Consider the following 57,671-nt stretch of genomic DNA (forward strand, 5'->3'; position numbering starts at 1 on the left):
AATACAGTTTCTTTCCACCCATTTTTGGATGAATCATTCGCAGCTCTGCTACCCAATCCACAACCTGCTGTGCATTTTGTTGCCGCTTTGCTCTTCGTTTCAAATGACGATAATAAACCTGTCGGTCCACCCCGAACAATTCACAGGAGAAACTTATGGTTTCTTTTTGTTCCTTTCGGAAAGATTCGATAGTTCGGGTGGTGAGTTTTTTCGTATATCAATTTGATATTCCTCTTCGGCAAGGTTAATCATCATATCGAAAATAATGGCTTTTTTATCAGCCACATAAGCCTGTTTCTCAAGGAAAGCCTTCTGCTTTTGCAAAAGCTTTACTTGAGCTTCAAGCTCCATGATCTTTTGTTCTGGTGACTTTGGCATATTAGAAGGCGTTTGGTTCTCCCAGTCAAAGGTACCAAATTTTCTGAGCCAACTCACAACTGTGCTTCGAGCTTGGATGCCATATTTTCGGCAAGCAACAGTGGTAGAGAGTTCTCCAGACTCGATTTCTTTTACAACGTTCAACTTAAAAGACATACTGTAATCGCGCTGAGTGCGTTTGACATAATTGTTTCTTTCTTCCATAATAACGATTATTTTTTTTGTATCGCTATTTCAGGACGGGACATATAAAAATTAAATAAACGCTTTACAAATCAGTAAAGCGTTTATTTTTTTATCTTTGGAAGGATGAAAAGAAAATCGATAATTTTTATTCTTCCAGATTTGGAAACAGGCGGTGCAGAACGTATTGTGATGACGATTGCCAACCATTTGCCACGCGAAAAATTCGAACCCAAAATCATGTTGCTTCGCAAAGAAGGCGGTTATTTGAAGTTTCTGCGTGATGATGTCGAAGTTATTGACTTGAAAACACCGCGAATTCGCCATTCTTTAAAGCCAATTCTCAAAGAAATTAGAAAGAGAAAACCCGATATTGTTTTTTCCGGATTTGGCGAGGTTAATGCCTATTTGTCTTTGTTTATCAAGCTTTTCCCAAAAACCAAATTCATTGCGCGAGAGACCAATGTGGTATCCCAACATGTGACCAGAAAAGAGATTCGTTTTTTCTATAAATTCTACAACAACTATCACAAAATCGTTTGCCAAAGTGATGATATGAGGCAGGATCTGATTTCTAATTTTAAAATTAAACAAAGTAAAATCGAGAAAATAAACAATCCTGTTGATTTCGATTTTATTCATCAAAAATTAGAAGAATCATCTCGACCAAATGATTTTACAGAAAATTTTAAACATGTCGTGGCAATCGGAAATTTGTCTTCCAGAAAGGGTTTTGACAATTTGTTGAAAGTTTTTTATCATTTAAAAAATCAAAACATTCAACTTCATATTTTAGGCGATGGTTGTGATAAAGAGGTGTTGAATGATATAAAATCGGATTTAGAATTAGAGCATGTTATTTTTCATGGACGACAAGAAAATCCGTATCAATATTTGAAATTTGCTGATTTGTTCGTGCTTTCTTCACGCTACGAAGGTTTTCCAAATGTACTTTTGGAAGCGGGTGCTTGCGGCATTTTTTCCTTAGTCAACAATTGTCCTGGCGGAATTAATGAGATTATCCAAAAAGGAATTAATGGCGAAATTTCGGATATTGAAAATCATGAAGCTTTCGCAAACCGAATCCGAGAAGTTTTGGATGAAAATTACGACTCACAACTAATAATCAACAGTATAAAATCCCGGTTTTCTAAAGAAATTATTTTGGATCGTTACGAAAAATTACTACTGTCATTATAGTTTTTAATTTTAATTTTTTTTCAGTAATTATTTCGATAATTTATAACTTCTTAACAGAAAAAGTATATTATAGAAATAGATTAATTTCAATATTTGTAAACTTTTCTTATTATGAAATATTTTAAATTGTTGTAAATCAATTATTTGGTTTTTATTATTTGTAAACTTTTTGTTATTTATAATTATTATTGTAGCTTTATATTGTTAAATAATAATCAAATATGGAGAGTTTAGTCTTAGAAAATAAATTACAAAAAGTTACATACGAAAAAGCAAATGCCGCAACATTAGATTACTTTAATGGTGACGATTTGGCAACAAGAGTTTGGGTTAACAAATACGCGCTTAAAGATTCCGATGGTAATTTATACGAAACAACGCCAGACGATATGCATTTGCGCATCGCAAACGAAATTGCCCGGGTGGAAGCCAAATACGAAAATCCACTTTCCGCAAAAGAGATTTTTAATCTAATCAAAAATTTCAAATACATCATTCCGCAAGGCAGCCCGATGACGGGAATTGGCAATCATTTTCAAATCGCTTCGCTTTCCAATTGTTTTGTCATTGGAAATGGCGCGAACAGCGATTCTTACGGCAGTATTATGAAGGTGGATGAAGAGCAAGTTCAGCTGATGAAAAGGCGCGGCGGCGTAGGACACGATTTGTCTTATATCCGTCCAAAAGGTTCTGCTGTCAAAAACTCTGCGCTTACTTCAACGGGTTTGGTACCTTTTATGGAGCGTTATTCTAATTCTACACGAGAAGTAGCGCAGGATGGGCGCCGGGGCGCACTTATGCTTTCCGTTTCTATCAATCATCCAGATGTTCAGGATTTTATCGATGCTAAACTTGAACAAGGAAAAATTACAGGCGCCAATATTTCTGTACGTATCGATGACGACTTTATGAAAGCTGTAAAAGATGATACGCAATACACGCAAAAATATCCAATTCACAGTAAAAAACCGAAATTTACGAAAGAAGTTCAGGCAAAAGATATTTGGGATAAAATTGTACACAATGCTTGGAGATCTGCAGAACCAGGAATTTTGTTTTGGGATACTATTACACGCGAATCGGTTCCGGATTGTTATTCGGATTTGGGATTTGAGACGGTTTCCACCAATCCTTGTGGTGAAATTCCGCTTTGTCCCTATGATTCATGCCGACTTTTGGCGATTAATCTCTATTCTTATGTAGAAAATCCTTTCACTAAAAAAGCAAAATTCGATTTTGAACTTTTTAAAAATCACGCCGCTTATGCACAGCGTATGATGGATGATATTATTGATTTGGAAGTGGAAAAAATTGATGCGATTCTTCAAAAAATTGAATCTGATCCAGAATCTGATGAGATAAAATCTACCGAGAAAAATCTTTGGATTAAAATTCGAAAAAAAACTTTGCAAGGCCGAAGAACAGGCGTGGGGATTACGGCGGAAGGCGATATGTTGGCAGCTTTGGGACTTATTTACGGAACTCAAAAAGCAACGGACTTTTCGGTTGAAATTCACAAAACTTTAGCATTGTCAGCTTATCGTTCGTCGGTGGAAATGGCGAAAGAAAGAGGCGCTTTTGAGGTTTACGATTCCAAAAAAGAAGCCAAAAATCCTTTTATACTTCGACTTAAAAAAGAAGATCCAGAACTGTATAAACTGATGACTAAATATGGTCGCCGGAATATTGCTTTGCTTACCATTGCACCTACAGGAAGCACGTCGCTCTTGTCACAGACCACTTCCGGAATCGAACCCGTGTTTTTGCCAGTCTACAAAAGAAGACGAAAAGTGAATCCGAATGATAAAGACGTTCGTGTTGATTTTGTGGACGAAATTGGAGATTCTTGGGAAGAATACATTGTTTTTCACCATCATTTTAAAACTTGGATGAAAGTTCAAGGTCATGATGTCGAAAAAAATTATACGCAGGAAGAAATCAATGATCTTATTTCAAAATCGCCTTATCACAAAGCGACTTCTAATGATGTCGATTGGTTGAGCAAAGTTCACATGCAAGGTGCCATCCAAAAATGGGTGGATCATTCTATTTCCGTGACGATTAATATCCCGAACGATGCCACCGAAGAATTGGTTAATGATTTATATTTAACCGCTTGGGAAGTAGGTTGCAAAGGGGTTACCGTGTATAGAGATGGCTCTCGATCTGGCGTTTTGGTATCAACAGAAGAATCAAACTCGAAAGAAGAATCAAATCCGTTGCAACATTTTTCAACCAAAAGACCTCAGGTTTTAGAAGCCAATGTGGTCAAATTTCAGAACAATAAAGAAAAGTGGATTGCTTTTGTAGGTTTGATGGATGGTAGGCCTTACGAAATTTTTACAGGTTTGGCAGATGATGAAGAAGGAATCGCTTTGCCACGCTGGGTTAACGAAGGTTTGATTATTAAAAATCGAGATGAAAACGGAACTTCTCGTTATGATTTTCAGTTTACAAATCTTCGCGGTTACAAAACTACTATCGAAGGGCTTTCTCATAAGTTTAATCCAGAATTTTGGAATTATGCAAAACTTATTTCTGGAACATTAAGACACGGTATGTCTTTAGAAAATGTGGTGGAACTTATTAACCGATTGGAGTTGGATTCAGAAAATATTAACAATTGGAAAGCGGGTGTAGCAAGAGCTTTGAAGCGTTATATCCCTGATGGAACCAATGCTGATGGACAAAAATGCAGCAATTGTGGATCAGATAAACTCATGTATCAGGAAGGTTGCCTCACTTGTAAAAGTTGCGGCAGCAGCAAATGTGGATAATCTCCGATAAACTAATGAAAATCCTTTTGGTGAAAACTGAAAGGATTTTTATCACTTATTTTACAATAAATTAATCCGCTTTTTTCTGTAGGATTTTTGTAATTTTGTAACGATTCTGTATATAAAATGCAGTGAAATAAAAAAGTAAAACATTAAACAAAAAATAATATAATGTCACAATTCGATGTTACCGTAATCGGTTCTGGTCCTGGTGGATACGTTGCAGCTATTCGTGCGGCACAATTAGGTTTCAAAACAGCAATTATTGAAAAATACCCTACAATGGGCGGGACTTGCCTTAACGTTGGATGTATTCCTTCCAAAGCGCTTTTGGATAGTTCTGAACATTTCGCAAAAGCAAAACATGAATTTGCGGATTATGGCATCATCATCAACGAGCCCAAAGTAGATTTGGCGAAAATGATTGAGCGTAAAAACGGTGTTGTAGATATGACAACAAAAGGAATCAGCTTCTTAATGGACAAAAACAAAATCACTGTTTTTGAAGGCGTTGGAAGTTTCGAATCTGCTACAAAAATTAAAATTACGAAAAACGATGGTTCTGCAGAATCTATCGAATCAAAATACACGATTATCGCAACAGGATCCAAACCATCTTCGTTGCCATTTATCAATATCGATAAAGAAAGAATCATCACTTCAACGGAAGCTTTAAACTTAAAAGAAGTTCCAAAACACTTAATCGTAATCGGTGGAGGTGTTATCGGTCTTGAGTTGGGTTCTGTTTATTTAAGATTAGGATCTAAAGTAACCGTTGTAGAGTATATGGACAAAATTATCCCAGGAATGGACGGGGCTTTGTCTAAAGAACTCCAAAAAGTATTGAAAAAACAAGGCATGAAATTCGAGCTTTCTACAGCGGTTTCTGGTGTGGAAAGAAATGGCGATGCTGTAAAAGTAAGTGCTAAAAACAAAAAAGGCGAAGATGTAGCTTTCGAAGGTGATTATGTTTTGGTTTCTGTAGGTAGAAAACCTTATACGGACGGACTTGGATTAGAAAATGCAGGCGTGAATCTTGATGAAAGAGGAAGAGTACAGGTTAACGATCATCTTCAAACAAATGTTTCTAACATTTATGCCATTGGTGATGTTATTAAAGGTGCAATGTTGGCGCATAAAGCGGAAGAAGAAGGTGTTTTTGTAGCTGAAACTTTAGCAGGACAAAAACCTCACATCAATTATAATTTAATTCCAGGTGTTGTTTATACTTGGCCAGAAGTTGCCGGCGTTGGACAAACAGAAGAACAACTAAAAGAAGCTGGCGTAGACTACAAAGTTGGGTCTTTCCCAATGAGAGCTTTAGGAAGAAGCCGTGCTTCTGGTGATACAGATGGTTTTGTGAAAATTATCGCAGATGCTAAAACAGATGAAATCTTAGGTTTCCACATGATTGGCGCGAGAGCGGCTGACTTGGTTGCTGAAGGTGTTACCGCAATGGAATTCCGTGCAAGTGCTGAAGATTTAACAAGAATGTCTCATGCGCACCCAACTTACGCCGAAGCTGTAAAAGAAGCAGCATTGGACGCAACAGGAAAAAGAGCCATTCACATGTAAGATTTTATTACATCAAAATAATAGAAAGAGAAGTCAGTGTTGGCTTCTCTTTTTTAATGGGTTTTGTTGAGGTCATTTTTTGCACGTTTACGGCTTTTCATATTTCGGACATTTACCCCATCGCGATCCGATAGTTTTAAATATTCGTAAAGTGTTACTAATCCTAAAATGCCAATGATGGCAAATGCCAAGTGGAAATCCTTAACTTGATATTGTCCTTCGGTGTCATTGAAAATGCTAGCGGTTTTTAACGAAAATGCCCCCAAAGTAATTCCCATTCCTAAAGTCATTTGTTGCGCCGTACTATATAGCGTATTCGCATTGTTCATCCTTTCTTTTGGAATATCGGCGTAGGCTAAAGTATTCAAACTACTAAATTGCATTGACCGCACACATCCTGAAACGAATAAAACCGTTACCGTCATCCAATGTGGCGTATCAGGGAATAAAAGTAGCATCGCAAATGATGTCAAACTCAGTAAAAGTGTATTAGCCACCAAAACGCGTCTGAATGAAAATTTCTTTGTAATCCAAACGGTAGCGGGTTTCATAACCAAGCTGCCAATCATGCTGGCCATTAGCAAACTTCCAGATTCGAAAGCGCTTAACCCAAATCCAATCTGAAACATCAACGGCATAAGAAATGGCGCCATGCCGATAACCATTCTTGTAATAGAGCCAGAATAAATTGTAATTGCATAAGTTTTAGTTTTTAGTTCAGAAAAATCGAGTAGTGGATTTTTAACTTTTTTGGTATGTAAATAAAATAGATAAAAGATAATGATACTTACAGCGATCAGCGGAATACTGTAATAGATTGGCATCATATCGTTGGTAAAACTTTCCAGACCTAGCATAAAACCAATCATTCCCAAAGTACTTAGAACAAATCCTTTGACATCCAGTTTTTTATCAGTTCTTTCATAGGTGTCGGGAATATATTTCATGCTTAAGAAAAACGCTAATAATCCCAACGGAATATTAATGAAAAATATCCAATGCCAACTAAAATAAGTTGTAATGTAACCACCAACAAAAGGACCGAGGATAGGACCAATAAGGCCTGGCCAAGTAATAAAAGCAATGGCGCTCACCAAGTCATTTTTCTCTGTATTTTTTAAAACAGAAAGTCGTCCTACGGGAACCATCATTGCGCCGAAAAACCCTTGTAAAGCTCTTGCAAACGTAAATTGTGTTAAGTTTTGACTAAATCCACAAATAGCAGAAGCAACCAAAAATCCTAAAATCGCGACACCAAAAACTTTTTTTACTCCAAATTTTTCAGAAATCCATCCGCTGACCGGGATAAAAACCGCAAGCATTATGATGTACACAGATACGCCAATACTCATGTGTAAAGGGTCGGCGGCAAAAGATTTTGCCATTTGTGGAAGCGCTGTCGTTATGACGGTGGAATCTAGATTTTCCATCAAAAATGTTGCACCGACAATTAGAGAAACACGAAGAGCTTTGGCTTCCATAGTTTAGAATAAAATAACAAGTCTTTGTTGCTAAAATAATGCCATGGCTTTATTTTAAAAACAAAAAAGCGACTGAAAAAATCAATCGCTTTATTTATATTTTTTTGATAGCTTTTACTGCTGTGCAGGCATCTGTGTTGCAGGCGCTGTAGAGGTAGCAGGTGTTTGTGCAGGCGCTTCTTGTTTTGCAGGCGCAGTTTTAGGCGCTTGAAAAGTTGTAGTTGGTTTACCAGTTACTACAATACTCAACAAGATCATAACGACGATAAAAATTCCTAAAGTCCAAGTTGCTTTTTCCATAAAGTCGTTGGTTCTCTGTACACCAAATGTTGCAGAAGAAGTACCCCCGAAAGTTCCTGAAAGACCGCCACCTTTTGGGTTTTGAGCCATAATAATAATGATTAGCAGAACGCAAGCGATCATAATCAATACCATAAATAGCGTAAATATAGTGCCCATGTAATTTTAAATTTTGAGTGGCAAATATAATGATAAAAATTTATTATCAAAAATATTAATAGCCTAATTTTTAATGAATTTCAGATAATGTTGAACAGCGTTATTTCCTAATAGTTTAATAATATAGGTTCCTTTTTGTAATTGTGATACATTAATCTCCTTTTCAAAATTTCTTTGAGCAATTATTTTTCCTGAAATATCTACAATTTGATAATTTTCAAATTTGACATCAGACGTTATTTGTAGGATATCTTTTACAGGGTTTTCAGCAATTTTTACATTGGCAATTTTCGATGATTCTTGGGTGCCCAAAAGACAAGCTGGCGGATTGGTGATTGGTCCAGTACTAGAGTCATAATATACCGTATCTTCTGTAACAATGGTATATTCTACATAACTCGGTGATTGAGGAAGTAGACAATTATTAAAACTAATATTTGGCTTTCCAAAAGAGTAAGTCATTTTGTACCAGCCTTCGCAAGCCTCCGTCATTTTTTGACCAGGAGGGTAAAAATCGATTGTTGTTTGTGGGTCCAACCAGTTCATATAAGAGCAAGGCTGGCCAGACCATGTTGTAGGTGGTTTAAAAAAAACATTTTTTTCAATCAAAGTATGCCAAAACTTTTGTATAAAAGTATTAGACAAGGTATTCTCTCCAGTTTTTAATTTGGCTTTAACTAAAGTATTTTCTGTGATGTTAAGGTCAATGTTGTTTTCTCCAAAAGACGAATTTAAAGTTGGTTCAGAACCATCTAAAGTATAATAAATTCTACCGTTGCCTGTAATACTAGCTTGGTAATTTTGACCAAAATTATAATTACTTTGAGGGGCGAAATAAATTTGTGAAAAAACAATTCCTGATAAAATTGTTGTTAAAGAAAGTAGAATTTTTTTCATAGGTATTTGATTTAGGTTTATCGTTATAAATTTAATAAATTCGTTGTTCCAAAAAAAAATAAAAAATTCATGAAGTTAAAACATACATTAGTTGCCTTAGCAGCGCCCTTTATGATGAATGCACAACAAAATCTAACACCCGAAATCTTGTGGACGCTTAACAGATTAGGTGTTCAGGCTGTCTCTCCAGACCAAGCTTCTCTCATTTATAAACTTAGCAAAACAGACCTTAAAACCGAAAAATCAAATTCAACAACTTACTTCTTGAATTTGCTAAATCAGTCAGCAGACAAGATAGACTTTGGTAAAAAAGCCATTATCCAATGGGACAAAAATGGACTTTATGCCCTAGAAGGCGAAAAAATCCTTATTTCTAAAGATTCTGGAAAAACCTGGTCAGATTTTTATAGCATTGGTAAAGATGCTGAAAATATTGTGATATCTCCCGATGGGAAGAAAGTTGCGTTCAGCAAAGCGGTATTGGTAGAAGCGCTTATGGCAAAAGACAAATATGTAGATACGCCAAAATCTACCGCCCAAATCTATACCGACCTCAACCATCGTCATTGGGATGCTTGGAACGAAGGCAAATACAACCATGTTTTTGTTGTTAATATTAGCGATGCTGTGGATAAGGCGAAAGATCTTTTGGAAGGAAAGAAATTCGATTCGCCACAAAAGCCTTTTGGTGGGAGTGAGGATTTTGTATGGAGTCCAGATTCTACAGAATTATTATATGTGACAAAAGCCAAAAGTGGCGCAGAATATGCGAAAAGTACCAATACCGATATTTTTGCATATAACTTAACAACTGGCGCAACTATCAATCTTACAGACGGAATGATGGGTTATGATGTGGCACCAAGTTTTAGTAAAGATGGCAAATCGCTGATGTGGCTAAGCATGGCTCGCGATGGTTATGAAGCCGACAAAAACGACATTATTGTGATGGATTGGCAGTCTAAAACTAAAAAGAATTTAACGCAATCTTGGGACGAAAGCGTTTCTGGTTCTACTTTTTGGAGTCAAGATTCTAAAAGTATTTATTTCACAGCAGCTTTTCGAGGGACAAAACAATTGTTTGTTGTGGATACAAAAGCCGCAAAAGTGGCGCAAGTTACCAATGGACAATTTGATGTTAATGATATCTATGCGCAAAATAAAAATGGTTTAGTAGTTTCAAAAGTAGATATTAATCACAATGCTGATCTTTATAGTGTTGAATTAAAGAAAGGTCAATTGGCACAAATGACCGATGTTAACAAAGCGACTTATGCTAAACTGGCTCAAGGAAAATCTGAGCTGAAAATGGTGAAAACTTCAGATGGAAAAGAAATGGGTGTTTGGTTCCATTATCCACCGAACTTCGATCCGAACAAAAAGTATCCAACTCTTTTGTATTGCCAAGGTGGGCCACAATCGGCTTTGACACAGTTTAACTCAGTAAGATGGAATTTTGCTTTGATGGCGGCTAATGATTATATCGTCGTAGCGCCTAACCGTCGAGGTATGCCAGGTTGGGGAACCAAATGGAACGAGGAGATTTCTGGAGATTGGGGTGGACAACCGATTCGTGATTATCTAGCAGCAACCGATTTTGCTAAAACTTTGCCTTATGTTGATAATGACAGAATTGCGGCTGTTGGTGCAAGTTACGGTGGCTATTCGGTGTTTATGTTGGCTGGCGTACATGAGAACAGATTCAAGACTTTTATCGCGCACGATGGTTTGTTCGATATGACATCTTGGTACGGAACAACTGAAGAATTGTGGTTTGCAAATTGGGATTTGGGTGGCCCTTATTGGAAAAATCCGACACCAAAAGCTTACACCGATTTTAATCCGATAAAAAAAGTAGAAAACTGGAATAAGCCTATTATGATTATCCAAGGTGGAATTGACTTTCGTGTGCCTTATGAGCAAGGACAGGAAGCTTTCCAAGCTGCAAAGTTGAAAGGTCTTAAAACTAAATTTTTGTACTTCCCGAACGAAAACCACTGGGTGCTACATCCTCAAAATGGCTTGGTATGGCAAAGAGAATTTTTCGATTGGTTGAAAGAAACTTTATAACAAACTGGGCATCTTAGCCCCGATAGAAGCGGCATCCTTTTTTGGGTGCCGTTTTGGTTGGGGAAGGCGGCGCCCAGAAAAGATATAGCGGATAGCGGGATTAGCTCCAAAAAAATAATTAAATTCGTAGCTCATGAAAAGGCTATATTTATTTTCTAAGATTAATAAATGGATTATCTACACGCTGCTAACTGCCGTGGTTATTGGGATTGTGTTGGCATCGTCTGTGATGATTAATTATCTTCGGGAGAAAGAAACGGGACGTATCCAGTCGATTGCGACGGCGATGAAGTATATGCAAGATGTTAATTTTGATTATCGTCTTAACGAATTATCGCTGAATGTGATAAATGAGAATGAAGATATTCCGTTTATCTTGACAGATAAAAAAGGCAATTTGATTGAAAGCCGGAATATTCCTAAAGAAGTCTTGGAAGATCCAGAGAGGCTGAAAACAATTATGCGGCAGATGGAAAGTCGCTATCCGCCATTTGAGATACAGTTGCCAGAATATAACAATCAGTTTATTTATTATGATAATTCAAAACTGCTGAATAATCTAAGGTTTTATCCTTTTATTTTGGCATTATTTATTGGTGGCTATATTGCTTTTTCGTTTTGGTTTTTAAGAACATTGAAAAAAACGGATGAGGGTTTTTTGTGGGCTGGACTTGCAAAAGAAACAGCACACCAGATTGGGACGCCTTTGTCCTCGATGATTGGTTGGGTGGAAATTATGAAGCTGGAAGATGAGAATAGCCTTGGGGTGAAAGAGTTGGAACAAGATGTTGAGCGGTTGAAAACCATCTCGGAGCGATTTTCGAAAATCGGTTCTATTCCAACGCTTAATGATAGAGATTTGACGCAGACTTTGCAGCAGAATTACGATTACCTTAAAACGAGAATTTCTACTAAAGTGGATTTTACATTTCAGAAAACCTATGAAGATGTCATGGTTCCACATAGCCAAATCCTGATGAGTTGGGTTATCGAGAATCTTGTTAAAAATGCTGTTGATGCGATGAAAGGTGAAGGGAAATTGGAAATCCAACTTTATAAAAAAGGAAAAAATGTTTTTGTAGACGTAAAAGATAATGGGTCGGGAATGTCAAAAAGCCAAGCCAGAAAGGTTTTTAAACCAGGATATTCCACAAAAAAGCGGGGTTGGGGACTTGGCCTTTCGTTGGCACACCGTGTTGTTCACGAATATCATAATGGCGAAATAAAAGTGTCGCATTCCGAAATTGGCAAAGGCACGACTTTTCGTATTATTCTAAAAATACCAAAAGATGATAAAAAAGCGCAATCTTAGGAGTGCGCTTTTGGTTTGTATTGTTTGATGGTTTTATTAATCTACAAATTTGGCAATTACTTTTTTGTTGCTGTCAAGTAGGAATAATTTGTTGCTTTGGAGTTCGTAGAATTTAGCATTTTTTAGAACTTTTGCAAAAGACTGTTCTGCTTCCATGTTCTCACAAGCCATCATCGTAGACATGCTTTGCATAAAATCGATTTTGTTGTCAGCGCTAATGTCAAACCCGCCGTTCATCTGGTTACAACCTGCATTTCCTGTAAAACGCTTTGTTTTGTCATCAAAGCTGATATAGCCTTCTTTTTTTGTAGTTTTCGACTTGTCAAATTGGATGCCGTACATTTCTTTTAATTTCCATTTTTTGTCAAAGATAGTCGCGTAATTTTTTGTTAAGGTGTAATGGTCTTTTAGAGAACCTGTAATTCTTTTACCATCTTGATCCAGCATGAATATGCGATTTTCACTAATGAAAAACTTCAGAGTTTGCCCATTTTTCGTTTTGGGTTTTAGCGTGATTGTATTACCTTCGTTGTTCCAAGAATAGCTTCCTTCTTCAAGAATAGTTGTGGTGCTTTTTCCTTGATAATTTTGTTTTAAAACATAAGTGTTGTCTTTATTAATGTATACACTTGTCGCGATGCCATCGCAGTCAGCACAAGGAAGTACGCCGTTATAGATACCGTTATAGTCTAACGAATTTTTGGCGTTGTGTTCATCAGAGAATGATGACTTTGGTGTTGACTTGCAAGAAGTCAAACTTAAAGTTATAATACTAACTGAAAGAAGACTGATGTTTCTTAATTTCTTTAGTGCGTTTTTGTTTATCATAATGTTATTTTTTTGTTGATATTCAAAATGTGTTCCTAAAATTAAATTAGATGTTTTTTAATTAAAAAATGCTTTTTCAAAAAAAGCTATCTTTGCGGAATGAAACCAAGTTTTGCAGACTTTGAGTTGCCAAAAGCCCTCAACGAAGTTTTGGAAAAGTTAAATATTTCCGAGCCTACACCTATACAGTACAAAAGTTTTTCTCCGATTCTGTCCGGTCGCGACATTATGGGGATTGCCCAGACGGGTACAGGAAAGACTTTAGCTTATCTTTTACCAATTCTTAAAGAGTACAAATATTCTAAAACAGATCAACCTAAAATTTTAATTTTAGTTCCTACAAGAGAATTGGTGGTTCAGGTTACGGAAGTACTGAACCAATTGACCGAATTTATAAATGCTCGAGTAATGGGCGTCTATGGTGGCGTTAACATCAATACCCAAAGAAAAAATATCTACGAAGGCGGCGTTGACATCTTGGTGGGAACACCAGGTCGTGTGATGGATTTGGCGATTGACAACGTGATACAGTTTAAAGATTTAAAAAAACTTATCATTGATGAGTTCGACGAAATGTTGAGTCTTGGTTTCAAAAGACAACTCACGAATATCTTCACGATGATGAGTGAAAAACGTCAGAATATTTTGTTCTCGGCAACCATGACCGATCAGGTGGACGAAATGTTGAACGAATATTTCAAAAATCCATTAGAAATTTCGTTGGCAAGATCGGGGACGCCGTTGGAGAAAATTGCGCAATCCGTAGTACCTGTTCAGAATTTTAACACAAAGCTTAATCTTTTAATTCACTATCTCAATAAAGAAAATGATTTTGAAAAGATTTTGATATTTGCTAATAACAAACGCCATGCGGATTTAATCTTTACTAAAATTGATGAAGAATTTCCAGAGCAGTTTGGCGTGATACATTCCAATAAATCTCAAAATTTCCGTTTGCGTGTGATGGAGGAATTTTCGAATAATGAACTTCGCGGAATTATTACAACCGATATTATGGCGCGCGGTCTTGATATTCCAGATGTGTCGCATGTGTTCAACTTTGAGATTCCTGATATTCCAGAACAGTATATTCATAGAATTGGTAGAACAGGACGTGCTGATAAAGAGGGAATTGCTATAAGTTTTTATACGCCGAAAGAAGAAGCTTTGCTGCTTGATATTGAAGTGTTAATGAATAGAGAAGTTTCCAAAACAGAATTCCCTGCTGAGGTTAAACTTTCAGATGTCAAAATTGAAGCTGAGAAAGAGGTTGTCATCATGAAAAATCCAGTAGTAGTAAAAATCCAAGAAGGTGGAGGTGCTTTTCATGAGAAGAAAGACAAAAATAAAAAAGTCAATCTTGGTGGACCTACAAAAAGAAAACCGCCAAAGACAAAACCTGCCAACAGAGGACAACAAAAACAAAAAACGAAATCTCGAAAGAAAAAATAAATACTTAAATACAATCCGCGCCCGAACAAAGTTCGGGCGCGGATTGTATTATCATAATTAAAAAACTTAATAAGCCATTTCTACAATCTTTTTAGCATCGGCAGGACTTACCATTCGGTTTTCACCAAGTAGCCAACCACGAGATTCGAAAGCCGCTTGTATTTTTTCTGCCGTGCCTTCGTAAGCATCGGTATATTCCGAAAGTTTGGTTTTTATTTCTAAAGAGTGGAAGAAGTCTTCCATCGCTTCGATTGCTTTCTGAGCTTTTTCGTCGATAGAACCTTCCGTGATGTTCCATACGCGTTCTGCATATTGCGCTAATTTTTCTTTTTTCTTTTCAAAATAATAACGGTAATGTTGGGGAGCAACAATTGCTAAAGTTCTGGCGTGGTCGATACCATATTGTGCCGTCAGCTCATGTCCCATGCTGTGCACCGCCCAATCCTGAGGAACGCCTTTTCCGATAAGACCATTAAGAGCCATGGTACAGCTCCACATAAATTCTGAAGCCGCTTCATAATCAAATCCGTCAGCCATCATTTTAGGTGCAATTTCTTGTAAAGTTTTCAAAATGCTTTCGGCAAAACGATCTTGCAAAGCAGCGCCAATTGGATAAGTCATATATTGCTCCAAAACGTGGGTGTAGGCGTCTGTAATGCCATTTGCGATTTGGTTTTTAGGAATCGATCGTACAACTTCTGGATCCAGAATTGAAAATTGAGGAAATAATCCTGGGCCTCCCATTCCTAGTTTTTCTTTTGTTGCACGGCGAGAGATAACTGCTCCCGAATTCATCTCTGAAGCGGTCGCAGGTAAAGTTAATACACTCGCAAATGGCATACCTTGACCTTCTTTGGTTACGATTCTTTTAGATAAAATATCCCAAGCTTCGCCTTCGTAATTAGCAGCAGCAGACAAAAACTTAACACCGTCAATCACCGATCCACCACCAACAGCAAGAATATACGTAATGTTTTTTTCTTTAATTACTTTAAGAGCTTCAAGCAGGACTTCGTATTCTGGATTGGCGGGTACACCTCCAAATTCTGTAAGTTGAAAGCCTTCCAAAGCAGCGATAACTTGTTCGTAAATGCCATTTTTTTTAATGCTTCCGCCACCATACACCATTAGGATGTTAGCATCTTTAGGAATTTCGCGAGAAAGCTTTGCGATTTCGCCTTTTCCAAATATAATTTTTGTAGGATTTTTAAATTCGAAATTTAACATTGTTTTGTTTGTTTTTGAAAGCTATAAAATTACGCAATAAGTTTGTTTTGGACGTGACGTTTTAGGCCGTATTGAGGTTAAATATTGTTAAATTATAATATTGAATTTTTTGACTTAATTTCCATGAGATAAAAGAATGAAATTAATTTCAATTTTGTCGTTCTTATTAATTTGAAGCTTTTTTGGTTTTTTTAATTCATATAATTAGCTCAATTTTTAATTCATTTCTTTAATTATTTATAATTTTTTATTAAAAATGTATAAAAAAACAGCAATATGCTTTTCATAAAATTATAATTATTCTAGAACTAGAATTGAATATTAAAAAAAGAGTTCAATATCTTCATTTATAAGTTGTTTTTAAAAAAAATATATCATGTATTATAAGATAAGCTTATCATATTTTTAATGTTAATCTTATCATGTGAATTCGATAACTAAAGTATTGATTTATAGACAATAATGAATAAATATTTTTTTATATGAATTGAATTTTTATATTTGTAATGTTACGTAAATGTTAACAATTAATGAAACCGAATTTTATACATACTTATGTTTCTGTCGACTGTGTCGTTTTTGGCTTCGATCACGAAAATCAACTCAATATTCTTTTGGTGCAAAAACATGGTGCCAATTCTCAGGAGAAGTCACAACGCAAACTGCCGGGTAGTCTTATTTTTAGTCATGAAGATGTTGATGATGTGGCGCAAAGGGTTTTGCATGAATTGACAGGTATCAAAAAAATGGTTCTTAAACAGTTTAAATGTTTTGCGGATCCCAATCGCGCAAGTAGTAAAGCGGATATTAACTGGATGGCACAAGAGTATCAGCCCAATATTGATCGTATTATTACAGTGGCTTATTTGTCTCTTTGTAAGATAGATCATAAAATTAATAGTTCAAAATATGATACTGTTGACTGGTTCCCAATCAATCGGGTACCAGAGTTGCCTTTTGATCATAATAAAATTATTACGGAATCTTTTGTAGAAATTAGAAAATGGATAGAGTCTGATTTTTCGATTATTTTCCAGTTGTTGCCAAAGAAATTTACTATTAGACAATTGTTTCAACTCTACAATGCTTTGAGTGAAAAACAAATTGATATTAAGAACTTTCATAAAAAGATTGCTGCTTTTGATTACATTATTGCTTTGGATGAAATTGAGACCAACGTAGCCCATCGTGCAGCACGATATTATAAGTTTGATCCAAAGATTTATAAAAAGAATAATACAAAACTTATTAAATAAATTTTTAACGCTATATGTATTTGTTAGGTTATGATATTGGTAGTTCTTCCGTTAAAGTAAGTCTTATTGAGGCTTCTAGCGGGAAAATTATAGCGTCTGATTTTTCTCCAAAAAAAGAGATGAAAATAATTGCCAATCAACCAGGATAGGCAGAGCAGAATCCGTCTGACTGGTGGATCAATCTTAAATTAGCGAACGAGTCTGTAATGCAGCAATCGAGAGTAGATGCTGAAAACATCAAAGCTATTGGTATTACCTGGCAAATGCACGGATTGATTTTGGTTGATAGGGATCAAAATCTTCTCAGACCATCTATCATCTGGTGCGATAGTCGCGCGGTTTCGTATGGTGAAAAAGCTTTTCAACAAATCGGAACCGAGAAATGTTTAAGCCATTTACTTAATTCTCCAGGTAATTTTACAGCGTCAAAACTGGCTTGGGTAAAAGAAAACGAGCCCGAAGTTTTTGATAAGATAGATAAAATCATGTTGCCAGGCGATTATATCGCTATGAAATTGTCTGGTCAAACAGGAATTACAATTGAAGGATTATCAGAAGGTGTTTTTTGGGATTTTAAAAACAAATGTATTTCCGAAGATGTGACTAACTTTTACGAAATTCCGAAAAGCTTCTTTCCCGAGATTGTACCTAGCTTCGGTATTCAGGCAGAAGTATCTGCACAAGCCGCTGTTGAGTTGGGGCTAAAAGCAGGAACGCCGATATCTTATCGTGCCGGCGACCAGCCTAATAATGCGATGTCTCTCAATGTGTTTAATCCAGGAGAGATTGCTTCTACAGCAGGAACTTCTGGCGTGGTATATGGTGTTTTGGACCAATTAGATTATGATCCGAAATCGAGAGTTAACACTTTTGCTCACGTTAATTATACAGAAGAATTGACAAGACTTGGTGTTTTGCTTTGTATTAATGGAACTGGGATTCTTAATTCTTGGTTGAAACATAATTTTGCAACCTCTTTATCGTCTTATGGTGATATGAACGAGCTGGCATCCCTCTCGCCAATTGGATCAAAAGGCATTAGTATTATTCCTTTTGGTAATGGCGCAGAAAGAGTTTTAGAAAATAAAGAAACAGATTGCTCCATCCATGGGATTAATTTTAATATTCATTCCAAAGGTGATATTCTACGAGCAGCTCAGGAAAGTATTGTATTTTCTTATGAATATGGGATGAATATCATGCGAGAAATGGGCATGGATATCAAAGTCATAAAAGCCGGAAATGCCAATATGTTTTTGAGTTCTATTTTTAGACAAACATTATCAGGTGTTAGTAATGCGGTTATAGAATTGTACGATACAGATGGATCGGTAGGTGCTGCGAGAGGTGCTGGTATTGGTATTGGCTTTTATGCCAATTCTGATGAAGCTTTTGCATCCCTCGAAAAAATCGCAATTATTGAACCTGAAACAGAAAAAAGAGAACAATATATAGAAGCCTATACTCATTGGATGAGACATCTCCAAGCGGCTTTATAAAATCAAAAAAACAAACATGAATGATTGTACTTACAAGTGTAAAAACTTGGTGAGCAGCTACAGTTATGTCAAAATTTAATAAACATTTTTAAGAAATATAAAACATACATTATGAACATTTTAAAAGGAACAAAAGAGTTTTTTCCTGGAATTCAACAAATCAAATTTGAAGGTAAAGAAAGCAAAAACCCAATGGCTTTTCGTTAATACGATGCTAACACACCAGTCATGGGAAAACCTATGAAGGAGTGGTGCGTTTTGCAATGGCTTGGTGGCATAGCTTATGTGCAGACGGTAGCGATCCATTTGGTAGTGGTACAATCCACCACCCTTGGAATGTAGGTTCTGATGCGCTTAGCCGGGAAAAATACAAAATGGACGCCGCTTTCGAATTTATGACCAAAATTGGTTTCGAGCATTATTGTTTCTATGATGTGGATTTAGTAGCTCCAGCCAACAATTGGAAAGAATATGAATCCAATTTGCAAAGCATCGTAGATTATGCAAAAGAAAAGCAAGCGGCCTCTGGAATAAAATTATTATGGGGTACAGCTAATGTTTTTTCACACGAACGTTATATGAATGGCGCTTCTACCAATCCTAACTTTGATGTCGTAGCTTGTGCTGCCACGCAGGTGAAAAATTCTATAGACGCCACGATAGCTTTGGGTGGCGAAAACTATGTATTCTGGGGTGGTAGAGAAGGTTATATGACACTTCTAAATACCAATATGAAACGTGAAAAAGAGCATCTTGCACGCTTTTTAACAATTTCTAAAGATTATGCACGCTCACAAGGATTCCAAGGGACTTTTTTGATAGAACCCAAACCTATGGAACCTACAAAACATCAATATGATTATGACGCAGAAACAGTAATTGGATTCTTAAAACATTATGGATTGGATAAAGATTTTAAACTAAATCTAGAAGTCAACCATGCAACATTGGCTGGTCATACTTTCGAGCACGAACTGCAAGTGGCTATTGACGCCGGCATGCTTGGCTCTATCGATGCCAATAGAGGAGATTATCAAAATGGATGGGATACAGACCAATTCCCGATTGATTATTTTGAACTAGCACAGGCTTGGTTAGCGATTCTTCCAAATGGTGGTATTGGTTCTGGCGGTGTTAATTTCGATGCTAAGATTCGTCGTAATTCTGTAGATATGGAGGATTTATTTATTTCTCATATTTCTGGAATGGATGTTTTTGCGAAAGGACTTTTGATTGCTGCTGATATTTTGGAAAACTCAGATTATAATAAACTTCGTACAGAACGTTACAACTCTTTTGACTTTGGAAACGGAAAAGCTTTTGAAGAAGGAAAGCTTAGCCTTCTTGACCTTCAAAAAATTGCTCACGAAACAGGAGAGCCTCAGGCAAAAAGTGGAAGGCAAGAACTTTTTGAAGCGATTGTCAACATGCACATTTAATATAAACCAAGAGACTTTGGATTAAAATATCTTTTAAAAATTTAATTCTGAAGGTCAAATTCACAATCATTAAAAAATATTAATTATGAATCAATTTCATTTTATAAAACCGAACAAAGCAGCATTGTTTTTTGCAATGGCTTTGTTGCCGACTGGTTTGGCCTATTCGCAAGCTAAAAAAGACACTTTGGGGAAGGAACAAAAGATTGATGAAGTAGTTGTAATTGGTTATGGACAACAAAAGAAGTAAGCTGTTACAGGTTCTGTATCTTCACTAAGTGGAAGCGCTTTGAAAGAGGTGCCATCAGCAAACATCTCGGAGGCTTTACAGGGAAGATTGCCAGGTGTAGAAATAGGAAGATTGTCCAGCAAACCAGGTGCAGAACAGCAAATTAGAATTCGTGGGACAAGATCTTTAACCGCAAGTAATGATCCACTTATTGTGCTAGACGGCATTCCGTTCGCGGGTTCTCTATCGGATGTCAATCCGAATGATATTAAAAGTCTTGATATTCTTAAAGATGCTTCTGCTACAGCTATCTATGGATCTCGAGGTGCTAATGGGGTAATAATTATCACAACCAACCGTGGAACCAAAAATCAAAAGCCAAGGTTTTCATATAATGGATACACTGGCGTGCAAACACTGTTTTCAAAATATCCAATGATGGATGGGCCAAAATTTGAGGTTTTGAGAACTTTAGCTGATAAATTTACAAATGGACCAGATGAGAAAAGCGGTTTGAATACAGATTGGCAAGATATGTATTATAAATCAGGAATGATCACCAGTCACGACATTGGTGTTACTGCTGGTACAGACGGAGGAAGCTATAGTACAGGATTAGCATATTATAAGCAAGAAGGTTTAGTCCCATTACAATATTATGAACGTTTGTCGATGCGGGCATCTGTAGATCAACAGATTGGATCATTGTTTCGAGTAGGGGTATCAACTTATAATAATTACTCAGTTAATAATGCTAATGGGCTTAATGCGGGCAATGTTTTACAATATTCTCCAATTGGTAACCCGTATAATGAGGATGGAACAAGGAAAACAATACTGAACACCGGAGCTGATCAAAACTGGGTGTATTCCAAAGATAATCTAAACGCATTAGGTGATAGATATGTTGATAAAACAAAGGCCTTTGCTTCATATAATAATTTCTTTGGGGAGTTATCAATTCCAGGAATTAAAGGTCTGAAATATCGTTTGAATGTCGGTCTTAATTTTAGAATGACAGATTCTGGTTCTTATGTAGGTACGGGAGTTTTTAACACAAATCCGTCATCAATTTCTAGTGCTGCAATAGGTCGTTCTAATATGACACAATGGGTTTTAGAAAACTTATTAACTTATGATAGAAACTTTGGAAAACACAAAATTAACTTAACAGCTTTATATTCTGCTGAAGAGAAAAGCTTTAATTCTTCCTACATTACAGCAAAAGATGTCCCAATTGATGCGTTTCAATATTTTAATTTAGGACATGCCCAAGGAGAAGTAACCATTGATCCAAAAAATCAAAATTATTATAAAACTGGTTTAATATCTTGGATGGGTCGCTTTATGTATCAGTACGATAACAAATATATGATAACGGCTACAATGCGATCTGATGCGGCTTCCGTTCTCGCTCCAGGTAACAAATGGCATACATATCCAGCGATTTCTGCAGGATGGAATGCTAAAAATGAATCTTTTCTTGTTGATAGCAAATATATTAGCCAATTAAAATTCAGAGTAGGTTATGGTGAAACTTCTAATCAAGCGGTAGGTCCATACTCTACATGGGGATTATTATCCACAGTTCCTTATAATTTTGGAGATTCTGGGACAGATTCTTACACCGTAGGTAATTATGTAACACAATTACCAAATGCAGATTTGGGATGGGAGTTTTCAGAAACTTGGAATTATGGTATTGACTTTGGCTTCTTTAATAATAGATTAACAGGGACTGTAGAATATTATAACACGCAGACAAAAGATATTCTATTATCTAAGCAACTTCCACCAACTGCTGGCGCAGAGAGAGTAACGACAAATGTAGGACGTACCGAAAATAAAGGACTTGAAATTTCATTGAATGGTGTTATCTTTAATAATAATGATTTTGGTTGGGATGTAGGTGTTAATTTCTATTCAAACAAAAACAAAATTGTTGCACTGAACTCTGATCAATTAAGAGACGAAGGTAACTTGTGGTTTGTAGGACATAACATTAATGCAATTTTTGATTATCAAAATATTGGATTATGGCAAAATGGGGATCCTTATTTAAGTGTCCTTGAGCCAGGAGGCAACGTCGGGATGATTAAAGTTCTATATACTGGCGCTTATAATGCAGATGGTACACCTGTTAGAGCGATAGGTACAGAAGATTTGCAGGTAATTGATACGGATCCAGATTGGCAAGGAGGTTTTAGCTCAAAATGGAGATACAAAAATTTTGACCTTGGTGTTGTAGGAGGCTTCCAGCATGGAGGTGTTTTAATAAGTACACTTTATGGTTCTTCTAGTTATCTTAATATGTTGAACGGTAGAAGAGGACAAGTAGATGTCAACTATTGGACCGAAGAAAATCCAAATGTGAGATATCCTAAACCAGGAGGCATTACAAGTAATGATAATCCTAAATATGGATCGACATTGGGTTATTTTGATGCATCTTATTTAAAGATTCGTACCATTACATTAGGTTATAATTTCGAAAAAGATTTTCTTGAAAACTTAAAATTAAGCAGCTTACGCATATATGCAACCGTTCAGAATCCGTTTGTATTTTTCTCACCATACCATAAAGAATCAGGCATGGATCCAGAGCCAAACTCAAGAGGTAATGAAAACCAAGCCGTCAATACAGCTTTCAAATCCCGACAATTAGTGATTGGAGCAACCAATCCTTCCACTCGTAATTTTTTAATGGGTATTAGTTTAACTTTCTAAACGACCGAGTCATGATTAACATTAATAAAAAATTAGTTCTAGGTGTGCTTTTAGCCTCCTTAACCCTTACCACAGCGTGTAATGATATCCTAGATGAAGAGCCAAAAGGGATATATACACCCGAAGATTTTTATACTGAAAGAGGAATTCAGCAAGGTGTTACAGCATTGTACCGCCATTTGAGATTGCTTTATGGTAATGGATATTACATGAGTACAACTATGGGCGGGACAGATGAGTTGACCTATGCCCAGAGTGCCGATAATAATTTTAAAGATTTAGACTTCTCAGGTGTCGGCAATTTAACACCAAGTTCTTTCCCTTCTAGTATGGTTTGGGCAGCTGTTTTTCCATACATTAATACTGCTAATGGCATTATTCAAAATGGTCCTACAGTCGGAATTAAAGAAAGTCTAATTTCGGAAGCTAGATTTTTCAGAGCTTTTGATTATTTCTTATTAGTACAGACTTATGGTGGCGTGCCATTAGATTTAGGCTCTGGAGATTTAAAATTTAACATCAGCGCATCAACATCTTCGAAACGTAATACTGTGTCAGAAGTTTATACCAAAGCTATTTTTCCAGATTTATTAACGGCTATTGATAATCTACCTATTAGCCCGCGTGTGACAGGAGGTGTTACAAAAAATGTTGCAAGATTATATTTAGCAAAAGCTTATTTAACTTATGCTTGGTGGTTGCAAAATCCCAATAACATTCCAACTTATCCCGAAACTTCAAGAACAGATCCCAACGGACAATCAGCACAATGGTATTTTCAGCAGGCTTATGATGTGGCTTTAGAAGCTATTAATAATCCAGGACCATTAGGATTACACCATATTTTTGCAAACGAACATCATTATGGACCAGAACCTTGGGGAGATTATCCTGGAGCAAGACCAGATTGGACGCCTGTATATTATCACAAAGCAGATGCTAACGGATTAGGTTTTGATAGAACAATGTCGGGAAGTAATGCCGTGTCACAGTACAATTCTCCTCTTAAGGAAATCTACAATAATATCAACACAACGCCAGAAAACCTCTTGTTATGGTTTCATCATGTGCCTTGGGATTATCAAATGAAAAATAACAAATCCATGTGGGATAATCTGGCGTACAAATATGATAAAGGTGTAAAAGGTGTAATAACTTATCAAAAAATTTGGGATCAAGTAGAATCGTATGTTGATAAAGAGCGATTTTTTGCGGTACAGTCTAAACTAAAAATCCAAGCTAAAGATGCTTTTTGGTGGAAAGATGCGTGCTTGTTGTATTTTCAAGGTTTTTCTAAAATGCCAATTCCTTATGATATAGAACGACCAATCCATGAGCTAGAAGATCTTAAAAAAATAAAGCTTAATATGAAACATCATAATTAATTATTAATATCAAATCTGTATAAAAATGATTAAAAGTAAAATCTCTCATAATCTTGAGAGATTTTTTTATAATTTGATTCAGAACTTTTATTCAAAAAGTGAAATCTAACAAAATAAGAACTAATTCGCGCGCGAAGGATAGTAGCGGATATCCTTTTTGTAAGCTTGGGAAAGTATGGTACAAAAAGATAGCAGCGGATAGCCTGACCCAAGTTGTGGGAAAAGCTTTGGCGAGGGACGCGCCCTAAAAATAAGATTTGATAAAGCGTAATTTGTGCGTATGTTTGTTTTGCTCCTTGTTGAAAATCCCCAAAGAGTCCAAATGGTCGATGCGAACTTTGCCGTGTGCATGGATAATTTTTTGATTTTCTAAAACGATGCCGACATGTACGATTTTCCCCTCCGAGTTTTCGAAAAAGGCGAGGTCGCCAGGTTGGGCCTCTTCTAGAAAAGTCAATGGCTCGCCACTTTCGGCTTGTTGTGAAGCGTCACGAAGAATTTTGAGGTCGTGGATTTTGTAAATCATCTGCGTAAAACCGCTGCAATCCAACCCGAAAAAGCTCTTGCCACCCCACAAATAAGGAACATTAAGAAATTCTTTGGCGCAAATGACAATGCTCTCGCGCTTGTCAGCACTGCGCGTGACGATGGGGGTTTTGTAAGTAACCTCCGAACCTAAAGACAAAAGAATATTGCCATTGTCTGTGGCTGCAGCGTCGAAAGTTTCTGTGATATAATTGGTTTTTCGGGTGTTGAGATATGTCTCGGAAACGGGTGTTATTTGTTTGGTGTCCATCCAGCCTTCGTAGCCATCGTAATGCATTTTGATTTTGGTAAAGTTGTTTTTCACTTCCAAAATGTCGGCAGATTCGCCAAAAAGCATTTGTGTGACCATCTCGCTACGGTCAGTATTTTCGGCCCTTACTGGTGCTATGGATACATTACAAATTCCTTTTTCCATTATTTTTTTCTGATTAAATGAATACCGTCTCGCAAAGGTAAGATTAGATTTTCGAAATCGGGGTCTTCGGTCACGATTTTATTAACCAATTTTATCTGTTGTGTAGCTTTTTTGTTAGGATGTTCTTCCAAAACTTTGCCATACCAAAGTACATTGTCAATTAGGATAATGCTTCCAGATTTTAATTTTGGTTTTATAAGTTGAAGGTAATTTTCGTAATTTTCTTTGTCCGCATCAATGAATACCAAATCCCAGATAATATCTAAATTCTTAATTGTATGTGCTGCGTCGCCTAATATAAATTCGATTTGGGATGCATAGTCACTTTGTTGGAAATATTTTTGAGGAATATAAGCTAGGTCTTCGTTTTTGTCCAAAGTATAAATTTTTCCATCTTCGGAAAGCCCTTCTGCCAAACAAAGTGTAGCGTAACCAGTAAAAGTGCCGATTTCCAAAATGTTTTTTGGCGTAATCATTTTGGAAAGGATACTTAGTAATCGTCCTTGCAAATAGCCCGAAATCATGTGTGGCTGCGTTGTTTTTTGATAAGTTTCTTTACGCAGTTTTTTCAGGATGTCTGGTTCGGTGGAAGCGTGCGCTTCGAGATAACGATCCATAGGTAGGTCAAGTTCTTCGAAATAGCTCATTGCTTAAGGTTCAAAGTTTAAAAAAATTAAAAATCAAAGTTAAGATTATTTAAACAAAAAAACCTTGTCAAAGCGACAAGGTTTTATAGATTTTAGAAATTATGAAAATCCCATTATTTCTTAACTGGTGCGATGTCCATCAACTTCATAAACTCGTCTAACTTCGGCATGATGATGATTTCTGTTCTACGGTTTTCTGCACGTCCAGATACAGAAGCATTGGTCGTTTTAGGATTGTATTCTGATCTACCTCCAGCTGTAATTCTGTTCGGGTTAACACCGAATTGTGTTTGCAGAATCTTCGCTACAGCAGTTGCTCTAAGTGCGGAAAGATCCCAATTGTCTCTCGGTACGGATGCGCTGTTAAGTGTTGCGTTATCTGTGTTGCCTTCGATTAATACAGAATATGTGTCATAATCGTTGATAACTTTAGCAACTTTTCCTAAAACATCTTGCGCTGCTGGCAATACATCGAATTTACCAGTTTGGTATAGCATTTTATCCGACAGGGAAATCATTACAACACCTTTCAGTACTTTAACGTCAACATCTTGATCTGCGATATTGTCTAAAGAACGTTTTAGTTTGTTAGACAATGCCATATTCAAACTATCATTTTTAGAATTTGTAGAGATCAATTGCTTGATGTATTTGTTAGAAGCATTAATTTCTCCAACTAGCTTGTCAATGTTGGTGGAGCTTTTTCCAGAATTGCTAAGGCACGCATCAAGACTAGATTTTAATGCATTATTTTGTCCCATTAGCAAGTCGTTTTGGCTTTGTAATCCAGAGTTTTTGGAAGTTAAATCTTGGATTTGTCTTTGTCTATCAGCGGCGTCGTTAACACATTGTTGATAGTTAAGGTTAAGGGCGTCGAATTGCTTTTTACTCACACACGATGTTGCAGTAATAGCCATTGCAGTGACACCAAGAATTTTAAATAATCTCATAGTTATGATTTTAAGAATTTGTCAAATTTACAAAATGCTTTTAAATAAAGGCTTATCTTTGCTTTGATTATAACGTAAAACTTAGTAATACATTTTGCTTAGTTCCTTTAATTTTAGCCAATCATTAAAAAAGCTTCTTCCACAAGCGCAGCAAAAAACATTCCTTTTAGCCGCGAGTGGTGGCGTGGACTCTATGGTTTTGCTGGATTTGTGCCATCAGTTGCAACTTAATTTTGAAGTGGCGCATGTTAACTATCATCTTAGAAATGAGGATTCTAAGCTCGATATGCAACTGGTTGAAAATTGGTGCTCCGAAAAAAAAATAAAATTTCATCTTTACGAGGTTTCACAAAAAGATAACCAACCAAAAAATTCAATTGAGAATTGGGCGCGCGACATTCGGTACAGATTTTTTAATAAAATTTTAATAAAAAATAATATCGATTTTGTAATTACGGCGCATCATCTTAATGACAGATTGGAAACTTTTATCATTAATCTATCCAAAGCTTCTGGCCTGAAAGGCTTAAAATCTATTCCAGAAAAAACAGAAAAAATTCTGCGTCCTTTATTGGATTTTTCACGACAAGAGATTGAAGATTATGCCAAACAGCATCAAATAATTTTTCGCGAAGATTATACCAATGCAGAAAATATTTATGTAAGAAACAAAATCAGAAATCAGATAGCGCCTTTGTTGAAAGAACTTAACAAAGATTTTCTAGAAAATTTTAAAACCTCACTCGAGATTATAAAAGATTCTAAAAACTTTATTGACCAACAAATTGATTTAGTTTTTGAAACGATTAAAATTCCGCATGATGAACTTTTAATTCTTAATCAAACCGAACTGGCTTTACAAACCGACTTTGTAAAATATGAAATCCTGAATCGCTTCGGAATGACAAGTTCGACAGAAATTAAAAAATTGATAACAGCCGAGAAAGGGAAAATTTTCTTTACACATTCTCATCAGTTTTCTGTGGGAAGACAAGAGATTTTAGTGCAAGAACTGAAAGAAGAAATCGAAGTTGTTGAAGAATTTATTTTAGAAACAACTATAGTGTCTGATGCGGAAATTTTGGTTTCGGTTCCTGAAAATTTTAAAAATCCGTTTTGGGAATTTGATGCTGAAAAAATTGTTCTGCCTTTAAAATTAAGACCACTAAAAATCGGTGATATTTTTTCTCCAAAAGGAATGAAAGGGAAAAAGAAAGTTTCAAAATTTTTGCGCGACGAAAAATTAAGTATTAGCGATGCTGCTGCTGTTCGGGTTTTGGTGGATGCTGAAGATCAAATTCTCGGTGTTTTTCCATTGCGACAATCTCAGCATTTTATTATTTCTGATAAAACAAATCAAACTTTAAAATTAATTTGATATCATATATTGGTATTTTTTTGTTTTGTGTTAATTTTTATTGCTTTTGAATAAAGAATTATGCTGTGATTAACATATTTTAATACTAGGTATGAAAATTGTAGTTCTGTTTTTAAGACATTTTCTAGTCTTATGAATTTCAATATTTGTTAATCTTAAAAATGTAATGCTATGGCAGATTTTCAACCCAATGCAAGAGGTGATTCTAAAGTGAGAACCCGCAAAAATCTAGTGAAAATGGATATGACGCCCATGGTTGATTTGGGCTTTCTATTGATTTCTTTTTTCATGTTTACGACCAATTTTTCCAAACCCAATGTTGTGGATCTTAGCCTTCCTGCTACGACCCAATCGGAAAGAAATGAGATTGATCTTAGCAATTCTATCACCTTAATTTTAGGTGAAGGCAACCGTGTTTTTTATCATCAATTGGATCAAAAATCCTTGACTCCCAATCTTCTGAAAGAAGTGTCTTATGATAAATTTGGTTTAACAAACTTAATAGAAAAAGCCAAAAAAGCAGCTAAGAATCCAAGCATCTTTACCATCATTATTAAACCGACAGATGATGCCAATTACAAAAACTTCGTTGATGCACTCGACGAAATGGCACTGACCAAAAGTCAACATTATGGCATCGCAGATATGCGAGAGTGGGAAACCAAAATCTATGATGACAAACTAAAGTAACCTTGAGACATTTCTCAAGGTTTTTGTTTTAAAATTGATTTATAAAATAATTCGTCTTGTATTTATTGATAAAAACGTCTTTTTTATATATTTTAGAGCAAAAATATAATTTATGAAAAAGCTGGTTTCTTTTTTGGCTTTAGTTGCGATAATCGCTTGTAAGAAGACAGACGAAACGACACATAAAAAGACAGATTCTTTAGAAATAATAGATTCCATTAACGCTGTAAGACAAAAGATTAACGATAGTATCCTGAGCCATAATCGATACAAAGATCTGGAAGGCGAACATGTTTTAACGCATAATATGATTAAAGGTCAAGGGAAAATCAGTTTCAAAAAAATAGGTAAAGACCAATACGAAATGGATGGTTTTCAAGAGTCTGGCAAAAATTATATTAAAATAAAAGGAACGGGAGAGATGATTTCTAAAAATAATCTGAGATTCCATGGACGGATAGAACAAAGAATCCAGGATTACGAAAACGGAATGCTCGATGTCAGAAGTGGCGAGAAAATCTTTTATACAAAAGATGATGGCAAAAGTTTTAAATTACATGATGCTGTTAACCAAGCGGGTTTTCCAGATCAAATCTATATAAAATTTTAAAAAATGCTCAATTACGAAATTTCAGGAAAAGGCAAAGAAACGTTGATTTTACTTCATGGTTTTATGGAGAATTTGACGATTTGGGATGATATGGTGCCGAGTTTGTCCAAAGACTTTCAGTTGGTAAAAGTGGATCTTCCTGGATTTGGAAAGTCAAAACCTACAGCAGAAATACAAACGATGGAATCCATGGCGGAAGATGTTAAAACATTGGTTGAACATTTGGATTTAGAAAAATTCCATCTTTTAGGACATTCTATGGGCGGTTATATCAGTTTGGCTTTTGCTGAAAAATATCCCGATTTTTTGAAAAGTTTTACTTTGTTTTTCTCAACTTATTTTGAAGATGATGCAGAAAAAAAGAAAATTCGTGAAAAAAGTCTTCGAGTGATTAAAGAGAATTACCAAGCTTATGCGGCTGCTGGGATACCAAATCTTTTTGGTCCCGAAGCTAGAAAATTAAAAAAAGATAAAATAGAACTTGCCAAGCAAATTGCTTATTCTGCAGATATAGAAGGTGTTTTGGGCTGTACGAAAGGAATGATCCTTCGTCCTGACCGCAAGTCTGTTTTAGAAAATTTTGACGGCAAAATCCTATTGTTGGCGGGAAGATTTGATAACGCTGTTAATGCTACAAAGACGATTGCAGAACTTCCAGAACGTGACAATATCAAAGCCTATCTTTTGGATTGTGGACACAACGGACATTGGGAAAAACCAAGCATTTGTGCCGAGATTATTAATACAGAATTGCTGAATGAAATATAATCTCCCGAATATCACCTCGGTTCGATTTTTTCTAGCCCTGTTGGTGGTTTTGTTTCATGTCATGCAATTTGCTGAAAAACGCGGTTTTCCGAGCAATACAGATTGGGCGATTCTCAACAAAGGTACAGAAGCTGTTTTTGCATTTTTTTCGTTGAGTGGTTTTTTAATCATCAGAAACCTTTATCTCGAAAAGTTGAATACGGGAAGTGTGTCTATCAAAGATTTTTATAAACGAAGAATTTTCAGGATTTTCCCTTTGTATTATGCGGTTCTTATTTTCGGATTGTTGTATTACAATGTCATTTTGCCCTATTTTGGCTTCGAGATAGAAAGACTTTATTCTTATACTGAAGCGATATTGTTGGGCGGCACTTTTTTCTCTAATATTCTTAAAACCTATCAGCCAGGCGGCATTATAGAAGTTCTTTGGTCTATTGGTATTGAAGAACAATTTTACATTCTGATTGCCCCTTGTTTTTTAATTTTCTCTAAAAAGAATATTGTTTGGTTACTCGCTGTTTTTAGTATCGTCTATTTTATATTGTACAACTTTGACGTTATTGAATTTCTGAAGAAGTATGTGATGTATTTTTATTTCTTTTCAATGAGTGGGCTTTTTGCGATTTTTACCATTCAATATCCGAATTATAAAATCCCGAATTGGATTAAAATATCGATTTACGCTTTTGTATTATTTTACTTTTTTTCGGATTGGATTTTAGAAAACACGGCAGAATGGATGTATCAATTGATAAGTACACTTTTGTTTCCTTTGATGATTATTAGTTTAATAAGTCAACCGATTTCTTTTTTAGAAAATAAAACGCTAAAATACTTCGGAAAAATCTCTTACGGAATCTACATGCTTCATGCCATCGTTATGCAGATTGTAGGATTTATGGTTTTAAAATTTATTCCGTTTGAGGCGATTAATCCAAATCTATTTATCATTAGTTTTACGTTTGCAAATATAATTTTGACTTTGATATTTGCTCATATTTCCTATCAATATTTTGAAAAATTTTTCCTGAAATTAGGAAACAAAAAAGAGGACTAAAAATCCTCTTTTTCTATAATGTTTTTAAAATCTTCGATAGTATCTTCTATACTTTTAAAGTATTTTCCGCCAGATGCGTTGATGTGTCCACCGCCGTTGAAGTGTTTTCTTGCCAACTGATTGGTGTCGACATCATCTTTGGATCGGAAAGATATTTTGATGAAATCTTCATAAAGATCTTCCATGAAAAACACGGACATTCTCGTCCCAGAAATACTTAATCCGTAATTAACAAATCCTTCGGTGTCACCTTTTTCGAATCCTAACGCTTTCAGCTCCTCACGTTTTAACCACATAATGGCAACTTTTCCATCGTTTACAACTTCAATACGGCTAAGAACGAGCGATAACAAATTGAGTCTAGAAATGGTGTTGTTATCCCAAGTGTTACTAGAAATTTTTGCGGGATCTGCACCTTTTTCGATAAGATTAGCAACAATTCTGTGTGTTGTAGCACTTGTTGACCGAAATCTGAAACCTCCAGTATCCGTCATAATACCTGTATAAAGACATTCTGCGATATCTTGATTAACCAAATCTTCTTCTTCTAAAGCCTGAATAAAATGATAAACCATTTGACAAGTCGCTGGCACATTGGTGTCGGAATAAACAAAATCAAATTGTTCTGGCATTTGGTGATGGTCAATCAATATTTTTTTTGCTCTTGATTTATAAATCCAATCTCCAATAATTCCTGCACGAACCGTGGCATTGTAATCCAAACAAAAAATAACATCTGCATTATAAATGGCTTCTCCAGCTTGTTTTCTTTTGTATTCTCCAATGATTGTTTTTTTTGCTTCGGGCATCCATTTTAAAAATTTCGGGAAATCATTTGGCGTAATAACCGTTGCATCAATACCTTTTGCTGCAAGAAAATGTTTGAGTCCAAGACTGGAACCTATAGCATCGCCGTCTGGATTATGATGTGTCGTGATGACAATATTTTTATCGGGAGAAAGTAGTTGTTTTATAGATGAAAGTTCGGAGTCGCTGAACATGATTTTTTAATTTATAAGATTGCAAAGGTAATCAAATTCTATAGTTTTATTTTAACAAAGCATTTTTTGTAAAAAAATAGGTCTCAAATTTTGAAGTCTATTTGGTCGTTACTTTTTTTGTTTGTGCCTTAATATTTTAAATTCTTTTATTAAACATATTTCGTGATTCTCGATTTATAAATCCTTAACTTTGCAAATCTTAAAAGAATAAAAATGCACAAAGCAGGATTTGTAAACATAGTTGGTAAGCCAAATGCAGGAAAATCAACACTTCTCAATCAATTGATGGGCGAGAAGTTGGCGATTGTAACCCAAAAGGCACAAACCACAAGACATAGAATTTTCGGAATTTATAATGAAGAAGATTTGCAAATTGTTTTTTCTGACACGCCAGGCGTTTTGGATCCCAAATATGGTTTACAAGAAAAAATGATGGATTTTGTTAAAGAAAGTCTTCAGGATGCTGACGTATTCTTGTTTATTGTAGATGCTTTGGATAAAGAGGAACCGTCCGAATTTTTAATAGATAAACTAAATAAAATCCCAGTTCCTGTTTTATTGTTACTAAACAAAGTTGACCTTAGTAACCAAGCTGAATTGGAAGCAAAAGTAGAATATTGGCATAACAAAATTCCGAAAGCGGAGATCTTACCAGTTTCTGCGCTTAAAGCTTATAATACAGAATATATTCTTCCGAAACTGAAATCGCTTTTACCAGAAAATCCACCTTATTACGATAAAGATCAATTTACAGACAAGTCAGAACGTTTTTTTGTGAACGAATGTATTCGTGAGAAAATCCTTTTGAATTATGATAAAGAAATTCCTTATTCTGTAGAAGTTGTCACGGAGATTTTCAAAGAAAAAGAAGGCGTTATCTTAATCGATTCTATTATATATGTAGAACGCGATTCGCAAAAAGGAATTATCATAGGTCACAAAGGAGATGCGATAAAAAAAGTAGGTACAGAGGCAAGAATAGATTTAGAAAAATTCTTTGGAAAAAAAATCCATCTTAATCTTTTTGTAAAAGTGAAAAAAGATTGGAGAAAAAACGAACGTGATCTCAAAAATTTCGGTTACAGATAGGCCTTTTGGAACTTATTTTGTAGCTTTGGCTAAAAACGATCCCAAAAAACATACTAATGAAACTTATTTCATCCGAAACTAATCCTAGCTTAGTTAATGTAGCAGCGCTTATCCTTCGCCTTTTTGTAGGTTTTTCAATGTTGACGCATGGTTATCCGAAATTAGAGAAATTAATGGGTAATGGCGAAATTCAGTTTATGGATTTCTTAGGATTGGGACCAATTATTACTTTGGTTTTAGTAGTCATTGCAGAAGTTATATGTTCCGTATTTATAATACTAGGTTTTTTAACGAGATTTGCAAGTTCGGTTCTCATCATGACCATGTTGATTGCTATATTTATGGCGCATGGCGCAGATCCATATTCAGGTAAAGAGATGGCGGTTTTATACCTTTTCCATTATATCGTTTTGATGCTTATTGGGCCAGGACGATTCTCAATAGATCAATTATTTACAAAAAAGAAAATTCGTTACTAGATAAGGTAACGAATTTTTTATTTCTGACTGCAACTTCCGAAAATTGCATCGGCACCAAAATAAAATATAGCCAACCAAACTAAGCCTTTTGCGGTGAAAAATATCAATCCGCCAATGCCAACTCTTTTGAACCAAAGTTTCAATTTGGAGTTTTTATTATCGTTTTGTTCCATTAAAAATTTTTAACAAATTTAAAACTTGGAATTCATTTAAACAAGTTATTTAGATTTAATGTAAATAATTAACAAACAATGGTTAGTTTGTTTCTGTGCCCATTATTATTGACTTTTTGTGGATTTCTGTTGTATGATTTTTATTTTTGAAACATGATTTTTGTTAGGATTTGAAAATTATTGTCTATTTTAGCCAAAGACAAATCAAATATAATAATGAATACACAAGACCAATTTTCAATTCAGAAATCATTGGAGAATTTAGGAATCAATGCCAAGAACTTAGGAAGCTCTACAGGTGTTGATTTTTTTGCATCAGGAGAAATTATCAAAAGTTATACGCCGACAGATGGACAAGAGATAGCATCTATTGCGACAAGCTCGGAGGCGGATTATGACAAGGTTATTGCAAAAGCGGAGAAGGCTTTTTTAGAATTCAGACAAATACCAGCGCCTAAAAGAGGAGAAATTGTAAGACAATTTGGAGAAAAATTAAGACATTATAAAGATGACTTAGGAAAGTTAGTGTCTTATGAAATGGGGAAATCTCTACAAGAAGGACTTGGTGAAGTGCAAGAAATGATTGATATCTGTGACTTTGCTGTTGGATTATCCAGACAACTTCATGGCTTTACTATGCATTCAGAAAGACCTGGACATCGTATGTACGAGCAATATCATCCACTAGGAATTGTTGGGATTATCTCAGCATTCAATTTTCCAGTAGCTGTATGGAGTTGGAATACCACGCTTGCGTGGATTGCAGGAAATGTTTGTATCTGGAAACCTTCAGAAAAAACGCCTCTATGTGCGATTGCTTGTCAAAATATTATCGCAGAAGTTATCAAAGAAAACAATTTGCCAGAAGGGATTTCTAATCTTATCGTTGCGGATCATGTAATTGGTGACAAAATGGTGAATGATAAAAAAGTAGCACTTATTTCTTTCACGGGATCAACAAGAGTTGGTCGCGAGGTTAACAAAAATGTTGCAGCACGTTTCGGGAAAAGTATTTTAGAATTGGGAGGTAACAATGCTATTATTATCTCTAACCAAGCCGATTTGGATATGAGTATTATTGGTGCTGTTTTTGGCGCTGTTGGTACAGCAGGGCAACGTTGTACATCAACAAGACGATTAATCATTCAGGAAGATGTTTATGATGAAGTTAAAAACAGATTGGTTAAAGCTTATGGACAACTAAAAATCGGAAACCCATTGGATCAGCACAATCATGTGGGACCGCTTATCGATAAAGATGCCGTAAATCAATATCTTAATTCCATTGAAAAATGCAAACAGGAAGGCGGCAACTTTGTTGTTGAAGGTGGTGTATTAGAAGGTGTAGGTTATGAAAGCGGTTGTTATGTAAAACCTTGTATTGCAGAAGTTGAGAATAATTTTGCAATTGTTCAACACGAGACTTTTGCACCGATTTTATATTTAATTAAATACAAAACTTTAGAAGAAGCTATTGCTTTACAAAATGATGTGCCGCAAGGTTTGAGTTCTGCTATTATGACTCAGAGTCTTAGAGAATCGGAGTTATTCCTTTCTAATGCAGGATCAGACTGCGGTATTGCCAATGTTAATATTGGGACGTCTGGTGCCGAGATTGGAGGTGCTTTCGGAGGCGAGAAAGAAACTGGTGGTGGCCGCGAAAGTGGATCCGATGCTTGGAAATATTATATGAGACGCCAGACCAATACGATCAATTATTCGACAGGATTGCCTTTGGCACAAGGAATTAAATTCGATATTTAAAATTTAACCAAATCAAACCAAAATAATTTAAATTAATATGAGTACAGTTACAACCAATGAAGTCAAAGAAGTCTTAGGAAGACATATTCTTGCAGATGGATTCGACTTCGTAATGGATTATGAAAAATCTCATGGATCTTGGATTGTTGACCGATTAACAGGCAAAGAATATCTCGATATGTTTTCGATGTTTGCGTCAGCATCTATCGGGTACAATCACCCATACGTTTTGCAAAGAGCAGAATGGTTGGGCAAAATGGCCGTTTACAAGCCCACACTTAGTGATGTTTATTTGAAAGAATATGCAGATTTTATGGAGGTTTTTGAACGTGTTGCCATTCCAAAAGAATTAGAATATTGCTTCTTTATCGAAGGTGGTGCTCTTGCTGTAGAAAATGCTCTTAAAGCGGCTTTTGACTGGAAAACCAGAAAAAACTGGCAAAAAGATATCAAAACCGAAGGAAGCATTGCGATACATTTTAAACAAGCGTTCCACGGAAGAAGTGGCTATACATTATGTTTAACCAATACTTCGGATCCTAGAAAATACCAATATTTCCCAAAATTCGAATGGCCAAGAATTCTTAATCCGAAAATCCATTTCCCAATTACGGAAGCCGGAATGGAGGAAACGATGAGAAACGAAAGTTTAGCATTACTAAATATTGAAGAAGCTATTTTAACAAATCCTGATAAAGTGGCATGTATTATCATAGAGCCCATCCAGGCGGAAGGTGGTGATAATCATTTCCGTGATGAGTTTTTTGTGGAGTTAAGACGTATCTGTGATGAGAACGATGTGCTTTTAATCTTTGATGAAGTGCAGACAGGTATTGGGATGACAGGCACAATGTGGGCTTTTCAGCAGAGTAGTATCAATCCAGATATCATCACGTTTGGGAAAAAAACTCAAGTTTGTGGCATTCTTGCCAATAAGGAAAAAATGAACATGGTGGCGCATAACGTCTTCACAGAAAGTTCGCGTATCAATTCGACTTTTGGCGGTAATTTTATTGATATGTTGCGTTTCCAATTGGTATTGGAAGTTATTGAACAAGAAGGCTTAATCGAAAAATCAAAAAAAGCAGGAGACTATCTTTTGAATGGATTGAAAGCTTTGGAACAAAAATTCCCAGATGAAGTATTTGCTTCCAGAGGAAAAGGCCTAATGTGCGCATTTGATTTAAAAGATGCTGAAACCAGAAATTGGTTGCAAAGCAGATTGTACCAAGAAGGAGTTATTATTTTAACTTGTGGCGATCAGTCTTTACGTTTCAGACCACACCTTAACGTAAAGGAAGAAGAATTACAAATTGTTTTAGATAAGATAGAAGAAATTTTATTAAAAAAATAAATCCAAAAACTTTTGTTGTTTTGTTAGAAAATTTGTAATTTTAAAAGCAGAAAGATAGAGGGAATTGAATTAAAAATTCATTTTATGAGTGTTACAACAAAAGTTTCAGTTTTTGAAAGTAATAACCAGCAGGAGATACAATTGATAAAATCTAAATTAGAATCTGCGGGGATACAAAGTGAGGTTGATAATAGCTATTTGTCTTTTATGACAACGCCAACTGCAACCAATATGGTTTTGAAAGTGGATTTAAAAGAAGAACAAAAAGCATTTGAGATTATTGATGCTTATTTACAAGAGGACCAAAAATAATTTCATATTTTAAATTTTACGTTTTACAGAAATCGAGATTCAATTAATTTTGGGTCTCGATTTTTTTATGCTTTTTTGAAATATAAAATTATAAATTATTTGGAGTAGATCTTTAGCCTTTAATACTGTTTAGTGAAAAATAGTAGAAAACAGCCTGTAGAAATCTGTCTAAAACCGCATGTGTAGGCAGTTTGTAATAGTGGAGAATACGGGATTCGAACCCGTGACCTTTTGACTGCCAGTCAAACGCGCTAGCCAACTGCGCCAATCCCCCAGAGTTTATAGTTTGCAATGTTAACACAAAAACTTGACATTCGCAAAGAAATTTAAAGCATTTTCGTTATATTTGGGAGGTTTAAATGATTTTTAATGAAAAGGCTAGTCTATATTCTTATTGCTTCGGTGACTTTGTATTCATGTTCAACCTCCAAAACGGTGAGTCGTAGTCACTCAAAGTCTAAATCCTATAAGTCGACGAGCAATATTAAAAAATACGCATCAAACAACTCTGGTTATAAAGTTTCTAAAGATCGCAACTCTGTTGTGAAAGATGCACAGCAATATCTAGGTGTTCCTTACAAATATGGAGGTAATACAAAAACGGGTTTGGACTGTTCTGGTCTTGTGACAAAGGTTTTTGATGAAAACAGTTACAAGCTTCCAAGACGTTCTTCGGATCAGGCGGATGTTGGCTCTTCTATTCGTGTGGAAGAAGTGATGCCAGGTGACTTGTTGTTTTTTGCAACTGCTGGAGGACGCAACATTTCTCATGTCGGGATTGTTAACAATATTGAAAAAAATGGCGAAATTAAATTTATCCACGCTTCGACAAGCAAAGGCGTTATTATTTCATCTCTCAATGAGTCTTATTGGAATAAAGCTTTTCTTTTTGCGCGCAGCATTCTTTAATTTTGTTATTTTTGCGATGCGTTTTGCGTGAGGGCGAAGCACATTGTCGGAGCTCGTTATATTGCGGGCTGAGCGGTAGCGAAGTCCGCAATATAACAGCGACTGTGCGTAGACCGACCCTCTTGTTTTTCGGAAGGCTTTAGTGCTTGGCAAAAACAAAGGGGCACGCCCAAAATTATAAATAAAAGTAAATTATTAAATATGTCTTTACAGGAATTAAGAGAAACCATTGAAAAAGTATGGGAAAACAGAGAGCTTTTGAAAGAAACTCAGTACACAGATGCTATTAGAAATGTTGTTGAAAAATTAGATTTGGGAGAACTTCGTGTTGCTGAACCTACAGAAAACGGTTGGCAAGTGAACGAATGGGTGAAAAAAGCAGTGGTTTTGTATTTCCCTATTCAAACAATGGAAACTATTGAGGTGGGACCCTTCGAGTTTCATGATAAAATTCCTTTGAAGAAAAACTACGCAGAAAAAGGCGTGCGCGTTGTTCCTCATGCTATTGCAAGACACGGAAGTTTTGTAGCAAGTGGTGTTATTATGATGCCTTCTTACGTTAATATTGGAGCTTATGTAGATTCTGGAACCATGGTGGATACTTGGGCAACGGTAGGAAGCTGTGCTCAAATTGGTAAAAATGTTCACCTTTCTGGTGGTGTTGGTATTGGTGGAGTTTTAGAACCATTACAAGCTGCCCCAGTAATTATTGAGGATGATGCATTTATTGGTTCACGTTGTATTGTTGTAGAAGGTGTAAGAGTGGGTAAAGAAGCTGTTTTAGGAGCTAATGTTTGTTTAACGATGTCTACAAAAATTATTGATATTACAGGTGATGAGCCAGTGGAAATGAAAGGTTATGTTCCGGAGCGTTCTGTGGTGATACCTGGAAGTTATACTAAAAAATTCCCAGCAGGAGAATACCAAGTTCCTTGTGCATTGATTATTGGAAAAAGAAAAGAATCTACCGACAAGAAAACCTCTCTTAATGATGCTTTAAGAGAAAATAATGTCGCGGTATAGCATTTATTTATAAAAAACTAATAACTAAACTTTGAAAACCAAATTCCTGAATTTTATATCGAATCCACGATATATAGGGATTATCTATATTGTTATAAGTGCCGTGTCGGCCTTGTCAAAGTACAACAGAGGACCCGGCGCTTATAATAATTATTTAATCTTTAAAAATGTATTTTTCAATACGTTCCAGCAACGCAACCTTTATGCATATTATCCCGATTTGTATTTTGATTGCAACCATTACGGGATTTTATTTAGTGCTTTGATTGCTCCTTTTGCGATAATGCCAGATTGGTTAGGGATTATATTGTGGAATGTTGCTAATACTTTGGTCTTTCTTTTCGCGATAAAAAATCTGCCTTTCAGTTCTAAGAATAAAGCTTTTTTTGCGTGGTTATGCTTGCAAGAATTTATTACCGCAGCGGTGAGTTTGCAGTTTAATATCGCATTGACAGGGCTTTTAATACTTTCCGCAACTTATATATACAAGCAAAAAGAAATAAAATCTGCTTTGGCAATTGCCATAGGAATCTTTGTCAAAATATACGGAATTGTCGGTCTTTCCGCCTTTTTCTTTATTAAAAATAAAATCAAATTCATTCTTGCTTTAGCCGTATTTTGTGTTTTATTCTTTATAATTCCAATGCTGTATTCATCGACACATTTTGGCATACAATCTTATGTCGATTGGTACACAGAGTTGGTTCTTAAAAACAATAAAAACCAAGTTCTTGGAAATTATCAAGATATATCCTTGATGGGTTTTGTACGTCGTGTTTTGCAAGATGCCAGTATTTCTAATTTATCATTTTTGATGTTTGGTTTGCCATTGTTTGGTTTGCCTTATATCAGAATCAGTCAGTACAAACATTTGGCATTTAAGCTTTTAATATTGTCTTCAACTTTATTGTTTACAGTGTTGTTCAGTTCAGGCTCGGAGTCGCCAACATACATTATTGCTGTTGCCGGAGTTATGATTTGGTTTTTAATTCAAAAAAACAAAAAAACTTTGGATATTGCTTTGTTAGTATTTGTTATCGTTCTGACTTGTTTCTCCAGTTCGGATTTATTTCCAAAATTTGTTAAAGAAAATTATATCATCAAATATTCGCTAAAATCTTTACCATGTAGTATTGTGTGGCTGAGAATTATTTATGAACTTATGACAAGAAATTTCGAAACCGATTATAAAGTTATTGCATGAAACAAGTCAGCATTGTTATCCCTGCCTATAATGAAGAAGGAAATCTAAATAAAATTTTCCATGAAATTGATTTGGTTTTTAAAGACTTAAAAAATTACAATTACGAAATAATCTTTGTTAATGACGGAAGTCGCGATAATACACAACATATTTTAGAAGAACTTTCTATAAAGTATCCACAAATAAAATACATTGAATTTTCTCGCAATTTTGGACATCAATTTGCTGTAAAAGCTGGTGTTGATGAGGCACACGGACAAATTGTAATTTCCATGGATGCAGACCTACAACATCCGCCTGTTTTAATTGTAGATATGATAAAAAAATGGGAAGAAGGTTATGACATGGTCTATACCATTCGGAAATATCCTAAGCAGATTTCGTATTTTAAAAAGAAAACGTCCAATTTTTTTTATAAACTTCTGAGTGCAATATCCGATGTACAAATTGATAAAGGAAGTTCGGATTTTAGGCTAATGGATCGAAAAGTGGTGGACAGTGTCAAGACGATTGGCGAGTCGGACCTTTTCTTACGAGGACTGGCAAAATGGGTTGGGTATAAACAATACGCCATACACTTTGTAGCAGACCAACGCTTTTCTGGAAATAGCAAATATAATTTTAACAAAATGTTGAAATTCGCGTTTACAGGTATTACCTCTTTCAGTGTAAAACCTTTGTATATGGCGGCTTATCTTGGCTTTTTGTTTTCTGGAATTGGGATGTTGTATATTCCTTACGTAATCTATGCTTTCATCACAAAAACTGAAATTTCGGGTTGGGCATCACTTATTATGACTATTGTGTTTTTTGGAGGTGTACAACTTATCATTTTAGGAATTATAGGTATCTATATGGGCAAAATGTTCCGACAACTAAAACAAAGACCAACCTATATCATTAGGTCAAAAAACTTTTAAACCATGATTTTACTGAGTTTCGATATTGAAGAATTTGATATGCCTTTGGAATATGACGGCCAAATTTCACTTGAGCAGCAACTACAAATTTCCAGAACCGGAACCATTGCGATTTTAGATGTATTAAAAAAATACAATGCCAAAGCAACATTTTTTTCAACCGTTATTTTTGCAGAGAGCAATCAAGATATTATCCATAGACTTCTAGAAGAAGGTCACGAGTTGGCAAGTCATACATGGTTTCACTCCGATTTTAAAAATGAACATCTTAAAAGCTCGCGAGAACGATTATCAGAACTTTTCGACACAGAAGTTATCGGCCTTCGTATGCCGCGGATGAGCCCCGTAGATGAAACCGAAGTTAAAACCGCAGGATACGTGTACAACTCGTCCATCAACCCGACTTTTTTGCCAGGACGTTACAATAATCTAGGTGTAAGCAAATCCTATTTTAAACTTAAAGAGGTTATCCAAATACCAGCCTCGGTTTCTCCAATTTTTCGGATCCCTTTGTTTTGGTTGAGCTTTCATAATTTTCCGACTTTTCTGTACCGTTATTTAGCGAAGCGAAGTTGGAAGGATAAAGGTTATCTCAATATTTATTTTCATCCTTGGGAGTTTGCAGATATTAAAAATTCTGAGTTTAAATTGCCTAACTTTACAACCAAGAATACAGGACAAGATATGATTGCCAGGTTTGATACGTTCCTAGAATGGTTGGTTAAAAACAAGCAAAAATTTTGTACCATCAAAGAGTTTGTAGACATCATAAATTAGAGAAATTTGAAAATCGCATACGACGCCAAACGTTTTTTTAATAACACTTCGGGATTGGGTAATTATTCGCGCGACTTGGTGCGGATGTTAGCGCAATATTTTCCCGATAACCAATACAGTCTTTTGGCAAAACGCCAAAGTGAGCGTGGAAAAGAGATTCTAGAACTTTCAGCCGTAGATTTTCAGCCTATTTCTAAAGGAAATATGTCTCGACAGTTTAAAATGGGAATTGATGCTCAGAATCTCGATGCAGATATTTTCCATGGATTATCGGGCGAATTACCTTTAAAATGGAACAAAAAACCCATTAAGAAAATTGTGACCATCCATGATTTGATATTTGTGCATTATCCCCAATTTTATTCCTTTTTTGATCGTAAAATTCATTTTTGGAAATTTAAAAAAGCAGCACATTCTGCAGACAAAATCATTGCTATTTCCGAGCAAACCAAACGCGATATTGTTAAATTTTTAAAAGTTCCGGAAGCTAAAATAGAAGTTATCTACCAAGGTTGTCACGAAGCTTTTAAAACCGAAAAAACCTTAGAAGAACTTAATGCCGTTAAAACTAAATACAATCTGCCAGAGCGTTTTGTACTGAATGTTGGTACGGTTGAAGAGCGAAAAAATCTTTTCTCTGTCGTTAAAGCCTTGAAGGGAACTGATATTCCGTTGGTTGTGGTTGGCCGAAAAACCAACTATGCAGACCAAATTTTAAGCTTTATTAAAAAAGAAAACATGACAGCGCAGGTTCAGTTTTTGGAAGGCGTATCGATGGTGGAGTTGGCTTGTATTTATCAATTGGCGGACATTTTTGTGTATCCCAGTTTGTTCGAAGGTTTCGGTATTCCTGTTATAGAAGCTCATTTTTCCAAAACGGCGGTTATCACCAGCAATACGAGTTGCCTTCCCGAGGCTGGCGGTAAAGATGCAGTCTATGTCGATCCGTTGAATAGTGATGATATCAAAGCCAAAGTTAATTTCCTTTGGAACAACGAAGCCGAAAGACAGCGTCGCGCCGAGAGGTCTTATGATTTTGCAGTTGCTAATTTTAGTGATGAAAAAATTGCCAATGATGTGATGAGGGTTTATAATCAATTCATAAATTAGATTTCTCATGCTCATTTCGACCAGCTGAATGTTCATTCGAAATGACACTTTAGAGACAGCTTTTTTATAGATAAACTAAAAAAGCGATTCCTAAGAGTCGCTTTTTTTATGTTTCTTTTTCTTCTTGTCTTTGTCTTTCTTTTCCTTTTTTTCTTTCTTTTTGCTGTTTTTTTCGATAGTATGTTTTTCGACTTCAGAAGACATATTATCTTTAGTTTTTGCGTTTTCGTCTAAACTATCTTCGATAACTTCAGCAAGACTTTTTTCTTCTTTAGGCGCTTCTTCAATTTTGAAAGTTGTAGCAACAGAAATGTTTAAATCCTTTAACAGGAGCCGCTCGTCATTATTATAAAAAAGGTCGAGTAGATTTTCTAGTTGAAACTTGCGGTAATCCTCAAATTTAATTTTTGGGATATATTTAAAAATACGGCCCTTCTTCTCAATGCTCAAATAGTTTTTCTCAACCAATATTTTTAAAAAAGTAGAAACCGTGTTTTGATGGGGTTTTGGTTCTGGATAAGCGGTCATAATGTCTTTCATATACGCAGAATCCAGTCCCCAAATGACCAACATCAATTGTTCTTCCGAACTTGTCAAACTAAGAATTTTCATGCTTTTCATGTTTTAATTAACCAAATAATAAGCGACGCCAACCAGGCAAGCCAAGCTGCCACCAGAAATGACTTCTGCTAAGGTATGTCTTTTTAAGATAATTCTTGTAATACCGATAATAATAGATAGTATAAACCAAAAAATTCCCCAACGAATGTCAAAATTTAAAAACAAAAAGGCGACAAAAATATTGAGCGACGTGTGCATAGAACTTTTGATAAAAAAATTACTGATTTGCATCAAAATCAATAATATCCACAAAAACAAAATTTCATAATCCAGGTGTTGATGTACGACAAATTCAAAAGCCAAATAGATAAAGCACAGAAAGACGATGACGACATATAGACTTTTGCGTTGTTCGCGATTCGAAACATCCATATTCGTGTAACGCCCTTTTTTAACATTCCAAATAATCCAAACGATGCAAGGCAAAGCTAAGATTAAGAGCAAAGCCCAAAGATTAGAAAAGCCTTTATCATAAGTCGTTTCGGCATTATTAAAAACGATATAATAAATAATTAAAGAAACAATAGGATTGAAAAAATTAGAAATAATTTTCGAAATACTGATGAGTAAAGAATGTTTTGCTGTTTTCTCTTTCATTGATCCAATTAGAATAGGTTGCAATTTACGTTTTAGATTTTTAAAAGGAGTGATTTTAATCTTAATAAATCGCTTGATTTTTAAGCTTATATTAATTATAAACAAGGCTGTGCCAATAACTAAAGATATTTTCTTATTTTTGCTGAATATTTCGAAATCATATGAAAGAATTTTCCAAAGAGGTTTACCTTAAGTGGTACGAGGATATGACGATGTGGAGAAGGTTTGAAGATAAATGCCGTTCTCTTTATTTAAAACAAAAAATCAGAGGTTTTTTACATTTATATAATGGTCAGGAGGCAATTCCTGCAGGATTCACACATGCTATGGATTTGTCAAAAGATAGCATGATTACAGCATATAGATGTCATATACATCCAATGGCGATGGGGGTTGATCCCAAAAGAATCTTGGCAGAACTTTGTGGTAAAGCCACGGGAACTTCCAAAGGTATGGGTGGATCTATGCACATCTTCAGCAAGGAGCATCGTTTTTATGGTGGACATGGGATTGTTGGTGGACAGATTCCTTTGGGTGCAGGTATTGCCTTTGCAGACAAATATTTTGACAGAAAAGCAGTTAACATCTGTTTTATGGGAGATGGTGCTGTACGTCAAGGTGCTTTGCATGAGACTTTCAACATGGCGATGAACTGGAAACTTCCAGTAGTTTTCGTTTGTGAAAATAACCAATACGCTATGGGAACTTCCGTTAAAAGAACCGCTAATCACGAAGATATATACAAGCTAGGTTTGGGTTACGAAATGCCTTGTCTTCCTGTAGATGCTATGGATCCTGAAAAAGTTGCCGAAGCTGCTTACGAAGCTATCGAAAGAGCTAGACGTGGCGATGGTCCTACCTTTATCGAAGCCAGAACTTACCGTTATAGAGGACACTCGATGTCGGATGCTGAGCCATACAGAACTAAAGAGGAAGTTGCAGAGCATAAAAAAGATGACCCTATCGAAATTGTGAAACACAGAATTCTAGAAAATAATTGGGCAACAGAAGCAGAACTTGAAACGATGGATGAAAAATCAAGAGCATTTGTGGAAGAATGCATAGAGTTTATGGAAAATTCTCCATATCCAGAAGCTTCACAAGTTTATGACTTTGTTTATGCAAGTCAGGATTATCCTTTTTTAGATAAATTAGAAAATTAATCATTAAATTATTTATTTGATGTTTGAAATTTGACGTTTGAATCTTCGGATCAAATCTCGAATCTCAAATCTCGAATCTCAAATCAATATAATTATGGCTGAAGTAATCACAATGCCGCGTCTGTCCGATACTATGACAGAAGGAAAAGTTTCCAAATGGCACAAAAAAGTTGGAGACGCAGTTAAAGAAGGCGATATCTTAGCAGAAATTGAAACAGATAAAGCTGTACAAGATTTTGAATCTGAATTAAACGGAACTTTATTATATATCGGTGTTGAAGAAGGTGCGCAAGCACCTGTTGACAATGTTTTAGCAATTATTGGTAATCAAGGAGAAGATATCTCTGCACTTATCGGTGGCGGTCAAATGCCTGCAAATAATGATGCTAAAGTAGAAGAAAAAACATCAGGAGCTGAGCCTGTTGCAAACGAGGTTGCGACAACTGCAGAAATGCCAGCAGGTGTTGAAATTATTACAATGCCAAGACTTTCTGATACCATGACAGAAGGTAAAGTTGCGAAATGGCATAAGAATGTTGGCGATGCTGTTAAAGAAGGCGACATCTTAGCAGAAATCGAAACCGATAAAGCGGTTCAGGATTTTGAATCTGAGTTTAACGGAACTTTATTATACCAAGGTGTTGCAGAAAATGATGCTGCAGAAGTAGACAAAATTTTAGCAATCATTGGTCCTGCTGGGACAGATGTATCTGCAATTGTGGCAGGAGGTAGCAAACCTGTGGCTGCAACGATGTCTAATGCTCCAAAAGATACTGATGCGCCAACGGCGCCAACCCAAACTTCAACCTCTCCAGCTACAACATCTTCTAACGGAAGTCGTGTTCATATTTCACCTCTAGCTAAAAAAATGGCCGAGGATAAAGGTATTGACATTCAGTCTGTACAAGGTTCGGGCGAAGGTGGACGTATCGTAAAGAAAGATATTGAAAATTATCAAGCGCCAGCGGCACAAACTTCTGCATCATCTGCTCCAAAAGTAGTTGCTGCTCCAGCGGTTAATTTCGTTGCAGGAGAAGATACAGAAACCGTTAACTCTCAAGTTAGAAATGTTATTGCAAAACGCCTAGCTGAAAGCAAATTTACAGCGCCGCATTACTATCTAATGGTAGAAATTAACATGGATAAAGCCATCCAAGCGCGTAAAGAAATCAACAGCATTCCAGATACGAAAGTGTCTTTTAATGATATGGTGATTAAAGCAACAGCCATGGCTTTAAGAAAACATCCTCAGGTTAATTCTTCATGGGCTGGTGATAAAATCATTCACCATGCTAATATCAATGTTGGCGTGGCGGTAGCAATTCCTGACGGATTAGTTGTTCCTGTATTGAAAAATGCAGATTATATGAACTATACTCAGATTTCTGCTTCGGTAAAAGATATGGCTTCTAGAGCTAAAAATAAAGGTCTTAAAGCTAATGAAATGGAAGGTTCTACATTCTCAGTTTCTAACTTAGGAATGTTCGGGATTGAAACCTTTACATCAATTATCAACCAACCAAACTCAGCAATTCTTTCAGTAGGTGCTATCATCGAGAAGCCTATTGTAAAAGATGGTCAAATCGTTGTTGGTAATACTATGAAGTTATCTTTGGCATGCGACCATAGAGTGGTAGATGGTGCAACAGGTGCAGAATTCTTACAAACATTAAGGTTGTATTTAGAAAATCCATTATCTCTTTTGTTAGGTTAATCTGGAAGCTAAATACTTATGATATAAATCCTTTCGATTTTCGGAAGGATTTTTTTTGAATTCTAAAAAATAGAATAAATTTGCAACATGAAAAAATTACTCCTTCCATTTGTAATAATCTTAGGAATTGTCGCGCAGGCTCAAAACAAAGAAAATCTTTCAGGATTTAATATGCTTTCTTTTACGTATAAATTTGCCCCAAAATGGATGGCTTATGTAGAACTTCAGACACGCTCAATTGAAGATTATACTTATATCGATTACTACGAAACCAAAGGAGGAGTTGGCTATAGTATTAATAAAAACAATCAAGCATTTATAGGTGTAGGACGTTACGGAACTTATAAAAAGCAAAAAATAAGCCAAGAAGAACACCGCGTTTGGTTACAATATACATTGACAAATCGTATCAAAAGTTTAAAATTCGATCACCGTCTGAGGGCAGAACAACGTTTTTTTCACAATGCTATTACGGACGAAAATACGAATACACAGCGCTATCGTTATAGACTAAGTGCGACTTTGCCACTTAATAATACCAAAGTCCAACCAGGAACTATTTTTGCAAATGCTTTTGAAGAAGTTTTTGTTGGACCACAGGATCAATTTTTCAAAAGAAGTAGGACTTTTGCAGGAATTGGCTACCAATTCAATGATAATATGAATGCCACTTCAGGTTATATGTTCCAAAGAGAATTTGCTTCCAAAGGCAATGCCACTTTACATTTCTTGTATTTTGCCCTCAATTTTACGATAGACCCTTCGGATGACGAAAGAGATATCCACATTCCAATGGCTGATTAATAAGTGCTCGTAAGATATTGATAAGCCGTTAGATATTTGTTAAGCCGTTTTAGGTCTTTACTTTCTATGGGTCTTGTGAAACGGCGAAGATCCATATTGTCTTTCAAATCATTGATTTTGACTTTTACTGCCAACGGATTTTTTTCAATACGTTTGATAAAATCATCATAATTTTCTTGCAATTCGGGATCTCCATTATCGCGTTTGGTTAAGCATTCCACAGCCTCGACAATATAAGCCGGAAATCCTTGTTCCAAAAGGTATTCAAACGAAAATTGGGGATGATCTTCTACCACATCATGCAACGCGCCAACTATTTTTTCGTCAATGGTTTTGCCCGCTTCCATAACACGGAAAACGTGTCCTAGATAGGGCGCATCGTATTTGTCAGTTTGTCTTTTGTGGGCTTTTTGTGCAATTTTAATTGCTTTATAAAGTAATTGAATATCTGCCATTAGATAAGTGTGACTTATGGATTATTTGCTAGTTATTTTTTTGTGAAATAGTTTTTATTTTCGAGACTTTTATCAAACTCAGATTTTTTTAACCAAAAGATTTTAGAACGAATGTAATGATTAATACTTTCATAATCCTGTTTTATAAAAGTAAAGTTATAAAATTGACTTATTAGATAATCGTTTTTATAAAATATTTATCCAAAAAAACGCCAATCTGTAGGAGTGACGTTGTTTCTGTTTTTAAGATTTATAATTTATTATATAAAATGTAATAGTTTTTGCTAAATTCTACTGGTTGAGAAGATTTTAATTCCGTTGTTTGCCAAGTGTCTTTAGGAATGATGCTTTCTCCTGAAGGAAGATAAAGCGGCATAGTAAATCCTTTAATTGTATGTGTCCAGCGGTATTCTAGTTTAGTTCCATTTTGTTTATATTCCAAAGTTGGGATATAGGTTGTTGTTAAATATTGATCAAAAATCGACTGTAAATTAATCCCCGATTTTTGAATGAAATAATTTTCAATTTGCTTTCCTGTAACCGTTTGGTGGTAAAAATCTTTGTTAAGTCCTCGTAGTATTTGACGGAATTTTTCATCCTCATTTATCACTTGTCGGATGGTGTGCAACATATTTGCGCCTTTGTAATACATATCGCCACTGCCTTCGTGTCGAACGCCAAATTTTCCAATAATAGGTCGGTCATTTTGTATGGCTTTTCTGGTTCCTATCACATAAGCATTGGCATCTTCTTTTCCAAAAAGGCTTTCGGTATACAGCGTTTCCGAATAACTTGTAAAAGCCTCATGGATCCACATATCGGCTTGGTCTTTCGCTGTAATATTATTGGCGAACCATTCGTGTCCAGATTCATGAATGATGATAAAATCCCATTTTAGCCCAACACCAGAACCAGAAAGATCGCGACCCAGATAGCCGTTTTCAAATCGGTTTCCATAGGCGACATTGCTTTGGTGCTCCATACCAAGATGTGGCGACTCAACAATTTTGTAAGAGTCCTCATAAAATGGATAAGCACCGAACCAATATTCGAAAGACTTCATCATAGGTTTGACCTGAGAAAATTGCTTCTTGGCTTTATCAAGATTGTAGTCCAAAACCCAATAGCTAAGATCTAATTTTCCTTTTTCACCATTAAAAGTTTCATTAAAATTAACATATTTTCCGATGGATGGAATAATAGAGTAAGCATTAATCGGGTTTTTAACTTCCCACAAATACGATGTTTTTTTACCTAATTTTTTTGTTTCTATAAGTTTTCCGTTGGCAACGCCGACCAAATCTTTTGATGTTATAATTTTAAAACTAATGCCATAATCTGGTTCGTCCTCCCAAATATCTTTGCAAGGTAACCAAATGCTCGCGCCAATCCCTTCGTCTGCAGCGGTCATCCAAGGATTTCCGTTGTTGTCTGTTGTGAAAATCCAGCCGCCATCCCAAGGGGCTTTTTGGGCTATTACAGGATTGCCCTCGTAGTCAACGGTAATGCTAAGTTTTTCACCTTTTTTAAATGTCCTTTTTGTGGGAATAAAAATAAAATCATCTTCATGCTTGTAAGTTGTGTTCTTGGCAAAACTGCTTTTTAGTTTTGCTGTTTTCATCGGTTGCTGAAGGTCAATTTGGAAAGTTGGGTTAACCACATCTTTAGTAATCTCAAAACTGATTTTGTTACTCCCTTTTATGCTTTTTGTTTGATAATCAGCTTCCAGAGTAATGTCGTATTTTTTAACGTCCCAAAAATTACGGTATTCTGTATTAGAACCCTTTAAAGTGTCTTGTTGGGTAAAATTTTGTCCAAAGATGCCAATCGATACAAAACTTAATAATAGAGCTGTTTTCTTCATAGTTTAAAAAAATAATAGGTTTCTAAAAACCGCTTAAAGTTACAAATCATTTTATTTTGGCGTGGTCATAAATTTTGTTAAAAGAAAATTAAATTGTCTTATGACAAGTTTAGCTAAATCATTATTTAATTAAATTTGGTTTAATAATATTTACAAATAATACTATTTTTTATAATCTTGAATTATGGATAAAATATTAGTAAAAATAGAGATTAATAAACCAATAAACCAAGTTTGGGAAAGTTACAATGAGCCAAAACATATTACAAAATGGTATTTTGCAAATGACGATTGGCATTGTCCGCGTTCAGAAAATGATTTGAGAACAGGTGGCGCTTTCAAATCCCGAATGGAGGCAAAAGATGGAAGTTTTGGTTTTGACTTTGGCGGTATTTATGACGAAGTGAAAACCTTGGAACGTATACAATACCGCATGGAAGACGGACGCGAGGTGGAAACTTGTTTTTCAAAATTGGATGACAATCGTACAGAAATTGTTCAACAATTCCATCCAGAAACCGAAAATCCCGAGGAAATGCAACGCGAAGGTTGGCAAGCAATTCTTAATAATTTTAAGAAATATACCGAAACCGAATTTTAATTCAAAATAATCAACTCAGGTAAAAAAATAAAATTATGATTAGTTCTAATATATTTCCTTGCTTTTGGTTTAATGCTAATGGCAAGGAAGCAGCGGAAAAATACAGCAATTTGTTCCCAAATACCAAGATTACAGTAGATACGTCGATGGTTATTATGCTTGATATGAATGGTCAACAAATGATGTTGCTGAATGGCGGACCGACTTTTCAACCCAATCCAAGTATTTCGTTGATGGTGATGTGTGATACACCAGAAGAAGTTGAAAAATATTACAAAGCACTTTCACAAAATGGCGAAATTTTGATGGACTTGGGCGCTTATCCTTGGAGTGAAAAATATGCGTGGATTTCTGATGAATACGGGGTGAGTTGGCAATTTTATCTCGGTGAGCATAGGGGACAAAAATTTGTACCGACTTTAATGTATATCCAACAAAATAATGGAAAATGTCGCGAAGCTATGTCGCTTTATACTTCGGTTTTTCCGAATTCTAAGATCGATGGAATTATGGATCATCAAGAAGGCGATTTGAAAGGAATGGTTGCGCATGCGCAGTTCACAATCGATGATTATTCGTTGTATGCGATGGATGGCGGAACGATGCATGATTTTAATTTTTCAGAAGGTGTTTCGATTGTTGTGATGACGTCAAATCAAGAAGAAACCGACAGATATTGGAACGCGTTAACAGCAAATGAAGGACAAGAAAGTATGTGCGGTTGGCTGAAAGATCCTTATGGCGTTAGCTGGCAAATTACACCGCGCCGATTGATTGAATTGACGAATGATGCGGATTCTGAAAAAGCCAAAAAAGTTTTTGATGCAATGCTTAAAATGAAAAAAATTATCATTGCAGACCTCGAAATGGCTTATTCATCTTAAATGTAAATTCGAATAAATAAAAAAAATGTCACCAAAAGAATCTGGTTTTAAGCAAGTTAATAGCATTAATCTCTATTACGAAATCTATGGAGAAGGAAAAACTTTGGTACTGATTCATGGCGGTGGCGGTTCTATTGTAAACGATTTTGGGCTAGTAATTCCTGTCCTTTCAAAATATTATAAAGTCCTAGGAATCGACTTGCAAAATCATGGTAGAAGCGATCATAGATCTATTCCTGAAACTTTTGAACAAGACGCAGACGATGTTGCGGAACTTTTAGAACAACTGGATATTTCAAGTGCTTCTTTTCTAGGATTCAGCAATGGAGGAAATACTGTGATGCAGATTGCGTATCGGCACCCAAAACTAGTGGAAAAATTGATTATAGGATCCGCCTTTTATAAACAGGAAGGCATGATTCCTAATTTTTTCAAAGATTTTGAACATGTAAGTTTAGAAATGATGCCAAAGTCCCTGCAAGATAATTTTTTAGAATTAAATCCTAGTAAAGAGAAACTTCTTAATATGTTCGAAAAAGACAGCCAAAGGATGAAAAATTTTAAAAATTGGGACGAGGACATTTTGAAATCCATTCAAGCGAAAACCTTGCTGATAAATGGAGCACAAGATATTGTTTTGAATGAACATATTTTGGAAATGAATCAGTTAATTCCGAATTCCGAAGTTTTGATTTTACCAGCAACTCATGGCGCATATCTAATGCCCGATTTTGATGGGAAGATTAACCACAAGTTAATTGATTGTACAACCGAAAAGATTCTTTCTTTTCTTGAGAATTAAATATAACGACAAACAATATAGCTATGTCAATCACTCGAATTTATGTCAATTTGCCCGTGAAAGATGTCCAAAAAACAAGAGCGTTTTGGGTGAAATTAGGATTTTCTATTGACGAACTTTATTCTAACGAAAACGGAATTTGTGTCGTCATGAAAGAGGAAAATATTTATATTATGTTTTTGTTAGAAACTTTTTTTCAGACGTTTACAGACAGGCCAATTGCGAAAGGCGATACAACGCAAACACTTCTTGCAATCTGTGTTAATACGAGAGAAGAAGTGGACAATATGCTAGATATAGCCATAGAAAACGGTGGCTCATCATATAGTGAGGCACGCGATTATAGTTGGATGTACCAACGTGTATTTACGGATATCGATGGACATCAGTGGGAAGTTTTCTTTATGGACGCCTCTCAGTTTCCAAAAGAATAATATTATAATAAAAAAAAGACAATGACTATTAGCGAAGTTTACATCAATTTGCCAATTAAAGATGTGCAAAAGACAAAAGAATTTTGGTCAAAGTTAGGTTTTCAAATCAATGAACAATTTTCTGATGACAAAGCTGTTTGCGTGGTTTTTAAAGAAAATAGTATTTCTGCTATGTTTTTGATCGAGGACTATTTCGAAACATTCTCCGAAAGACCAGTCCCAAAAGGCGACACAACGCAGGTTTTGGTCGCTATTTCGTTAGGTAGCCGCGAAGAAGTTGATAAAGTCGTTAATACTGCTTTGCAAAACGGCGCTTATCAACACGAAGAACCACAAGACGATGGCTGGATGTATCAAAATTCGTTTTGGGATATCAACGGTCATGGCTGGAATATTATTTTCGCTGACGTTTCTAAGCTTCCAAAAGGATAATTTTAATCAATAAAAAAAACTTATGAAACATTTAAAATACAGCATCGAGATAGATGCGCCAAAAGAAAAAGTTTGGGATGTTCTTTGGAATACCAAAACTTATAATCAATGGACAACTTTTTTCTCACCAGGATCGAGTTTTGAGACCGATTGGAAAGTTGGCGGCGATACAAGATTTATAGACGCAGATTCCAAAGATGGGATGATTAGCACTATTAAAGAATTAAAAGAAAATGAACTTGTCAATTTTGAACACCTCGGTATGATAAAAGATGGCATTGTTGACAAAGATTCCGACGAAGTAAAACAGTGGTCTGGCATAACAGAACGTTATGAACTTATCGACAACAATGGAAAAACACAGCTCAATGTTGATACCAAAACCAGTGATGATTATGTCGATTTTATGAACCAAGGTTTTGAAAAAGGATTGAATAAAATTAAAGAACTTTCTGAACAATAATCTCATGGATACACCCAAATCACAGAAATTAGAAATTATTATTCCAGCTTACAGAATGCATTCGCAGAATTTTATAAATGTTCTGGATACAGTTTCTGAAGAAGATGCTTTGAAAAGAATTGAAGATAAAACCAATCATATTATCTGGATGGCAGGTAATTTTGTGAACATGCGTTATGGCATGGCTTGGGTTTTGGGACTTCGCGAAGAAGATCCTTATTCTGATTTGTTTTTTCAAGGAAAAACTTTGAACACCGAATTAAAATACCCAAGTTTGGAAGCATTAAAAAAGAACTTTCATCATATCTCGCCTTTGGTTTATCAAAAACTTTTGGAAGCAACAGACGAAGATTTGGACAAGATGTTTCCTATGGGGATGAACATTGATTTCTGCATAGAAAACACTCTCAATTTCGTGGGAATGTGTATTAGCAGAGAAGATTATCTGTGTGGACAACTCGGGCTCATGCGAAAACTTCTAGGTTATGAAGGCATGAAGTACGAGATTCATTCAGAAATTAAATATTAAAACAAGGCTATGTTCAGTCTGTTAACTTTAATAACTAATATAACGTTAAATCATAAAACTATGGCAAAATTAAATTCGTACCTCAATTTTGATGGTCAAGCAGAAGAAGCATTCAATTTTTACAAATCCGTTTTCGGAGGCGAATTTGCTGGAGAAATCCACAGAATGGGCAATGCTCCAGGAATGGAGCAACTTTCCGAAGATTCAAAAAAACGTGTCATGCACATTGCTTTGCCAATTGGCGGCGACCTTTTGATGGGCTCGGATACCATTCCAGAATTCGGGCAAGCTTTGGTAAAAGGCAATAACAATTATGTTTCTATTTTTCCAGAATCCCGAGAAGATGCCGAACGTATTTTCAATGGACTTTCTGCTGGAGGCAAAATAGAAATGCCATTAGAGGATCAGTTTTGGGGTGATTATTTTGGAAGTTTCGAAGATAAATTCGGAATTGGCTGGATGGTAAATTACAGCAATGACGCTGGCTACGAAGGATAATTTATTATTTAAAACTAAAAAAATACAGAAACGAAGGGAAATCTCTCTTCGTTTTTTTAATTTTGTCCAAGTTATCAGATGAAGGACTATTATTATTTTCTTGGTATTTCTCAAGATGCTTCTGCGGAAGACATCAAAAAAGCCTATCGAAAATTGTCAATGAAATACCATCCTGATAAAAATGATAACGATGATTTTTTCGAGTTGCGGTTCCGAGAAGTTCAGGAAGCTTATGAAGTTTTAATTGATACCGAACGTCGCAGATCTTACGATGAGCAACTGAATAGCGCGCACCGGAATATAAAATCTAAACTTCCTCCAAAAATCCAGAAATTCCATTCCGACAAAATTAGAGCAAGATTAGGCGATGAGATCCGATTGTATTGGCAAACTTATGATGCCGATTTGGTGAAGATTTTACCTTTTGGTTTAGAAAAAGCGAGTGGTGAAAGACGTTTCAAAATAACGCAGTTTGATAGTCAGGGAAAATTTCAACTATTGTTACATGCGACCAATACAAGTTTACACAAAACCGTGGTACAGGCGATTACGATTACAAAATTGGGCGAAAATGAAGTAGAGGAGAAGCCCGAAAGAAAACAGCGACTAGAAAATCCGCGTCAAGAAGATAAGGTGAAAACCACTGAAAGGAAAAGTCAGACTGAGATTTTAAAAATCATCAGTTTCGTATTATTTGTTGTCATTGTTTTATTATTTGCAAAGAAATGCTTCTAAGCCATTTTGGCTCTTCCAGGACATTTTTTGCAACGTTTTCCTTTTTTAAACTTTTTGCAACAATTCTTTTTACTACAAAACATTTCATCACTTGCTGAAAATGCAGGTGTCAAAGCTGGAACTTTAAAAGCAATAATTGGCTGATTCATAATGCAAATATAAATTAATTTAGAATAATTACAAACAATACTTTTATTAATTCTAAATAGTATTATAAGATTTTTGTCATGTCATAAATACTTTTGGTAGTTTGGTAAAAGTTGATTTTTAAAAGTTTTTAAACATTTGTCAATTCATAATTGATGTACAATTTTTAGTTTGTTTGAATTTTTATTATTTAATAATAGATTTCAGTCACAATTTAAGATATACTTTGTTGCTTTTTTGAAATGATGAAATTCATGTTTTCAATTGTTATGTTATCAATAATAGGCTTTGACATTTCTGTTATTTATCGTAAATTTACACGCATTAATTTGATAATTTCTAATAAAAAGTATAGATGAATACACAGCAGTTTGTGAACCGTCACATTAGCCTGAATGACGCTGACAAAGCGGCAATGTTAAAAAGAATAGGCGTTGATTCTATTGAAGAACTCATTTCGCAAACCATTCCAGATGCCATCCGTTTAGAAAAAGATTTAGAGATTTCGGAAGCTCTTTCGGAGTACGAAATGCTTTTACATTCTAAAGATTTGGCTTCGCAAAATGCGATGTTCGATAATTACATTGGATTTGGATATCATAACACGATTTTGCCATCGGCAATACAAAGGAATATCTTAGAAAATCCATCTTGGTACACAGCTTACACACCATACCAGGCAGAAATTGCACAAGGTCGTCTAGAAGCTTTGCTTAACTTCCAAACGGTAGTTTGTGATTTGACCGGTTTTCAGTTGGCTAATGCATCATTGCTAGATGAGTCTACTGCAGCTGCAGAAGCTATGCACATGTTTTTCAACAACAGAACTAAAGATCAAAAGAAAAGTAATGCGATTAAGTTTTTTGTTTCGGATTTAGTTTTACCTCAAACGATTTCGGTTCTTAAAACCAAAGCAGAAGGTTTAGGAATTGATTTGGTTGTTGGTAATTATGAAGAACAACTTAACGATTCTTACTATGGTGTATTATTGCAATATCCAGGGAAGAACGGCATTGTTATAGACTATACAGAAAAAATCGCGGAGTATAAAACATTAGACCTACAAGTGGTTGTAGCTTGTGATCCAATGGCTTTGGTGAAATTAAAATCGCCAGCTTCTATGGGCGCAGATTGTGCCGTTGGTACCACACAACGTTTCGGAATTCCTATGGGGTATGGTGGCCCTCACGCGGCATTTTATGCTTGTAAAGAAGATTACAAAAGAGATATTCCTGGTCGTATCATAGGGGTTTCTCAAGATATATATGGAAGACGTGCGCTTCGTATGGCTTTACAAACGAGAGAGCAACATATCAAACGAGAGAAAGCAACTTCCAACATTTGCACAGCGCAAGTATTATTAGCCGTTATGGCAGGG

54 protein-coding genes, 1 tRNA gene and 3 pseudogenes (1 of these 58 running past the window's edge) are annotated in these 57,671 nt (G+C 35.6%); 42 read left to right on the forward strand and 16 right to left on the reverse strand.

Going from position 1 to position 57,671, the window contains the following annotated elements; translation table 11 throughout:
* Positions 1 to 153 precede the first annotated feature (153 nt).
* Positions 154 to 582: a transposase gene (locus ACVFVN_RS04635; protein ID WP_456234388.1), complete on the reverse strand. Its 429-nt coding sequence runs from the start codon at positions 580 to 582 to the stop codon at positions 154 to 156.
* Positions 583 to 687: 105 nt separating this feature from the next.
* Between ACVFVN_RS04635 and ACVFVN_RS04640 the strand changes: the two genes are divergently transcribed.
* The 3 genes from ACVFVN_RS04640 (at position 688) to lpdA (ending at position 6,113) form a co-directional block, all read left to right on the forward strand.
* Positions 688 to 1,761, forward strand: coding sequence for a glycosyltransferase (locus ACVFVN_RS04640; RefSeq protein WP_456234389.1), 1,074 nt, complete (start codon positions 688 to 690; stop codon positions 1,759 to 1,761).
* Between the two features lie 221 nt (positions 1,762 to 1,982).
* Complete coding sequence (locus tag ACVFVN_RS04645) at positions 1,983 to 4,538, forward strand: adenosylcobalamin-dependent ribonucleoside-diphosphate reductase (RefSeq protein ID WP_456234390.1); 2,556 nt, start codon at positions 1,983 to 1,985, stop codon at positions 4,536 to 4,538.
* 171 nt (positions 4,539 to 4,709) lie between these two features.
* A complete protein-coding gene (gene lpdA / locus ACVFVN_RS04650; protein WP_456234391.1) occupies positions 4,710 to 6,113 on the forward strand; it encodes a dihydrolipoyl dehydrogenase in 1,404 nt (467 codons plus the stop codon).
* Positions 6,114 to 6,166: 53 nt separating this feature from the next.
* On the opposite strand, the gene ACVFVN_RS04655 is transcribed toward lpdA, so the two are convergent.
* The 3 genes from ACVFVN_RS04655 to ACVFVN_RS04665 all read right to left on the reverse strand — a co-directional run bounded on the left by ACVFVN_RS04655 (position 6,167) and on the right by ACVFVN_RS04665 (position 8,950).
* Positions 6,167 to 7,594, reverse strand: coding sequence for an MFS transporter (locus ACVFVN_RS04655; RefSeq protein WP_165130678.1), 1,428 nt, complete (start codon positions 7,592 to 7,594; stop codon positions 6,167 to 6,169).
* A 114-nt stretch (positions 7,595 to 7,708) separates the two neighbouring features.
* On the reverse strand, positions 7,709 to 8,053 hold the full coding sequence (secG, locus tag ACVFVN_RS04660) for a preprotein translocase subunit SecG (protein ID WP_165130680.1): 345 nt from the start codon (positions 8,051 to 8,053) through the stop codon (positions 7,709 to 7,711).
* A 63-nt stretch (positions 8,054 to 8,116) separates the two neighbouring features.
* Positions 8,117 to 8,950 carry a T9SS type A sorting domain-containing protein gene (locus tag ACVFVN_RS04665; RefSeq protein ID WP_456234392.1) on the reverse strand — a complete coding sequence of 278 codons (834 nt, stop codon included), beginning with the start codon at positions 8,948 to 8,950 and terminating at the stop codon, positions 8,117 to 8,119.
* Between the two features lie 69 nt (positions 8,951 to 9,019).
* Here ACVFVN_RS04665 and ACVFVN_RS04670 point away from each other — a divergent pair, with 69 nt between their 5' ends.
* Positions 9,020 to 11,020 carry an alpha/beta fold hydrolase gene (locus tag ACVFVN_RS04670; RefSeq protein WP_456234393.1) on the forward strand — a complete coding sequence of 667 codons (2,001 nt, stop codon included), beginning with the start codon at positions 9,020 to 9,022 and terminating at the stop codon, positions 11,018 to 11,020.
* 133 nt (positions 11,021 to 11,153) lie between these two features.
* On the forward strand, positions 11,154 to 12,332 hold the full coding sequence (locus ACVFVN_RS04675; protein WP_456234394.1) for a sensor histidine kinase: 1,179 nt from the start codon (positions 11,154 to 11,156) through the stop codon (positions 12,330 to 12,332).
* 36 nt (positions 12,333 to 12,368) lie between these two features.
* Here the strand turns inward: ACVFVN_RS04675 and ACVFVN_RS04680 are convergent, their stop codons facing one another.
* Entirely contained in the window at positions 12,369 to 13,160 is a 792-nt protein-coding gene (locus ACVFVN_RS04680) for a copper resistance protein NlpE N-terminal domain-containing protein (protein WP_456234395.1), read from the reverse strand.
* A gap of 99 nt (positions 13,161 to 13,259) precedes the next feature.
* Here ACVFVN_RS04680 and ACVFVN_RS04685 point away from each other — a divergent pair, with 99 nt between their 5' ends.
* Positions 13,260 to 14,612 carry a DEAD/DEAH box helicase gene (locus ACVFVN_RS04685; RefSeq protein ID WP_456234396.1) on the forward strand — a complete coding sequence of 451 codons (1,353 nt, stop codon included), beginning with the start codon at positions 13,260 to 13,262 and terminating at the stop codon, positions 14,610 to 14,612.
* A 66-nt stretch (positions 14,613 to 14,678) separates the two neighbouring features.
* Here the strand turns inward: ACVFVN_RS04685 and ACVFVN_RS04690 are convergent, their stop codons facing one another.
* The gene (locus ACVFVN_RS04690) at positions 14,679 to 15,839 is read right to left on the reverse strand and encodes an iron-containing alcohol dehydrogenase (RefSeq protein ID WP_456234397.1); all 1,161 of its coding nucleotides are present in this window, start codon (positions 15,837 to 15,839) and stop codon (positions 14,679 to 14,681) included.
* A 530-nt stretch (positions 15,840 to 16,369) separates the two neighbouring features.
* Between ACVFVN_RS04690 and ACVFVN_RS04695 the strand changes: the two genes are divergently transcribed.
* From ACVFVN_RS04695 to ACVFVN_RS04725, 7 genes and pseudogenes are all read left to right on the forward strand, one after another.
* Complete coding sequence (locus ACVFVN_RS04695) at positions 16,370 to 17,095, forward strand: NUDIX hydrolase (protein WP_456234398.1); 726 nt, start codon at positions 16,370 to 16,372, stop codon at positions 17,093 to 17,095.
* A gap of 161 nt (positions 17,096 to 17,256) precedes the next feature.
* Positions 17,257 to 17,829 (forward strand): annotated as a pseudogene (locus ACVFVN_RS04700) (FGGY family carbohydrate kinase); the annotation flags it as partial.
* Between the two features lie 21 nt (positions 17,830 to 17,850).
* A complete protein-coding gene (locus tag ACVFVN_RS04705) occupies positions 17,851 to 18,594 on the forward strand; it encodes an FGGY-family carbohydrate kinase (protein WP_456234588.1) in 744 nt (247 codons plus the stop codon).
* Positions 18,595 to 18,705: 111 nt separating this feature from the next.
* Positions 18,706 to 20,033, forward strand: a pseudogene (gene xylA, locus ACVFVN_RS04710) (xylose isomerase).
* An 85-nt stretch (positions 20,034 to 20,118) separates the two neighbouring features.
* Complete coding sequence (locus tag ACVFVN_RS04715; RefSeq protein WP_456234399.1) at positions 20,119 to 20,283, forward strand: hypothetical protein; 165 nt, start codon at positions 20,119 to 20,121, stop codon at positions 20,281 to 20,283.
* A gap of 15 nt (positions 20,284 to 20,298) precedes the next feature.
* Positions 20,299 to 22,989: pseudogene (locus ACVFVN_RS04720) on the forward strand (SusC/RagA family TonB-linked outer membrane protein); the annotation flags it as partial.
* Between the two features lie 11 nt (positions 22,990 to 23,000).
* Positions 23,001 to 24,374, forward strand: coding sequence for a RagB/SusD family nutrient uptake outer membrane protein (locus ACVFVN_RS04725; protein ID WP_456234400.1), 1,374 nt, complete (start codon positions 23,001 to 23,003; stop codon positions 24,372 to 24,374).
* Positions 24,375 to 24,618: 244 nt separating this feature from the next.
* Here ACVFVN_RS04725 and ACVFVN_RS04730 read toward each other — a convergent pair whose 3' ends face one another.
* The 3 genes from ACVFVN_RS04730 to ACVFVN_RS04740 form a co-directional block, all read right to left on the reverse strand.
* Entirely contained in the window at positions 24,619 to 25,335 is a 717-nt protein-coding gene (locus ACVFVN_RS04730; RefSeq protein ID WP_456234401.1) for a C40 family peptidase, read from the reverse strand.
* Positions 25,335 to 25,982, reverse strand: coding sequence for an O-methyltransferase (locus tag ACVFVN_RS04735; protein WP_456234402.1), 648 nt, complete (start codon positions 25,980 to 25,982; stop codon positions 25,335 to 25,337). The genes ACVFVN_RS04730 and ACVFVN_RS04735 overlap by 1 nt, the downstream gene beginning before the upstream one ends.
* A 113-nt stretch (positions 25,983 to 26,095) precedes the next feature.
* On the reverse strand, positions 26,096 to 26,932 hold the full coding sequence (locus tag ACVFVN_RS04740; RefSeq protein ID WP_165130735.1) for an OmpA/MotB family protein: 837 nt from the start codon (positions 26,930 to 26,932) through the stop codon (positions 26,096 to 26,098).
* A gap of 94 nt (positions 26,933 to 27,026) precedes the next feature.
* Here ACVFVN_RS04740 and tilS point away from each other — a divergent pair, with 94 nt between their 5' ends.
* The 5 genes from tilS to ACVFVN_RS04765 all read left to right on the forward strand — a co-directional run bounded on the left by tilS (position 27,027) and on the right by ACVFVN_RS04765 (position 31,435).
* Positions 27,027 to 28,310 (forward strand): tRNA lysidine(34) synthetase TilS, encoded by a 1,284-nt coding sequence (gene tilS / locus ACVFVN_RS04745; RefSeq protein ID WP_456234403.1) that lies wholly within the window; start codon positions 27,027 to 27,029, stop codon positions 28,308 to 28,310.
* 171 nt (positions 28,311 to 28,481) lie between these two features.
* A complete protein-coding gene (locus ACVFVN_RS04750) occupies positions 28,482 to 29,000 on the forward strand; it encodes an ExbD/TolR family protein (protein ID WP_456234404.1) in 519 nt (172 codons plus the stop codon).
* Between the two features lie 112 nt (positions 29,001 to 29,112).
* Positions 29,113 to 29,610, forward strand: a complete 498-nt coding sequence (locus ACVFVN_RS04755; RefSeq protein ID WP_456234405.1) for a hypothetical protein — start codon at positions 29,113 to 29,115, stop codon at positions 29,608 to 29,610.
* A gap of 3 nt (positions 29,611 to 29,613) precedes the next feature.
* Positions 29,614 to 30,378, forward strand: a complete 765-nt coding sequence (locus ACVFVN_RS04760; RefSeq protein ID WP_456234406.1) for an alpha/beta fold hydrolase — start codon at positions 29,614 to 29,616, stop codon at positions 30,376 to 30,378.
* Positions 30,368 to 31,435: an acyltransferase family protein gene (locus ACVFVN_RS04765; RefSeq protein WP_456234407.1), complete on the forward strand. Its 1,068-nt coding sequence runs from the start codon at positions 30,368 to 30,370 to the stop codon at positions 31,433 to 31,435. The genes ACVFVN_RS04760 and ACVFVN_RS04765 overlap by 11 nt, the downstream gene beginning before the upstream one ends.
* Here the strand turns inward: ACVFVN_RS04765 and ACVFVN_RS04770 are convergent.
* The gene (locus tag ACVFVN_RS04770) at positions 31,432 to 32,436 is read right to left on the reverse strand and encodes a DHH family phosphoesterase (RefSeq protein ID WP_456234408.1); all 1,005 of its coding nucleotides are present in this window, start codon (positions 32,434 to 32,436) and stop codon (positions 31,432 to 31,434) included. The two genes, ACVFVN_RS04765 and ACVFVN_RS04770, sit on opposite strands and share 4 nt — an antisense overlap.
* Before the next feature lie 213 nt (positions 32,437 to 32,649).
* On the opposite strand from ACVFVN_RS04770, the gene era reads away from it, so the two are divergent.
* Together era and ACVFVN_RS04780 are read left to right on the forward strand one after the other, a co-directional pair.
* On the forward strand, positions 32,650 to 33,525 hold the full coding sequence (era, locus tag ACVFVN_RS04775) for a GTPase Era (protein WP_165130749.1): 876 nt from the start codon (positions 32,650 to 32,652) through the stop codon (positions 33,523 to 33,525).
* Positions 33,526 to 33,581: 56 nt separating this feature from the next.
* Positions 33,582 to 34,004 carry a DoxX family protein gene (locus tag ACVFVN_RS04780; protein ID WP_456234409.1) on the forward strand — a complete coding sequence of 141 codons (423 nt, stop codon included), beginning with the start codon at positions 33,582 to 33,584 and terminating at the stop codon, positions 34,002 to 34,004.
* 17 nt (positions 34,005 to 34,021) lie between these two features.
* Here ACVFVN_RS04780 and ACVFVN_RS04785 read toward each other — a convergent pair whose 3' ends face one another.
* Positions 34,022 to 34,177, reverse strand: a complete 156-nt coding sequence (locus ACVFVN_RS04785) for a hypothetical protein (RefSeq protein ID WP_165130753.1) — start codon at positions 34,175 to 34,177, stop codon at positions 34,022 to 34,024.
* Between the two features lie 216 nt (positions 34,178 to 34,393).
* Between ACVFVN_RS04785 and amaB the strand changes: the two genes are divergently transcribed.
* The 3 genes from amaB to ACVFVN_RS04800 all read left to right on the forward strand — a co-directional run bounded on the left by amaB (position 34,394) and on the right by ACVFVN_RS04800 (position 37,607).
* Positions 34,394 to 35,941, forward strand: coding sequence for an L-piperidine-6-carboxylate dehydrogenase (gene amaB / locus ACVFVN_RS04790; RefSeq protein WP_456234410.1), 1,548 nt, complete (start codon positions 34,394 to 34,396; stop codon positions 35,939 to 35,941).
* Positions 35,942 to 35,978: 37 nt separating this feature from the next.
* Complete coding sequence (gene lat / locus ACVFVN_RS04795) at positions 35,979 to 37,295, forward strand: L-lysine 6-transaminase (RefSeq protein WP_456234411.1); 1,317 nt, start codon at positions 35,979 to 35,981, stop codon at positions 37,293 to 37,295.
* A gap of 84 nt (positions 37,296 to 37,379) precedes the next feature.
* Positions 37,380 to 37,607 carry a DUF2007 domain-containing protein gene (locus ACVFVN_RS04800; RefSeq protein WP_456234412.1) on the forward strand — a complete coding sequence of 76 codons (228 nt, stop codon included), beginning with the start codon at positions 37,380 to 37,382 and terminating at the stop codon, positions 37,605 to 37,607.
* Positions 37,608 to 37,807: 200 nt separating this feature from the next.
* On the opposite strand, the gene ACVFVN_RS04805 is transcribed toward ACVFVN_RS04800, so the two are convergent.
* Positions 37,808 to 37,881: transfer RNA gene (locus ACVFVN_RS04805), tRNA-Ala, on the reverse strand.
* Positions 37,882 to 37,976: 95 nt separating this feature from the next.
* On the opposite strand from ACVFVN_RS04805, the gene ACVFVN_RS04810 reads away from it, so the two are divergent.
* The 6 genes from ACVFVN_RS04810 to ACVFVN_RS04835 all read left to right on the forward strand — a co-directional run bounded on the left by ACVFVN_RS04810 (position 37,977) and on the right by ACVFVN_RS04835 (position 43,550).
* Positions 37,977 to 38,516: a C40 family peptidase gene (locus ACVFVN_RS04810; RefSeq protein ID WP_456234413.1), complete on the forward strand. Its 540-nt coding sequence runs from the start codon at positions 37,977 to 37,979 to the stop codon at positions 38,514 to 38,516.
* A 201-nt stretch (positions 38,517 to 38,717) separates the two neighbouring features.
* Positions 38,718 to 39,539: a 2,3,4,5-tetrahydropyridine-2,6-dicarboxylate N-succinyltransferase gene (locus ACVFVN_RS04815; protein WP_165130791.1), complete on the forward strand. Its 822-nt coding sequence runs from the start codon at positions 38,718 to 38,720 to the stop codon at positions 39,537 to 39,539.
* A gap of 31 nt (positions 39,540 to 39,570) precedes the next feature.
* Positions 39,571 to 40,743 carry a glycosyltransferase family 87 protein gene (locus tag ACVFVN_RS04820; RefSeq protein WP_456234414.1) on the forward strand — a complete coding sequence of 391 codons (1,173 nt, stop codon included), beginning with the start codon at positions 39,571 to 39,573 and terminating at the stop codon, positions 40,741 to 40,743.
* Positions 40,740 to 41,663: a glycosyltransferase family 2 protein gene (locus ACVFVN_RS04825; protein WP_165130795.1), complete on the forward strand. Its 924-nt coding sequence runs from the start codon at positions 40,740 to 40,742 to the stop codon at positions 41,661 to 41,663. Before ACVFVN_RS04820 ends, ACVFVN_RS04825 begins: the two co-directional genes overlap by 4 nt.
* Positions 41,664 to 41,666: 3 nt before the next feature.
* Positions 41,667 to 42,440 carry a polysaccharide deacetylase family protein gene (locus ACVFVN_RS04830; protein ID WP_456234415.1) on the forward strand — a complete coding sequence of 258 codons (774 nt, stop codon included), beginning with the start codon at positions 41,667 to 41,669 and terminating at the stop codon, positions 42,438 to 42,440.
* Between the two features lie 6 nt (positions 42,441 to 42,446).
* Positions 42,447 to 43,550 (forward strand): glycosyltransferase family 4 protein, encoded by a 1,104-nt coding sequence (locus ACVFVN_RS04835; RefSeq protein WP_456234416.1) that lies wholly within the window; start codon positions 42,447 to 42,449, stop codon positions 43,548 to 43,550.
* Between the two features lie 90 nt (positions 43,551 to 43,640).
* On the opposite strand, the gene ACVFVN_RS04840 is transcribed toward ACVFVN_RS04835, so the two are convergent.
* Positions 43,641 to 44,162 (reverse strand): BlaI/MecI/CopY family transcriptional regulator, encoded by a 522-nt coding sequence (locus ACVFVN_RS04840; protein WP_456234417.1) that lies wholly within the window; start codon positions 44,160 to 44,162, stop codon positions 43,641 to 43,643.
* Positions 44,163 to 44,174: 12 nt separating this feature from the next.
* Positions 44,175 to 44,768 (reverse strand): phosphatase PAP2 family protein, encoded by a 594-nt coding sequence (locus tag ACVFVN_RS04845; RefSeq protein WP_456234418.1) that lies wholly within the window; start codon positions 44,766 to 44,768, stop codon positions 44,175 to 44,177.
* Between the two features lie 161 nt (positions 44,769 to 44,929).
* Here ACVFVN_RS04845 and pdhA point away from each other — a divergent pair, with 161 nt between their 5' ends.
* The 3 genes from pdhA (at position 44,930) to ACVFVN_RS04860 (ending at position 48,449) form a co-directional block, all read left to right on the forward strand.
* On the forward strand, positions 44,930 to 45,931 hold the full coding sequence (gene pdhA, locus ACVFVN_RS04850) for a pyruvate dehydrogenase (acetyl-transferring) E1 component subunit alpha (RefSeq protein WP_456234419.1): 1,002 nt from the start codon (positions 44,930 to 44,932) through the stop codon (positions 45,929 to 45,931).
* Positions 45,932 to 46,025: 94 nt separating this feature from the next.
* Positions 46,026 to 47,645, forward strand: a complete 1,620-nt coding sequence (locus ACVFVN_RS04855) for a 2-oxo acid dehydrogenase subunit E2 (protein WP_456234420.1) — start codon at positions 46,026 to 46,028, stop codon at positions 47,643 to 47,645.
* Positions 47,646 to 47,732: 87 nt separating this feature from the next.
* Positions 47,733 to 48,449 carry a DUF2490 domain-containing protein gene (locus tag ACVFVN_RS04860; protein WP_456234421.1) on the forward strand — a complete coding sequence of 239 codons (717 nt, stop codon included), beginning with the start codon at positions 47,733 to 47,735 and terminating at the stop codon, positions 48,447 to 48,449.
* Here ACVFVN_RS04860 and ACVFVN_RS04865 read toward each other — a convergent pair.
* Complete coding sequence (locus ACVFVN_RS04865) at positions 48,446 to 48,904, reverse strand: phosphohydrolase (RefSeq protein WP_165130811.1); 459 nt, start codon at positions 48,902 to 48,904, stop codon at positions 48,446 to 48,448. The genes ACVFVN_RS04860 and ACVFVN_RS04865 overlap by 4 nt on opposite strands.
* A 250-nt stretch (positions 48,905 to 49,154) precedes the next feature.
* Positions 49,155 to 50,768: a M1 family metallopeptidase gene (locus tag ACVFVN_RS04870; RefSeq protein WP_456234422.1), complete on the reverse strand. Its 1,614-nt coding sequence runs from the start codon at positions 50,766 to 50,768 to the stop codon at positions 49,155 to 49,157.
* 184 nt (positions 50,769 to 50,952) lie between these two features.
* On the opposite strand from ACVFVN_RS04870, the gene ACVFVN_RS04875 reads away from it, so the two are divergent.
* From ACVFVN_RS04875 to gcvP, 10 genes are all read left to right on the forward strand, one after another.
* Positions 50,953 to 51,369, forward strand: coding sequence for an SRPBCC family protein (locus ACVFVN_RS04875; protein WP_456234423.1), 417 nt, complete (start codon positions 50,953 to 50,955; stop codon positions 51,367 to 51,369).
* Positions 51,370 to 51,404: 35 nt separating this feature from the next.
* Positions 51,405 to 52,253, forward strand: coding sequence for a VOC family protein (locus ACVFVN_RS04880; protein ID WP_456234424.1), 849 nt, complete (start codon positions 51,405 to 51,407; stop codon positions 52,251 to 52,253).
* A 25-nt stretch (positions 52,254 to 52,278) separates the two neighbouring features.
* Positions 52,279 to 53,055 carry an alpha/beta fold hydrolase gene (locus ACVFVN_RS04885; protein ID WP_456234425.1) on the forward strand — a complete coding sequence of 259 codons (777 nt, stop codon included), beginning with the start codon at positions 52,279 to 52,281 and terminating at the stop codon, positions 53,053 to 53,055.
* 23 nt (positions 53,056 to 53,078) lie between these two features.
* Complete coding sequence (locus ACVFVN_RS04890) at positions 53,079 to 53,489, forward strand: VOC family protein (RefSeq protein ID WP_456234426.1); 411 nt, start codon at positions 53,079 to 53,081, stop codon at positions 53,487 to 53,489.
* A gap of 21 nt (positions 53,490 to 53,510) precedes the next feature.
* Positions 53,511 to 53,921, forward strand: a complete 411-nt coding sequence (locus ACVFVN_RS04895) for a VOC family protein (protein ID WP_456234427.1) — start codon at positions 53,511 to 53,513, stop codon at positions 53,919 to 53,921.
* Positions 53,922 to 53,943: 22 nt separating this feature from the next.
* Positions 53,944 to 54,384, forward strand: a complete 441-nt coding sequence (locus tag ACVFVN_RS04900; RefSeq protein ID WP_456234428.1) for an SRPBCC family protein — start codon at positions 53,944 to 53,946, stop codon at positions 54,382 to 54,384.
* A 4-nt stretch (positions 54,385 to 54,388) separates the two neighbouring features.
* Entirely contained in the window at positions 54,389 to 54,913 is a 525-nt protein-coding gene (locus tag ACVFVN_RS04905; protein WP_456234429.1) for a DinB family protein, read from the forward strand.
* Positions 54,914 to 54,973: 60 nt separating this feature from the next.
* Positions 54,974 to 55,411: a VOC family protein gene (locus ACVFVN_RS04910; protein WP_165130825.1), complete on the forward strand. Its 438-nt coding sequence runs from the start codon at positions 54,974 to 54,976 to the stop codon at positions 55,409 to 55,411.
* Positions 55,412 to 55,489: 78 nt separating this feature from the next.
* Positions 55,490 to 56,146, forward strand: a complete 657-nt coding sequence (locus ACVFVN_RS04915; RefSeq protein ID WP_456234430.1) for a J domain-containing protein — start codon at positions 55,490 to 55,492, stop codon at positions 56,144 to 56,146.
* 502 nt (positions 56,147 to 56,648) lie between these two features.
* Positions 56,649 to 57,671, forward strand: partial view of an aminomethyl-transferring glycine dehydrogenase gene (gcvP, locus tag ACVFVN_RS04920; protein WP_456234431.1) — the 5' end (the start) only. Its footprint extends 1,833 nt past the window's final position; 1,023 of the gene's 2,856 nt are visible here — the first part of the coding sequence; the start codon lies at positions 56,649 to 56,651; the stop codon falls past the right edge of the window.

It is taken from the genome of Soonwooa purpurea (assembly GCF_053891095.1).

Bases quoted from the DNA above. Each gene is read 5' to 3' on its own strand.
- ACVFVN_RS04635 (WP_456234388.1), bottom strand. From the start codon at position 582: ATGGAAGAAAGAAACAATTATGTCAAACGCACTCAGCGCGATTACAGT.
- ACVFVN_RS04640 (WP_456234389.1), top strand. From the start codon at position 688: ATGAAAAGAAAATCGATAATTTTTATTCTTCCAGATTTGGAAACAGGC.
- ACVFVN_RS04645 (WP_456234390.1), top strand. From the start codon at position 1,983: ATGGAGAGTTTAGTCTTAGAAAATAAATTACAAAAAGTTACATACGAA.
- lpdA (WP_456234391.1), top strand. From the start codon at position 4,710: ATGTCACAATTCGATGTTACCGTAATCGGTTCTGGTCCTGGTGGATAC.
- ACVFVN_RS04655 (WP_165130678.1), bottom strand. From the start codon at position 7,594: ATGGAAGCCAAAGCTCTTCGTGTTTCTCTAATTGTCGGTGCAACATTT.
- secG (WP_165130680.1), bottom strand. From the start codon at position 8,053: ATGGGCACTATATTTACGCTATTTATGGTATTGATTATGATCGCTTGC.
- ACVFVN_RS04665 (WP_456234392.1), bottom strand. From the start codon at position 8,950: ATGAAAAAAATTCTACTTTCTTTAACAACAATTTTATCAGGAATTGTT.
- ACVFVN_RS04670 (WP_456234393.1), top strand. From the start codon at position 9,020: ATGAAGTTAAAACATACATTAGTTGCCTTAGCAGCGCCCTTTATGATG.
- ACVFVN_RS04675 (WP_456234394.1), top strand. From the start codon at position 11,154: ATGAAAAGGCTATATTTATTTTCTAAGATTAATAAATGGATTATCTAC.
- ACVFVN_RS04680 (WP_456234395.1), bottom strand. From the start codon at position 13,160: ATGATAAACAAAAACGCACTAAAGAAATTAAGAAACATCAGTCTTCTT.
- ACVFVN_RS04685 (WP_456234396.1), top strand. From the start codon at position 13,260: ATGAAACCAAGTTTTGCAGACTTTGAGTTGCCAAAAGCCCTCAACGAA.
- ACVFVN_RS04690 (WP_456234397.1), bottom strand. From the start codon at position 15,839: ATGTTAAATTTCGAATTTAAAAATCCTACAAAAATTATATTTGGAAAA.
- ACVFVN_RS04695 (WP_456234398.1), top strand. From the start codon at position 16,370: ATGAAACCGAATTTTATACATACTTATGTTTCTGTCGACTGTGTCGTT.
- ACVFVN_RS04705 (WP_456234588.1), top strand. From the start codon at position 17,851: ATGTCTCTCAATGTGTTTAATCCAGGAGAGATTGCTTCTACAGCAGGA.
- ACVFVN_RS04715 (WP_456234399.1), top strand. From the start codon at position 20,119: ATGAATCAATTTCATTTTATAAAACCGAACAAAGCAGCATTGTTTTTT.
- ACVFVN_RS04725 (WP_456234400.1), top strand. From the start codon at position 23,001: ATGATTAACATTAATAAAAAATTAGTTCTAGGTGTGCTTTTAGCCTCC.
- ACVFVN_RS04730 (WP_456234401.1), bottom strand. From the start codon at position 25,335: ATGGAAAAAGGAATTTGTAATGTATCCATAGCACCAGTAAGGGCCGAA.
- ACVFVN_RS04735 (WP_456234402.1), bottom strand. From the start codon at position 25,982: ATGAGCTATTTCGAAGAACTTGACCTACCTATGGATCGTTATCTCGAA.
- ACVFVN_RS04740 (WP_165130735.1), bottom strand. From the start codon at position 26,932: ATGAGATTATTTAAAATTCTTGGTGTCACTGCAATGGCTATTACTGCA.
- ACVFVN_RS04750 (WP_456234404.1), top strand. From the start codon at position 28,482: ATGGCAGATTTTCAACCCAATGCAAGAGGTGATTCTAAAGTGAGAACC.
- ACVFVN_RS04755 (WP_456234405.1), top strand. From the start codon at position 29,113: ATGAAAAAGCTGGTTTCTTTTTTGGCTTTAGTTGCGATAATCGCTTGT.
- ACVFVN_RS04760 (WP_456234406.1), top strand. From the start codon at position 29,614: ATGCTCAATTACGAAATTTCAGGAAAAGGCAAAGAAACGTTGATTTTA.
- ACVFVN_RS04765 (WP_456234407.1), top strand. From the start codon at position 30,368: ATGAAATATAATCTCCCGAATATCACCTCGGTTCGATTTTTTCTAGCC.
- ACVFVN_RS04770 (WP_456234408.1), bottom strand. From the start codon at position 32,436: ATGTTCAGCGACTCCGAACTTTCATCTATAAAACAACTACTTTCTCCC.
- era (WP_165130749.1), top strand. From the start codon at position 32,650: ATGCACAAAGCAGGATTTGTAAACATAGTTGGTAAGCCAAATGCAGGA.
- ACVFVN_RS04780 (WP_456234409.1), top strand. From the start codon at position 33,582: ATGAAACTTATTTCATCCGAAACTAATCCTAGCTTAGTTAATGTAGCA.
- ACVFVN_RS04785 (WP_165130753.1), bottom strand. From the start codon at position 34,177: ATGGAACAAAACGATAATAAAAACTCCAAATTGAAACTTTGGTTCAAA.
- amaB (WP_456234410.1), top strand. From the start codon at position 34,394: ATGAATACACAAGACCAATTTTCAATTCAGAAATCATTGGAGAATTTA.
- lat (WP_456234411.1), top strand. From the start codon at position 35,979: ATGAGTACAGTTACAACCAATGAAGTCAAAGAAGTCTTAGGAAGACAT.
- ACVFVN_RS04800 (WP_456234412.1), top strand. From the start codon at position 37,380: ATGAGTGTTACAACAAAAGTTTCAGTTTTTGAAAGTAATAACCAGCAG.
- ACVFVN_RS04810 (WP_456234413.1), top strand. From the start codon at position 37,977: ATGAAAAGGCTAGTCTATATTCTTATTGCTTCGGTGACTTTGTATTCA.
- ACVFVN_RS04815 (WP_165130791.1), top strand. From the start codon at position 38,718: ATGTCTTTACAGGAATTAAGAGAAACCATTGAAAAAGTATGGGAAAAC.
- ACVFVN_RS04825 (WP_165130795.1), top strand. From the start codon at position 40,740: ATGAAACAAGTCAGCATTGTTATCCCTGCCTATAATGAAGAAGGAAAT.
- ACVFVN_RS04830 (WP_456234415.1), top strand. From the start codon at position 41,667: ATGATTTTACTGAGTTTCGATATTGAAGAATTTGATATGCCTTTGGAA.
- ACVFVN_RS04840 (WP_456234417.1), bottom strand. From the start codon at position 44,162: ATGAAAATTCTTAGTTTGACAAGTTCGGAAGAACAATTGATGTTGGTC.
- ACVFVN_RS04845 (WP_456234418.1), bottom strand. From the start codon at position 44,768: ATGAAAGAGAAAACAGCAAAACATTCTTTACTCATCAGTATTTCGAAA.
- pdhA (WP_456234419.1), top strand. From the start codon at position 44,930: ATGAAAGAATTTTCCAAAGAGGTTTACCTTAAGTGGTACGAGGATATG.
- ACVFVN_RS04855 (WP_456234420.1), top strand. From the start codon at position 46,026: ATGGCTGAAGTAATCACAATGCCGCGTCTGTCCGATACTATGACAGAA.
- ACVFVN_RS04860 (WP_456234421.1), top strand. From the start codon at position 47,733: ATGAAAAAATTACTCCTTCCATTTGTAATAATCTTAGGAATTGTCGCG.
- ACVFVN_RS04865 (WP_165130811.1), bottom strand. From the start codon at position 48,904: ATGGCAGATATTCAATTACTTTATAAAGCAATTAAAATTGCACAAAAA.
- ACVFVN_RS04870 (WP_456234422.1), bottom strand. From the start codon at position 50,768: ATGAAGAAAACAGCTCTATTATTAAGTTTTGTATCGATTGGCATCTTT.
- ACVFVN_RS04875 (WP_456234423.1), top strand. From the start codon at position 50,953: ATGGATAAAATATTAGTAAAAATAGAGATTAATAAACCAATAAACCAA.
- ACVFVN_RS04880 (WP_456234424.1), top strand. From the start codon at position 51,405: ATGATTAGTTCTAATATATTTCCTTGCTTTTGGTTTAATGCTAATGGC.
- ACVFVN_RS04885 (WP_456234425.1), top strand. From the start codon at position 52,279: ATGTCACCAAAAGAATCTGGTTTTAAGCAAGTTAATAGCATTAATCTC.
- ACVFVN_RS04890 (WP_456234426.1), top strand. From the start codon at position 53,079: ATGTCAATCACTCGAATTTATGTCAATTTGCCCGTGAAAGATGTCCAA.
- ACVFVN_RS04895 (WP_456234427.1), top strand. From the start codon at position 53,511: ATGACTATTAGCGAAGTTTACATCAATTTGCCAATTAAAGATGTGCAA.
- ACVFVN_RS04900 (WP_456234428.1), top strand. From the start codon at position 53,944: ATGAAACATTTAAAATACAGCATCGAGATAGATGCGCCAAAAGAAAAA.
- ACVFVN_RS04905 (WP_456234429.1), top strand. From the start codon at position 54,389: ATGGATACACCCAAATCACAGAAATTAGAAATTATTATTCCAGCTTAC.
- ACVFVN_RS04910 (WP_165130825.1), top strand. From the start codon at position 54,974: ATGGCAAAATTAAATTCGTACCTCAATTTTGATGGTCAAGCAGAAGAA.
- ACVFVN_RS04915 (WP_456234430.1), top strand. From the start codon at position 55,490: ATGAAGGACTATTATTATTTTCTTGGTATTTCTCAAGATGCTTCTGCG.